44 protein-coding genes (2 of these 44 cut by a window edge) are annotated in these 57,671 nt (G+C 71.5%); 18 read left to right on the forward strand and 26 right to left on the reverse strand.

What is annotated here, in order from left to right:
• The 10 genes from ACIP4Z_RS10300 to ACIP4Z_RS10345 all read right to left on the reverse strand — a co-directional run.
• A protein-coding gene (locus ACIP4Z_RS10300; protein ID WP_355344300.1) for a class I adenylate-forming enzyme family protein crosses the window boundary here: on the reverse strand, positions 1–945 show its 5' portion. The gene continues 765 nt to the left of window position 1, outside the view; only the first 945 of its 1,710 coding nucleotides appear in the window; it begins with the start codon at positions 943–945; its stop codon lies beyond the left edge, outside the window.
• A 5-nt stretch (positions 946–950) separates the two neighbouring features.
• A complete protein-coding gene (locus ACIP4Z_RS10305) occupies positions 951–2,327 on the reverse strand; it encodes an NAD(P)-binding domain-containing protein (RefSeq protein ID WP_391161565.1) in 1,377 nt (458 codons plus the stop codon).
• Positions 2,327–2,701: a hypothetical protein gene (locus ACIP4Z_RS10310; RefSeq protein WP_188281828.1), complete on the reverse strand. Its 375-nt coding sequence runs from the start codon at positions 2,699–2,701 to the stop codon at positions 2,327–2,329. The genes ACIP4Z_RS10305 and ACIP4Z_RS10310 overlap by 1 nt, the downstream gene beginning before the upstream one ends.
• A gap of 37 nt (positions 2,702–2,738) precedes the next feature.
• Positions 2,739–3,863, reverse strand: coding sequence for a hypothetical protein (locus tag ACIP4Z_RS10315; RefSeq protein WP_355344312.1), 1,125 nt, complete (start codon positions 3,861–3,863; stop codon positions 2,739–2,741).
• Positions 3,853–5,292 (reverse strand): FAD-dependent oxidoreductase, encoded by a 1,440-nt coding sequence (locus tag ACIP4Z_RS10320; protein ID WP_391044483.1) that lies wholly within the window; start codon positions 5,290–5,292, stop codon positions 3,853–3,855. The genes ACIP4Z_RS10315 and ACIP4Z_RS10320 overlap by 11 nt, the downstream gene beginning before the upstream one ends.
• 2 nt (positions 5,293–5,294) lie before the next feature.
• Positions 5,295–6,833, reverse strand: coding sequence for an NAD(P)/FAD-dependent oxidoreductase (locus ACIP4Z_RS10325; protein ID WP_401306376.1), 1,539 nt, complete (start codon positions 6,831–6,833; stop codon positions 5,295–5,297).
• 4 nt (positions 6,834–6,837) lie between these two features.
• Positions 6,838–8,442 carry an aldehyde dehydrogenase family protein gene (locus ACIP4Z_RS10330; protein ID WP_355344320.1) on the reverse strand — a complete coding sequence of 535 codons (1,605 nt, stop codon included), beginning with the start codon at positions 8,440–8,442 and terminating at the stop codon, positions 6,838–6,840.
• Complete coding sequence (locus tag ACIP4Z_RS10335) at positions 8,439–9,797, reverse strand: TrpB-like pyridoxal phosphate-dependent enzyme (RefSeq protein ID WP_188281833.1); 1,359 nt, start codon at positions 9,795–9,797, stop codon at positions 8,439–8,441. The genes ACIP4Z_RS10330 and ACIP4Z_RS10335 overlap by 4 nt, the downstream gene beginning before the upstream one ends.
• A 781-nt stretch (positions 9,798–10,578) precedes the next feature.
• Positions 10,579–12,111: a DHA2 family efflux MFS transporter permease subunit gene (locus tag ACIP4Z_RS10340; protein ID WP_391044479.1), complete on the reverse strand. Its 1,533-nt coding sequence runs from the start codon at positions 12,109–12,111 to the stop codon at positions 10,579–10,581.
• Positions 12,112–12,479: 368 nt separating this feature from the next.
• Positions 12,480–14,201 carry a hypothetical protein gene (locus ACIP4Z_RS10345; protein ID WP_401306381.1) on the reverse strand — a complete coding sequence of 574 codons (1,722 nt, stop codon included), beginning with the start codon at positions 14,199–14,201 and terminating at the stop codon, positions 12,480–12,482.
• A gap of 176 nt (positions 14,202–14,377) precedes the next feature.
• Between ACIP4Z_RS10345 and ACIP4Z_RS10350 the strand changes: the two genes are divergently transcribed.
• Entirely contained in the window at positions 14,378–15,670 is a 1,293-nt protein-coding gene (locus ACIP4Z_RS10350) for a DUF4032 domain-containing protein (protein WP_391161568.1), read from the forward strand.
• Positions 15,671–15,673: 3 nt separating this feature from the next.
• On the opposite strand, the gene ACIP4Z_RS10355 is transcribed toward ACIP4Z_RS10350, so the two are convergent.
• The 3 genes from ACIP4Z_RS10355 to ACIP4Z_RS10365 form a co-directional block, all read right to left on the reverse strand.
• Positions 15,674–17,176: an IMP dehydrogenase gene (locus ACIP4Z_RS10355; protein ID WP_401306384.1), complete on the reverse strand. Its 1,503-nt coding sequence runs from the start codon at positions 17,174–17,176 to the stop codon at positions 15,674–15,676.
• An 86-nt stretch (positions 17,177–17,262) separates the two neighbouring features.
• Positions 17,263–18,978 (reverse strand): aromatic amino acid ammonia-lyase, encoded by a 1,716-nt coding sequence (locus tag ACIP4Z_RS10360; protein WP_401306387.1) that lies wholly within the window; start codon positions 18,976–18,978, stop codon positions 17,263–17,265.
• Positions 18,979–19,077: 99 nt separating this feature from the next.
• A complete protein-coding gene (locus ACIP4Z_RS10365; protein ID WP_391044472.1) occupies positions 19,078–20,049 on the reverse strand; it encodes a glycine betaine ABC transporter substrate-binding protein in 972 nt (323 codons plus the stop codon).
• 432 nt (positions 20,050–20,481) lie between these two features.
• Here ACIP4Z_RS10365 and ACIP4Z_RS10370 point away from each other — a divergent pair, with 432 nt between their 5' ends.
• The 4 genes from ACIP4Z_RS10370 to ACIP4Z_RS10385 are packed head-to-tail and all read left to right on the forward strand — an operon-like array spanning position 20,482 to position 24,711.
• Positions 20,482–23,145: an ATP-binding protein gene (locus ACIP4Z_RS10370; protein ID WP_401306391.1), complete on the forward strand. Its 2,664-nt coding sequence runs from the start codon at positions 20,482–20,484 to the stop codon at positions 23,143–23,145.
• Positions 23,142–23,633 carry a roadblock/LC7 domain-containing protein gene (locus ACIP4Z_RS10375; RefSeq protein WP_355344344.1) on the forward strand — a complete coding sequence of 164 codons (492 nt, stop codon included), beginning with the start codon at positions 23,142–23,144 and terminating at the stop codon, positions 23,631–23,633. The genes ACIP4Z_RS10370 and ACIP4Z_RS10375 overlap by 4 nt, the downstream gene beginning before the upstream one ends.
• Positions 23,634–23,669: 36 nt before the next feature.
• The gene (locus ACIP4Z_RS10380) at positions 23,670–24,110 is read left to right on the forward strand and encodes a DUF742 domain-containing protein (RefSeq protein WP_188280651.1); all 441 of its coding nucleotides are present in this window, start codon (positions 23,670–23,672) and stop codon (positions 24,108–24,110) included.
• Complete coding sequence (locus tag ACIP4Z_RS10385) at positions 24,097–24,711, forward strand: ATP/GTP-binding protein (RefSeq protein ID WP_355344348.1); 615 nt, start codon at positions 24,097–24,099, stop codon at positions 24,709–24,711. The genes ACIP4Z_RS10380 and ACIP4Z_RS10385 overlap by 14 nt, the downstream gene beginning before the upstream one ends.
• Before the next feature lie 84 nt (positions 24,712–24,795).
• Here the strand turns inward: ACIP4Z_RS10385 and ACIP4Z_RS10390 are convergent, their stop codons facing one another.
• The 3 genes from ACIP4Z_RS10390 to ACIP4Z_RS10400 are packed head-to-tail and all read right to left on the reverse strand — an operon-like array spanning position 24,796 to position 27,424.
• Complete coding sequence (locus ACIP4Z_RS10390) at positions 24,796–25,464, reverse strand: ABC transporter permease (protein WP_355344351.1); 669 nt, start codon at positions 25,462–25,464, stop codon at positions 24,796–24,798.
• Positions 25,461–26,198, reverse strand: coding sequence for an ABC transporter permease (locus ACIP4Z_RS10395; protein WP_355344354.1), 738 nt, complete (start codon positions 26,196–26,198; stop codon positions 25,461–25,463). Before ACIP4Z_RS10395 ends, ACIP4Z_RS10390 begins: the two co-directional genes overlap by 4 nt.
• Entirely contained in the window at positions 26,195–27,424 is a 1,230-nt protein-coding gene (locus ACIP4Z_RS10400) for an ABC transporter ATP-binding protein (RefSeq protein WP_355344357.1), read from the reverse strand. Before ACIP4Z_RS10400 ends, ACIP4Z_RS10395 begins: the two co-directional genes overlap by 4 nt.
• 287 nt (positions 27,425–27,711) lie before the next feature.
• On the opposite strand from ACIP4Z_RS10400, the gene ACIP4Z_RS10405 reads away from it, so the two are divergent.
• On the forward strand, positions 27,712–29,205 hold the full coding sequence (locus ACIP4Z_RS10405) for a glycoside hydrolase family 76 protein (RefSeq protein ID WP_401306594.1): 1,494 nt from the start codon (positions 27,712–27,714) through the stop codon (positions 29,203–29,205).
• A gap of 124 nt (positions 29,206–29,329) precedes the next feature.
• Here ACIP4Z_RS10405 and ACIP4Z_RS10410 read toward each other — a convergent pair whose 3' ends face one another.
• The gene (locus tag ACIP4Z_RS10410) at positions 29,330–32,749 is read right to left on the reverse strand and encodes a glycoside hydrolase family 3 C-terminal domain-containing protein (protein ID WP_401306397.1); all 3,420 of its coding nucleotides are present in this window, start codon (positions 32,747–32,749) and stop codon (positions 29,330–29,332) included.
• 327 nt (positions 32,750–33,076) lie between these two features.
• Between ACIP4Z_RS10410 and ACIP4Z_RS10415 the strand changes: the two genes are divergently transcribed.
• Positions 33,077–33,817, forward strand: a complete 741-nt coding sequence (locus ACIP4Z_RS10415; protein ID WP_355344363.1) for a type 1 glutamine amidotransferase — start codon at positions 33,077–33,079, stop codon at positions 33,815–33,817.
• A 118-nt stretch (positions 33,818–33,935) separates the two neighbouring features.
• Here ACIP4Z_RS10415 and ACIP4Z_RS10420 read toward each other — a convergent pair whose 3' ends face one another.
• Positions 33,936–34,208: a LuxR C-terminal-related transcriptional regulator gene (locus ACIP4Z_RS10420; RefSeq protein WP_355344366.1), complete on the reverse strand. Its 273-nt coding sequence runs from the start codon at positions 34,206–34,208 to the stop codon at positions 33,936–33,938.
• Between the two features lie 693 nt (positions 34,209–34,901).
• On the opposite strand from ACIP4Z_RS10420, the gene ACIP4Z_RS10425 reads away from it, so the two are divergent.
• Positions 34,902–36,767 carry a M1 family aminopeptidase gene (locus ACIP4Z_RS10425; protein ID WP_401306402.1) on the forward strand — a complete coding sequence of 622 codons (1,866 nt, stop codon included), beginning with the start codon at positions 34,902–34,904 and terminating at the stop codon, positions 36,765–36,767.
• Positions 36,768–37,022: 255 nt separating this feature from the next.
• Entirely contained in the window at positions 37,023–39,911 is a 2,889-nt protein-coding gene (locus tag ACIP4Z_RS10430) for an AAA family ATPase (protein ID WP_401306404.1), read from the forward strand.
• A 196-nt stretch (positions 39,912–40,107) separates the two neighbouring features.
• Here the strand turns inward: ACIP4Z_RS10430 and ACIP4Z_RS10435 are convergent, their stop codons facing one another.
• Positions 40,108–40,347, reverse strand: a complete 240-nt coding sequence (locus tag ACIP4Z_RS10435) for a hypothetical protein (RefSeq protein ID WP_355344375.1) — start codon at positions 40,345–40,347, stop codon at positions 40,108–40,110.
• A 191-nt stretch (positions 40,348–40,538) separates the two neighbouring features.
• Positions 40,539–41,849 (reverse strand): Gfo/Idh/MocA family protein, encoded by a 1,311-nt coding sequence (locus tag ACIP4Z_RS10440; protein WP_401306406.1) that lies wholly within the window; start codon positions 41,847–41,849, stop codon positions 40,539–40,541.
• Between the two features lie 451 nt (positions 41,850–42,300).
• Between ACIP4Z_RS10440 and ACIP4Z_RS10445 the strand changes: the two genes are divergently transcribed.
• Positions 42,301–43,308: a LuxR C-terminal-related transcriptional regulator gene (locus ACIP4Z_RS10445; protein ID WP_188281775.1), complete on the forward strand. Its 1,008-nt coding sequence runs from the start codon at positions 42,301–42,303 to the stop codon at positions 43,306–43,308.
• A gap of 134 nt (positions 43,309–43,442) precedes the next feature.
• Positions 43,443–43,877 carry a hypothetical protein gene (locus tag ACIP4Z_RS10450; protein WP_391044452.1) on the forward strand — a complete coding sequence of 145 codons (435 nt, stop codon included), beginning with the start codon at positions 43,443–43,445 and terminating at the stop codon, positions 43,875–43,877.
• 153 nt (positions 43,878–44,030) lie between these two features.
• On the opposite strand, the gene ACIP4Z_RS10455 is transcribed toward ACIP4Z_RS10450, so the two are convergent.
• The 3 genes from ACIP4Z_RS10455 to ACIP4Z_RS10465 all read right to left on the reverse strand — a co-directional run bounded on the left by ACIP4Z_RS10455 (position 44,031) and on the right by ACIP4Z_RS10465 (position 45,770).
• A complete protein-coding gene (locus ACIP4Z_RS10455) occupies positions 44,031–44,477 on the reverse strand; it encodes a hypothetical protein (RefSeq protein ID WP_188281773.1) in 447 nt (148 codons plus the stop codon).
• A gap of 126 nt (positions 44,478–44,603) precedes the next feature.
• Positions 44,604–45,104 (reverse strand): glutathione peroxidase, encoded by a 501-nt coding sequence (locus ACIP4Z_RS10460; RefSeq protein WP_391044449.1) that lies wholly within the window; start codon positions 45,102–45,104, stop codon positions 44,604–44,606.
• 12 nt (positions 45,105–45,116) lie between these two features.
• Positions 45,117–45,770, reverse strand: a complete 654-nt coding sequence (locus ACIP4Z_RS10465; RefSeq protein ID WP_391044447.1) for a pentapeptide repeat-containing protein — start codon at positions 45,768–45,770, stop codon at positions 45,117–45,119.
• Positions 45,771–45,877: 107 nt separating this feature from the next.
• Between ACIP4Z_RS10465 and ACIP4Z_RS10470 the strand changes: the two genes are divergently transcribed.
• Complete coding sequence (locus ACIP4Z_RS10470) at positions 45,878–47,272, forward strand: FtsW/RodA/SpoVE family cell cycle protein (RefSeq protein WP_391044445.1); 1,395 nt, start codon at positions 45,878–45,880, stop codon at positions 47,270–47,272.
• On the forward strand, positions 47,269–48,729 hold the full coding sequence (locus ACIP4Z_RS10475; protein WP_401306412.1) for a peptidoglycan D,D-transpeptidase FtsI family protein: 1,461 nt from the start codon (positions 47,269–47,271) through the stop codon (positions 48,727–48,729). Before ACIP4Z_RS10470 ends, ACIP4Z_RS10475 begins: the two co-directional genes overlap by 4 nt.
• A gap of 34 nt (positions 48,730–48,763) precedes the next feature.
• On the opposite strand, the gene ACIP4Z_RS10480 is transcribed toward ACIP4Z_RS10475, so the two are convergent.
• From ACIP4Z_RS10480 to ACIP4Z_RS10490, 3 genes are all read right to left on the reverse strand, one after another.
• Positions 48,764–49,645 carry a polysaccharide deacetylase family protein gene (locus tag ACIP4Z_RS10480; protein WP_391161581.1) on the reverse strand — a complete coding sequence of 294 codons (882 nt, stop codon included), beginning with the start codon at positions 49,643–49,645 and terminating at the stop codon, positions 48,764–48,766.
• A 176-nt stretch (positions 49,646–49,821) separates the two neighbouring features.
• Entirely contained in the window at positions 49,822–51,006 is a 1,185-nt protein-coding gene (locus ACIP4Z_RS10485) for a CapA family protein (protein WP_401306415.1), read from the reverse strand.
• Positions 51,007–51,036: 30 nt separating this feature from the next.
• On the reverse strand, positions 51,037–52,146 hold the full coding sequence (locus tag ACIP4Z_RS10490) for a ferritin-like domain-containing protein (RefSeq protein WP_355344403.1): 1,110 nt from the start codon (positions 52,144–52,146) through the stop codon (positions 51,037–51,039).
• Positions 52,147–52,251: 105 nt separating this feature from the next.
• On the opposite strand from ACIP4Z_RS10490, the gene ACIP4Z_RS10495 reads away from it, so the two are divergent.
• The 5 genes from ACIP4Z_RS10495 to ACIP4Z_RS10515 all read left to right on the forward strand — a co-directional run.
• Positions 52,252–53,145 (forward strand): diiron oxygenase, encoded by an 894-nt coding sequence (locus ACIP4Z_RS10495; protein ID WP_391161583.1) that lies wholly within the window; start codon positions 52,252–52,254, stop codon positions 53,143–53,145.
• An 89-nt stretch (positions 53,146–53,234) separates the two neighbouring features.
• Positions 53,235–53,969 (forward strand): TetR/AcrR family transcriptional regulator, encoded by a 735-nt coding sequence (locus ACIP4Z_RS10500; RefSeq protein ID WP_355344409.1) that lies wholly within the window; start codon positions 53,235–53,237, stop codon positions 53,967–53,969.
• 46 nt (positions 53,970–54,015) lie between these two features.
• Positions 54,016–54,279, forward strand: coding sequence for a hypothetical protein (locus ACIP4Z_RS10505; RefSeq protein ID WP_355344412.1), 264 nt, complete (start codon positions 54,016–54,018; stop codon positions 54,277–54,279).
• Between the two features lie 200 nt (positions 54,280–54,479).
• Positions 54,480–56,135, forward strand: a complete 1,656-nt coding sequence (locus ACIP4Z_RS10510) for a chitinase (protein ID WP_401306420.1) — start codon at positions 54,480–54,482, stop codon at positions 56,133–56,135.
• Positions 56,136–56,440: 305 nt separating this feature from the next.
• Positions 56,441–57,671: the 5' portion of an NlpC/P60 family protein gene (locus tag ACIP4Z_RS10515; protein WP_355344418.1), read on the forward strand. Its footprint extends 128 nt past the window's final position; 1,231 of the gene's 1,359 nt are visible here — the first part of the coding sequence; it begins with the start codon at positions 56,441–56,443; its stop codon lies beyond the right edge, outside the window.

Consider the following 57,671-nt stretch of genomic DNA (forward strand, 5'->3'; position numbering starts at 1 on the left):
GAACGGCTCCGACGGATCGTCGATGATCCGCTCCCAGCCCATGAAGTTGTTGGGGTGCGACTCCAGGATCGTGGGCCGGTACTGGGGCAGCAGCCGCAGCATCGTCTCCTCGTCGGGCCTGGCGATGCCCAGCAGCGGGGTGCCGCGCGAGAAGGACGCCATCTGCGTGATGGCGGCCCGCACATGGACGTGCGAGATGGCGCTGGCGAACAGCTCGTCGGGGGTGTGGAAGCCGGGGAAGATCGACTCCATCAGGGCGTTGTAGGACACGCCCTTGGCGGACGCCTCGGCGAGCTTGGACACCCCGGTGGTGCTCGACGTGTGGGTGATCAGCATCGGCTCGTCGTCCTTGAGCGGACTCGGCGCCGGAATCCGGCCGCCCCACAGGTCCGCCACCGGTATGCCGCCGTCGATGTCGGCGATGGCGGTCATGCCCAGGTGCCGCAGCCGCTCGCCGTCCAGCCGGGCGTACTTGGCGACCTCGGGGTCGGTGACCAGAAATTTCGCCTGGAGGCGCTCCAGCAGGATGTTGATGATGTCCGGGTCCAGGCGGGCCGACAGCAGCGCGGGGATCGCGCCGATCCTGGCGGTCGCCCAGGCCAGCGCCTGGATGTCGTAGTTGGGCGACTTGACGATCGCGACCCGGTCCCAGCGCTTGACGCCCGCGGACTTCAGGACGGCGGCCATCTGGTCGACCAGGGTGGCGAATTCGACGAAGTCGAGTTCGACGCGCTGCTCGGGGTCCCAGGTGAACGGCTGGTCGAGGTAGATCGGCACCCGGCCGTGCTTCTCGGCCGCGCGCTCGGCGACCAGGCCGACGTTGAGCGGCTTGACCAGGGCGACCCGGTCGGGCTTGAACTGGGCCTTGAGCATCTTGGCCGCGTCCAGACGCCGGGCGGAGAGCGGGATCTTGGACCGTGTCCGGTCGCCAGCGATCGAAACCATACGACTCATCCCTTCCTGCGGGTTGCCGTGCCGACACCCGTGCGATCGGTGGTTGCGTACTTGCGGCGCTCGTCCGCCATGAGCCGTTCGTATTCGTTGGGGTCGACCAGCAGATGGCCGGACGAGTCGTGGAACCGCTTGTCCTGGCGGCGGCGGGCGTTCCTCAGCTCCGACCACATCTGCGCGCGCGAGGGGAGGCTGACGGTCTCGGTCAGCAGGTCGCCGACCCACTCCGACTGGAACTCGGCCAGCGGCATCAGCGACATCATCGAGTGCAGCAGGCCGATGAAGTACAGGCCCTCGGTCTCCGGCGGCACCACCTGGTGGTAGAGCGCGGGCGCGTCGTCGCCGTCGCCGACGAGCGTGTCGTCGAGGAAGGGGTAGTCGATCTTGTAGCCGGTGCAGTGGATGATCACATCGGCCTCGGTCTCGGTGCCGTCCGAGAAGCGGACGGTACGGCCGTCGACCGTGTCGATCACCGGCTTGGCGGTGATCCTGCCGTGCGCGATGGCGGGCAGCAGCTCGCTGCTGGCGACCAGCGGCCCCTGCCCGACCTTGTACGGCGGGTCGGGCAGCCCGTACGCCGACATGTGGCCGTGCACCAGCTTGATCATCAACGTCACCAGCGGGCGCCGCTGTTCGACCGAGAGCTTCTTCATCATCGGCGACAGCTTGTCGATCGGGCCGCCTTCGAGGATCTTCGGGACGACGTAGTGGCCGGTGCGCACCGACAGGTACGTGGCCTCCGCGACGCGCGACACCTCGGTGGCGATGTCGGCGGAGGTGGCGCCGAGACCGATGATCACGACCTTCTTGCCCGCGAGGTCCGCCGGACCCTCGTAGTCGTAGGAGTGCATCTCGGTGCCGGTGAACTTGCCCTCGTACGAGCCGAAGAGCGGCAGCCCGTGCCGCCCGCCGGAGGCGACCATCACCGCGCGGTACAGATGCGTCGTGCCGTCGCCGAAGGTCACCGCCCAGCCGCCGCCCGCCGCCTGCTCGACCCGGCTGACCTCGGTGTCCAGTTGGATGTGCTCGCGCAGCCCGTAGTGGTCGACGTAGGAGTCGAAGTACCGCGCCACCTGGGTGTGGTGGGGGTAGTCCGGGTAGTCGTCCGGCATCGGGAAGCTCGGGAACTGCATGACGGTCTTGGAGGTGTTGGCGAACAGCGCCGGGTACGCGCAGCTCTTGCCGCCCTGCGCGGGATACCGCCACAGGCCGCCGAGTTCCGAGCGCCGCTCGTAGGCGTCGAAGGCGATGTCGCGGATCTTCAGCGAGCGGCACATCGCGATGCCCGCGGAGCCCGCGCCGATGACGCAGACCTTGTCCCTGCGGTCCTCGGGCGCGGACGCGGCATCGGCCACCGGCTCGTGCGTGGTGGTCATCAGGACTCCCCCGCGCGCTCGGTGCTCGCCAGCGCCAGCAGGCCGAGCAGGGTCGCGGTGGCCGCGGCGCTGGTGTCGACCACCGTGGACTTCTTCAGCCGGCCCTTGCGGTGGCCGAGGATTCCGGCCGCGACGTCGAGGCCGTCGCAGAGGATGCCGGCCTTGAGCAGCAGCCTGCGGGTCTCGCCCCTGCTGGCCAGGACGCCCACGATCAGGGCGATGTTGCGGGCGGCGAACAGCCGGACCAGGTACTCGCCGTCGGCGTCCTCGTTGATGTGCAGCTTCTTCGCCCCGATGGCGGGCGCCAGGAACGCCGCCGCGCCGACCGTACGCAGGGTGCTGAGCAGAACAGCCGGCGTATCGCTCTTGTTCATAGTGATGCGAGTTCCTCTCGCGCCTCGGCCATCGACATCACGTCGTGGCACTGGGAGCCGGTGTCGGTGGGAATTCCTTGGCGAAGCCGGTGAGCCGGACGACGACTCCGGCCTGCCGCAACATCTCGATGTCCGTCTCGGGTTCCGCGGACTGCTCGGGGAACGAGATCCCGGCCGGCAGGTCCCGGCTCAGCACGCGCTCGGCCGCGCGGACCGCGCCCATTGCGCTGAGGTGGCCCTGGCCGCGGGTGTCGAGCAGATCGATGGAGACCGAGCGGTTCGCGCTGTGCGCGGTGACGGTGAGCCCGCAGAAGTCGCCGGTGCCCGCGCTCTGGAAGAGCGCCGCGCGCACCCCGTGCAGCGGCGGCTTGGTCAGCGCCCGCAGCGCGCCCGACCGCTTCAGCCCGATCATCGCGTACAGCGACGGCACGCTCTGGAGCGCGATGCGGGTCTCGACCGTCGGCACGCCGAGGGTGAGCGGCACGGTGGTCTGCTCCAGCGTGCTCACATACGCGGCGGGCCGCTCGTTGCCGTCGGCGCAGCGCACCAGGCGGCGGCCGGTCAGCGGGTGCGTGGGCTGCCGCCTGCCGTCGCGCATCGCGTAGTACGGCCAGGCCAGCCGTTCGGCGAAGCCCCAGGAGTCGGGGCCGACCTTGTCGTCGGACGAGGACAGCACCGCGATCTCCACCCGCTCGGCCTGGCCGAGTTCGCGGACGGCCGCGGCGGCCATCAGCGCGTTGAGCCCGGCGTACCAGGCGCCCGACAACAGCACGGGGGACGTGGGCCGTTCACGCGAGACCGCGACGGTGACGTCGAGAATCCCGGCGTGGCCCGCGCGGTTGATGTCCGCGATCGGGATGCCCCGGCGCATGGCGTCCACGATGAGGTGGTCGCCGGGGTCGCTGACCACGGCGAGGACGGCCGCAGGCCGCTCGGGCAGCGCCCCCAGCGGGCGTTCGGCGCGTACGTCGATGACGGCGGTGCTCGCGCCGATCCGCGCGGCCAGCGCCGTCGCCCGTTCGGGGTTGCGGCCCGCCAGCACGATCGGCAGGTCGGGGTGGCGCTGCCGGATCAGCCGCGCCGCGTGCTCGCCCACCACTCCGTAACCGCCCACGATGAGCAGCGGCGGCCGGGCGGCGGCGCGTCTGGGTCTACTGGCCATGGCTCACCGCGCCGCTGATCGTGGTGTCCGGCTTGCGCTCCTCGCCGCGCTCCTCCGCCGCCCGCGCGAACAGCTCGCGGGCCACCCGGCGGCCGGAGTCGACGGCGCCGCCCATCGAACCCATCTGGTGGACACCGCTCTCGGTGCCCGCCCAGTGGATCCGGCCGATCGGCTCGCGCAGCGCCTTGCCGTACGCCGTGTACAGTCCGGGCGGGCCGAAGCCGTGGTAGCAGCCGCGGGTGAACTCCTCATCCAGCCAGTTCTGTTCGACGAATTCACGGGGCTTGCCCGCCTTCGCGCCGAGCCCGGCGACCAGTCCGTCGAGTACGGCGGTACGCCGCTCGGACGGCGACAGGCGGGTCAGCGCGCGGGCGGCGGAGCCGGTGACGAAGGCCGACATCACGCCGGGGCTGCCGTCGGCGGGCGAGGTGTCGAAGGCGACCCGGAACGGGCCGTCGCTGCTGGTGATCTGGCCGCTGAGCCCGGCGGCGCGCCAGAACGGCTCGTCGTAGACCGCCAGGCACTTCATGGCGGCGCCCGCGGGCATCCGCTGCGCGAACTGGTCGCGGTAGCCGGGCAGCGAGGGCGCGTAGGTGATGCGTCCGGCGAGCGTGACCGGGATGGCGACGACGACCCACCGGCCGCGGTACTCGAAGCCGGGGCCCGAGACCACGACGGAGTCGGAGCGCTGCTCGATGGTGCGGACGGCGGCGCCGACGCGTACCTCGTCGGGCATCCGCGCGGCCATCTTCTTCGGGATGCTGTGCGCGCCGCCGTCGAAGCGGTAGCGCTGGATGCCGCCGCTGACCTCCAGCAGGTAGCGGAAGCCGCCGGAGGCGTTGGCGTAGTAGAGCACGTGCATCAGCGACAGGTCGGCCGGGCGGGCGCAGAAGGCGGCCTCGATCATCATGGTGATGAAGGCCCGCGCGGTGGAGGTGGTGACGTTGCGCTGCATCCACGACCAGAGGGTCTGGCTGTCCAGCTTCTCGGCGTTCGGCGCGTTCCACGGGCCGTCGGGCGGGACCGTGCGCGCCATGCGCTCGATCTTCAGGATCGCCTGGCCGAGGTCGGCGATGGCGGCCGGGCCCATCCGCCAGGGGAACAGGCCGGAGTACGCGTGGCGGCGGCCGTTGACGAAGGTGAGGCGTTCGCCCTCGTCGTAGCTGCGAAAGCCGGTCACGCCGACGGACTCGGCGGTCTCGGCGATCATCGTGCTCTTGTCGCCGAAGTACTCGCCGCCCAGGTCGACCGCCTTGCCGCCGCCCACGTCGAGGCCCTTGAGCCGTCCGCCGACACGCTCGCGCGCTTCGAGCGTCTTGACGGTCCACCCGGCCTCTTTCAGCTCGCGGGTCGCCGTCAGTCCCGCCAGGCCCGCGCCGACGACGATGACATCGGCTTCCGCGCTGGGCTCGTCTGTCACATGCAGCACGTTCAGACCTCCGCGTTCTTCTGATCGGCGTCTTTCACTACGGAGCCGTTGGAGCCGTTGGAGCCGTTCTGCGGGGCCGGGGCCGGGGCCGGGAGCGGGTCGGCGGCGGCGGACGGGACGGGCCGTACGCGTACCGGCGGGGCCGCGGTGACGTCGGAGGACACCAACTGCGGGTGGCGGTTGATCCACCGGCGGCGCGGCTCGCGGGCCAGCAGCTTGACGGTCTCCCGCACCAGCGGCAGCCGCTTGTGCTTGCCGGACAGCATCATCCGTCCGGTGATCACGGCCATGTCGGTCAGCGGGAAGACCTCGTAGTACTTCGAGCGGTGGTGGTAGAGGTCGAGGAAGCGGCCGATCTCGCCGCGCTCGGCCATGCCCTTGAGCGCCTCGGGGACGGCGGCGGGCAGCGCGCCCGCCTCGCCGAGGATGTTCGCGAGCCAGTAGTGGCCCTCGAAGCGGCGGTCGCGCCACTGCGTCCACAGCCGCAGCGTCTCGTCCTGGCCGAGCGCCGACACACCGGGGCCCGAGCGGCCGAGGGCGGCGACGATGGCGGGCGCGAGGCGCTCCACCTGGCGGAAGGCGTCGCCGATGCCGCGGCCGGCGGAGGGGTCCTTGAAGTGGCCCGCGTCGCCGACCAGCACCCAGCCGGGTCCCGAGGACTGCCGGAAGTAGCCCTCGAATTTGACGATCCCGGAGATCTTGGTGGCGATCTTCGCGTCGGCCAGCGCCTCCGCGGTCGGTTCGCAGGACCGCATGTGGGCCAGCAGGCCCGCTTCGGTGTTGCGGCGGAAGTACTCGCGTTCGTGTCCCTCGGGAGAGACGCCGACCAGGTACAGGCCGTTGTCCGCGGGGCCCGCCCACACCATCCGGTCGCCCCAGCGGTGGAAGACGAAGGTGTCGTCGGAGGACGGGTGAGCGCCCTCGAAGAAGGTGAAGTAGTAGGAGCGTTCGTTGGGTACAACGTTGTATTTGCGCGAGCCGACCATGTACGCGACCGTCGAGTTGCGGCCGTCCGCGCCCACGACGAGCGGCGCGCGCAGCACCGTCTCCTTGCCGTCGTGCTGGGCGCGCACACCGGCCACCCGGCCGCGCTCCCAGATCATTTCGACGACCTTGGTGCCCATCCTGACGTCGGCACCGGCCTCGACCGCGGCCTCGTGGAGGATCGAGTCGAGCAGGTGCCGACGCAGGAAGGTCGCGCCGCCCACGTCGTCGAAACGCAGCGGGAACTGCGAGACGACGTGGAAGTCGTTGAGCTTGGTGTCGGCGCGGCGCATGAAACGCACACCGGTCTTCTCGACGGAGTCGAGCACACCGAGGCGTTTGAGGAACAGGAGTCCGTCGGCCTCCATGAGGTGCGAGGAGAGCACCTCACGGGGGAACGTCGCCTGCTCGACCACGACGACCTTCAGGCCCGCGCGCGAGAGCAGCGTGGCGAGCGGCGACCCGGCACAGCGGGCGCCCACGATGATGACGTCGAAGTGCTCGGCGTCCGTACGGTTTCGCCGGATTTCGCTCCCGGCCAGGCCCTTGGTCGTCATGGTCTTAGCTCCGCGCCCTTTCGCCGGCCGGGACGATCTGCGAGTCCAGCGGACGCGGATCACCGTCACCCCACGAAATGCCCTGGAGGTGCGTGGTGCGCAGTCCCGCGTAGTTCAGCTCTCCGTACGGTCCGCCGGTGAGGCCGTTGCCACCGTGGGTGGAGAGGATGGAGTTGAACCCGATGTGCGAGTCGTTGACCTTCAGCAGGCCGCCGTTGGTCACGCCGTCGGCGAACCGGTGGGCGGTCTGCTCGTCGCCGGTCCAGACCGAGTTGCGCAGCCCGTACTTGTTGGCGTTGAGGAAGTCGATGATGTCTTCCAGCAGCGCGTCGTCGTCCGTGGTCGCCTCGGGCACCACGACCGGCAGCAGCGGGAAGAAGGTCTCCTCGCGTACGCAGGACAGGTCCCGCGACTCGGTGAGTCCGTCGACCCTGACCACCGTCGGCAGGCAGAACATCCCGGTGCTCGATGTCTCGCCGTCGACGTCCACGCGCGTGCCGCCGCAGAGCACGGACGCGCCCTTGGTCTCGGCCTCGGACAGGAAGTCGAAGAAGCCGTCGACCTTCAGTACCGGGCTGAGCAGGATCTCCGGGTTCTCCGGGTAGCCGGGCACGATGGCCTTGGCGCGCTCCACGAACACCTCGAGGAAGCGGTCGGCGACCTCGGGGTGCACGATCGCGTACTTCGGCACCATGCAGATCTGGCTGGAGCCGTAGAACGACTCCTCCAGGGCCCGCGCGGCGGCTTCGAGATCCGCGTCCTTCCAGACCACGAAGCCGTCGTTGCCCGCGAGTTCCAGGATCGCCTTCTTGCCGTTGCGCAGACAGTCCTCGCCGAGCTTGAGGCCCGCGGCGCTGTCGCCGAAGAACAGGATGTCGTCCACCAGCGGGCTGGCGAGCCAGGTCCGCAGCACGGCCTCGGTGTGACCGCAGATCACGTTGAGCGTCCCCGGAGGGGCGCCGTGCTTCTCCAGGATCGGCGCGAGGATGTCGCGGTAGACGAACATCACGCTCAGCGGCGTGGTGCGCGGCGCCTTCACCACCAGCGTGTTGCCCGCCAGGAGGGCGAGCACGCCCAGCGTGGAGTTCGAACCCGCCGCGTTCTGCGGGGGGTTGACGCACACCACGCCGTCGGGCTTGCGCACCAGTTCCAGCGTGCGGCCCTGCGGCGCGAACTCCTGGTGGAGCTGGCTCTCGTACCAGCGGACCGTCGGCTCGTCGCAGCAGCGCAGCATGCCGCTGACTTCCCACTGGGCGAGCCGGCGCGGGTGCCCCTCGGCGATCAGGATGTCGATGAGTTCCTCTGACCGTTCGGCCAGCGTCTCGTTGAACTCCAGGACGATCTGACTGCGGGTCTCCTGCGGGAGGAGCCGGAAGGTCCGGCTCGCCCTGCGGGCCGCTTCCAGCGCCCGGTCGTTGTCCTCGGGGGCGCCCACCGCGCACCGGGCCACCACGGCCTCGGTCGACTCCACGGGCCGCCCGAGTTCCAGCGCCCGCTTGAGGTTGAACGTCGGGCGGTTCTCCTTCAGGTACGCCGAGGCGCGCAGGACGTACGTCCATCGAGCACCCTCGACGTCCTTGCCGTCGATGTACTGAGGGTAGGACCTCATGCCTGGAGGCCCTCCATGCTGGGGGCGACGAAGTCTTCCTTCTCGACGTCGCGCAGCAGGCCCTCGTTGTACCGGCCGTACGCGCCCAGGTCCAGCAGGCCGTGGCCGCTGTAGTTGAACACGATGGTGGCCTCGCGCCCGGTCCGCTTGCACTCCAGGGCCTTGTCGATGACGGCCCGGATGGCGTGCGAGGTCTCGGGGGCCGGGAGGTAGCCCTGGAGCTTCGCGAACGTGGTGCCCGCGTCGAAGACGGACACCTGCCCGTACGCCTCGGCGTCGAGCAGCCCCTCGTGCCGCATGAGACCCACGATCGGGGCGCAACCGTGGTAGCGCAGGCCGCCCGCGTGGATGGGCGGCGGCACGAACTCGTGGCCGAGGGTGTAGGTGTGCACACCGGGGCCGCGGCCGTTGGAGTCGGCGAAGTCCAGCCGGTACTCGCCGTAGGTCAGCGGCGCGCACGCCTCCGGCTCGGCGGCCAGGATGGTGATGTCGGCGCCGTTGAGCTTGTCCTCGACGAAGGGCGAGGCGAAGCCGCTGAGGTTGGACCCGCAACCGACCGAGGCGATCAGGTAGTCGGGGGTGCGGCCGATCATCCTGAGCTGTTCCTTCAGCTCCAGGCCGATCACCGAGTGGTGCAGCAGGCAGTGGTTGGAGAAGGCGCCGACCGCGAAGCGGGTGCCCTCGTCGGCGTCGACGCACTCCAGCGCCTCGCTGACCGCGGTGGCCTCGCTGCCGGGGTGGTCGGGGTACTCCGCGAGGAGCTTGCGGCCGTAGTCCGTGGTGTCGCCGGGGCTGGGCCGCACCTCGGCGCCGTAGGTCTCCATCAGATTCCGGCGGTACGGCTTGGTGTGGTAGCTCGCCCGCACCATGAAGACCGTGAGGTCGAGGCCGAAGATCTGGCAGGCGATGGCCAGGGCGCTGCCCCACTGGCCGGCGCCGGTGTCGGTGACCAGCCGGGTGTGGCCGTCGCGCTTGGCGTAGTACGCCTGGGCGAGGGCGGAGTTGAGCTTGTGGCTGCCGCTGGGCGAGGTGGCCTCGTACTTGAACCAGATCTGGGCCGGAGTGCCCAGCTCCCGCTCCAGCGCGACGGCGCGGATCAGCGGGGTCGGCCGCCAGAGCTTGTACGCCTCGCGTACCGGCTCGGGGATCGTGATCCAGCGCTCCAGCGAGGTCTCCTGCGCGGCCATCGACTTGACGAACAGCCGCTCCAGCCACTCCCGCGTGACCTTCTTGCCGGTGGAGTTGTCGATGTACTCCTCGGGCAAGCGGGGCAGATCCGGGATGACGTTGTACCAACGGGTGGGAATCTTATCGACCGGAAGATCGACACGGTCGATTAAGCCGAGCGGCTTCATACCTTGCGTCCCCTTAAGAGCGTGGTTGCTGACGAAATGCAGTGACACTCGTACGGACCTGCGCATGCCTGACCGGGCCGGCACCCTCGTGGGGAATTGATTTCCGGCATGACAAAGTCAGGCATTGGGCTTTTGGGTGCGAAAAATCTCGGCGAGAGGAACGGTGAAGCGCGGTGGAGTCGTGCCTCGGCACAACGATTACTCAGTGCCTCGGCGGCGCGTCAGGCTCCAGCCGAAGTCACGAGTTGTGCGAGATCACGGATTGCTGTTCCCGTGGATTCGTGCCCGAAGGCACGGAGGGACGGGATGTCCGGACGTCACCGGCCGTACGGCCTGGTGGTGCGGGGTCGATCAACCGTGCATGAGAGGCCGACCAGGTGTCGGACCTCGAATATTCTCGTGCCAGCACTCGCATACCCCCGTATCAGTACTGGAATTGTTTGACAGCCTAGCGTCCGGCAGTTCCGATGGCAATACCATACTGGAACGCGTCCCGATGACCGGAACTCATCCCGGTGACCAGCGCATTTTCCCTGCGGGAGTCACAATGGGCTGGTCACCGGGACGCCGCCGCATTACTGACCAGATCGGTCAAAGTGAATTCCTGTGAAGCCCGGCGACAACGACAGTGGCGGCGGGCCGCTTCCGCGGGCCCGCCGCCACTGTCACGCTCGCCGTGCGGACGCCTGTCGTACGGCGCCGCGGGCGGTCCTCCTGAGCCGGGTCAGTGCCGCCCGGCGCGGTCCTCCTGAGGCGGGTCAGTGCCGCCCGGCGGGTTCCGTCAGCGCTGTCCGGCCGGCGCCGTCTCGCGGACGGACTCCTCGCCCTCTTCGGGCAGCTCGGGCAGGATGCCGGTCAACGCGCTCTCGTGCAGGTCCTTGTGGCGCAGCGTCAGCGCGGCGATCACCGCGGCGACGAAGGCGAACACGGCGCACAGGGTCATGGCGTCGTGGAAGCCGGTGGTGAACGCGTCGCGCCCGGCGGCCAGCACCTTGTCGGCCAGGCCGGGGCCCGCCGAGTGCGCGGCCTCGTCGATGCTGCCCGCGCTGATCCCGTTGGCGATCTTGTCGCTCTGGGCGCTGGTGAGCGTGGCCGCGGCGTCGGACGCCTTGAAGGCGCTGGTGACGTGGTTCTCGAAGAACGCGCCCGCGACCGCGATGCCCAGAGCCGTTCCCACCTGCTGGAACGTCTCGCTGATACCGGAGGCGACACCGGCCTTGGCCGGTTCCGCGACACCGATGGCGAGCGCCGCGCGGGTCGGGTTGAACAGGCCGAAGGCCAGGCCGATGACCACCAGGGCGGGGATGAGCGAGGTCCAACTGTCGCCCGCGCCGCTGAGGTGGATGAGCAACAGGCCGATGCCCAGGGCGAATTGGGAGGTGGCCATGATGACCCGGAAGGGCACCTTGCCGGTGAGCCCGCCGGCCAGCGCGCCGAAGAAGAACATCGCCAGCGTCAGCGGCAGGAAGCGCAGGCCGGCGGACCAGGCGGAAGCGCCCTCGACGCTCTGCAAATACGTCGTGACCAGGAAGATCGGCGGCAGACCCGCGGCGTTGGCCAGGAAGGTCGTCGCGGACAGGCCGAGGAAGGTGCGGTTGCGGAAGAGCTGGGTGTCGAACATCGCCTGCTCGCCGCGGGAGCGCGCGACCGCGAGGAAGACCGCCAGGCACACCGCGGCCACCGCGTACAGCGCGATGTTGCTGCCGGAGAACCAGCCGTCGGTGTTGCCGCGGATGATGGCCAGCACCAGGGCGGCCAGCGAGAGCGTGAAGGAGACCATGCCGACGAAGTCGGGGGCGGCGGCGCTGGGCAGCCGCGATTCACGGACCTGGCGCATCGCGATCAGGACGGTGATCAGGCCGACCGGCACATTCAGATAGAAGATCCAGCGCCAGCCGGGGCCATTGGTCAGCGCGCCGCCGATCAGCGGTCCCGTGGCGACGGCGAGACCCACCGCGGCGCCGAACGCGCTGAACGCGGTGGCGCGTTCCTTGCCGCGGAACTCATGACCGAGCAGAGCGGGGCCCACGGCGAACATGATGGCCGCGCCGACACCCTGGACTCCGCGGCTGACATTCAATACCCCGATATCCCCGGCCAGTCCGCAGGCGAGGGAAGCCGCGGTGAAGATGATCAGGCCGATCAGGAAGAGCCGCTTGCGGCCGGTCCTGTCCGCCACCGATCCGGCGGTCACGAGGAAAGCCGCGAGTGTCAGCGCATACGCGTCGAACACCCACTGCATACCGCTGAAGCTGGCGTGCAGTGAATCATGAATGCCGGGCAGGGCGACCGAGACCACACTCAGGTCCAGCATCAGCATGAATGTGCCGACGGATACCACTGCCAGGGTCCACCACCTTAAAGCAGCGGGGGGGTGGGGCGTTTCGGTCATGCCGACTCCAGAGTGTGGAAAGTCGCCGTATCCGGCGAATCTGGCTGCTGACTATGGATGGTGACCATGCCGTGGTGGAAGCACCGCTGCCGAGGCGCCCCGCGTCGGCGGACAGGCCGATCCAGGGTGCTGGCCGATGATCGCGGTCGGTGCCGGTGCCGTCAATTGCCCCATGGGGCATGGTTGAGCATGTGTACAACGTATACCCTACACATGCTCGCGCGCACCCGCACGAAGATGTCCGTCGGGTGTCGGCATATGCGCGCGGGTTCGCAAAGACAGCGTCTTTTTTATCCGCAACTCCTTTTAGCGCGACTGTATATGCTGTATAGGCGGTAGTCGCCGGCGGACGGCGCGGTGATCCGCGTCCAGCGGCCCGCGCGGCTCACGCATCCGCCGGTCACCCGGAACCAGGGCGACCAGGCGACGCGGACGACGGTGCTCCCGGCCTTCGGCAGCCGGACCGTCACGTCGGCCTCACCCGCCCGCAGCACGCGCGCGGGCGCCGAGGCCAGCGGCACCGGGCGCTCCACCGCGAAGACCGTCCAGTACGGGTCCCGCCAGACCGGCCGCAGCCAGTCGGGGCGGGCGGCGGGCGCGAGCAGCGCGGCCTCCGCCGCGCCGGGACCGCCCACGTCGCCGTGGGGCAGCACGACATACGCCACCGCCCAGTCGTCGAGCCAGCGGCGGTAGGCGGCGGCCGGAAGCGTCCCGTCCGGCAGCGTCCCGCCATAGAACAACCGGTCCCTCTTCACATCGAGTTGGCGGTTCCAGCCGCGGGCGATCTGGGCGACGTCGGCGAAGAGCGTCGACTCGCGGTGATCGCGGGCCGGAACGACCTCGATACGGTGCCGCTCGGCGCGCAGTCCGCGCAGCGCGCGGGTCACCCCCTCGGTGTGCGAGGCCCAGTCGGGGACGGCGGTGGACATGCGCAGTTCCCTGCCGGTCTTGGCGGCCAGCGCGTAGCCGTTGTGACCGAGCGCGCCGGTCAGCACGACGACGAGGACCGCGCCGAGCACGGGGGCGCGGGCGGCCGTACGGGTCGGGCCCCGGTCCAGGCGCACGTACGAGCCGCCGCGCGGGCGTCGGGCCACGCGTTCCATCAGCGCGGCGGCCAGCAGCGGCAGTCCGGCGATCCCGGCCAGCCGCTCGACGTTGGTGCCGACGGGCGAGGCCACGCAGGCGGTGAGCGCCGTGCCGAGCGCGTACGCGACCGCGCCCACCCGGACCGTGCGCCAGGACCGCGGCGCGGCCAGGGCCAGCGCCAGGGAGGTCACCAGCGGGCAGACCGCCGCGTCGGCGCTCATCAACTGCTCGCCCTGGAAGGGGAAGAGCACGTACACCGCGCCCAGCACCAGCACCGGCGGCGCCGCCAGGGCGAGCGCGGCGGCGCGGCGGCCCGCCGCCAGCAGGCCCGCGCCCGCGACCCACAGGAAGAGGGCGGCGACCGGGCTGGACATCGCCGTCAGCGCCGCGAGGACCGCGGCGCCCGCCCAGCGGTCCGGCGCCCGTCGCACCCGGCACAGCGCCAGCAGCCCGAAGGCCGCGCCGACCGCGAAGGTCGTACGCCCCGAGGCCACGTCGCACCACTGGCACACGGCGCCCAGCAGCGCCGGGACCATCGGCCGCCGCACGCCGGACCGGACGAAGAGCACGGCCATCGCCCACGTCGCCGCCAGACCGGCCGCGACCGAGACGGCCCGGACCCCGGCGTACGCCATCAGCGGCGGGGTGAGCACGCTGTAGTCCATCGTGTGCATGCCGCCGTACCAGGCGAGGTTGTACGGCGTGCCCGGATGCCGCCCCGCGAAACCGGCCCACGCGACCTGGGCCGCGAGGTCGCCGCCGCCCGTGGCCAGCAGCCACGCCCAGAGCGCGTACAGCGGCGCCGCGCAGGCGACCGCCACCGCCGGGACCGGCCAGCGCCTGCGTCGTGGGGCCGGCCGTACCTGTCCTGTCCGCTGCGTGGGCCGCGGCAGCACCGCGGGCTGAACGACCGACACGTCACTCATAGCGGACGCCTTCCCCGGAAGCGGCGGGGACAGCGGGTCGGCCGGGAAAGACCATACTCGGTATGCATACTGAGTATGTATACCGAGTATGGCCGGGTGGGCGCCACCGCCTCCCCGGCGGGGCATGGCAGCATCGGGGACGGCCGGACCGGACCAGGAAGCGAGAGGCGCACACCATGCCGTTGCAGATCACCGCCACCGACGCGGAGCACCCGTCGGCGCTGCTCGACCTGGAGTGGAACCTGCCGCTGGAGGAGTGGCCGGACACCTCACTGGTCGCGCTGCCGCGCGGCATCTCCCGGCACGTCGTGCGCTTCGCGCGGGCCGGGGACGAGGTCGTGGCGATCAAGGAGGTCAGCGAGTGGGCGGCCGTGCGCGAGTACGGGCTGCTGCGCGACCTCGACCGGCTCGCGATACCGGCCGTGGACCCGATCGCGGTGGTGACCGGCCGGGCCGCCGCCGACGGCACCCCGCTGGAACCCGCGCTCATCACCCGGCACCTGAACGGCTCGCTGCCGTACCGCTCGATGTTCGAGACGACGATGCGCCCCGACACCGTCAACCGCCTGCTGGACGCGCTCGCCGTCCTCCTCGTACGGCTCCACCTGGTCGGTTTCGCCTGGGGCGACTGCTCGCTGTCCAACACGCTCTTCCGCCGTGACGCGGGCGCGTACGCCGCCTACCTGGTGGACGCCGAGACCGGGCAGATCCAGCCCGAACTCACGCGCGGGCAGCGGGAGTACGACATCGAGCTGGCCCGGGTGAACATCGCGGGCGAGCTGATGGACCTCGAAGCGGGCGGCTCCCTGCACCCCTCGGTCGACCCGGTCCCGTTCGGCGAGGCGATCGTCCGCCGCTACGCCGACCTGTGGCACGAGCTGACCCGCGAGTCCGTCTACCCGGCCAGCAAGCGGCACTACATCGACCGCAGAATCCGCCGCCTGAACGACCTCGGCTTCGACGTCGCCGAGATGCAGATCGAGCGCTCACCCGGGGGCGACACCGTGACCTTCCTGCCCAAGGTCGTCGACGCGGGCCACCACCAGCGCCAACTCCTGCGCCTGACCGGCCTCGACACCGAGGAGAACCAGGCCCGCAGCCTCCTCAACGACCTGGAGTCCTGGATGGCCACCCAGGACGACCACGCCCCCGCCGACGGCCTGCCCGCCGCCCGCCCCGAAGTCCTCGCCCACCGCTGGCTGCGCGACGTCTTCCGCCCCGCCGTCCGCTCCGTCCCCCAGGACCTGCGCGCCCGCGTCGACCCAGCGCAGGTCTACCACGAACTCCTCGAACACCGCTGGTACCTCTCCGAGCGCGCCCAGCGCGACGTGGGCCTCGACGCCACGGTCGAGAGCTACACCACCGAAGTCCTCCCCCACCTCCCCGACCCGGCGGCGGTCCTGGCGCCCGTCGAGGCGGCGGAAGCCGAGGAACCGGCCGAGCCGGTGTCGCCCGCAGCGGGCGACTGACCGTCAGGCGCGGTCGAAGGAGTCGGTGGGGTCGCGGAGGGCGACCGTGGCGTGGCTTTCCTGGAAGCTCTGTTCGGAGACGACGGTGAGGCGGGCGGTGGCCTGGAAGTCGCGGACGGTCAGGGCGCCGCAGGAGACCATGGTGGCCTTCATCTTGGCGACGGTGACGGCGAGACCTTCGCTGAGGTCGCCCGCGTAGGGGACGTAACCGTCCACGCCCTCTTCGAAGACCAGGCCCTGGCCGCCCTGTTCGTAGCGCTGCCAGTTGCGGGAGCGGCTGGAGCCCTCGCCCCAGTACTCCTTGACGAAGCCGTCGCGGGTGGGGAGCTTGGCGCCGGGCGCCTGGTCGAAGCGGGCGAAGTAGCGGCCCATCATGACGAAGTCGGCGCCCATCGCGAGGGCCAGGGACATGTGGTAGTCGTGCACCAGGCCGCCGTCGGAGCAGATCGGCACGTAATGGCCGGTCCGCTCGGCGAAGGCGTCGCGGGCCGCGGCGACGTCGAGGACGGCGCTGGCCTGGCCGCGGCCGATGCCCTTCTGGTCGCGGGTGATGCAGATGGAACCGCCGCCGACGCCGACCTTGACGAAGTCGGCGCCCGCCTCGGCGAGGAAGCGGAAGCCCTCGCCGTCCACGACGTTGCCGCCGCCGACCGGGATCCGCGGGAAGTGCTCCTTCGACCACGCGATCGCCTGGGCCTGCCAGTCGCTGAAGCCGTCGGAGGAGTCGAAGCAGAGCACGTCGGCCCCGGCCTCGGCCAGTCGCGGGACGCGCTCGCGGTAGTCGTGCGTGTTGACGCCCGCGCCGACCCGCAACCTCTTGTCCTGGTCGACCAGTTGGTGGGGGAAGCGCTTGTTGTCCGAGTAGTCGGAGCGGAAGACCAGGTAGCGCAGGAAGCCCTCGGCGTCGACCACCGGCAGGCAGTCCAGACGCTCGTCCCACAGCCGGGAGTTGGCCTGCGACAAGGTGATGTCGTCGGTCGCGCAGGCGAGGACGTCGACCGGGACCATCCGGCTGGAGACCGGCTCGTCGGACCGGTGGCGCTGCGGGTGGAAGTCGCGGGAGGTCACCAGGCCCAGCAGCCGCCCGGTGCCGGTGCCGTCGTGGGTGACGGCGGCCGTGCTGTGACCGGTGGTCCGCATCAGCTCCCGCAGCCGGCCCAGCGGGTCCTGCGGCCGTACGTTGGTGTCGCTGACCACGAATCCGGCCTTGAAGTTCTTCACCGCGCGGACGTCCGCGACCTGGTCGGCCACCGGCCGGTTGTGGTGCAGGAAGCTCAGCCCGCCGTCGCGCGCGAGCGCGATGGCCAGCTCAGGAGAGCTCACCGACTGCATGATCGCGGACGTGAACGGGGTCCGCAGCTCGATCGGCGACGGCTCGTCCCGCGCGTGCCGGACCAGGGGCGTCCGCAGGTCCACCGCCTCCGGCGAACAGTCCGTCCGCGTCCGGTTGGGCAGCAGCAGGAACTCGTTGAAGGTGCGCGAGACCCCTTCGATGATCTGAGCCATGCACCCGGACTCTACAGGTGCCGCCCGTCCGCCGCGCGGCGCCCTGCCGCAGGTCAGTCGCCTTCCGCGGGTCCCGGCGGCGGATGTCAGAGCGCCGCCAGCTCCGGCAGCAGGTCCACCGCGAGCGACACGTCGGGGGTCAGCGCCCGGTCCTCGGTGGCCGTCGGCAGCGCGGAGTCCAGGACGGCGAAGACCGGCGCGTGCGTACCGGCGCCCGCCGACAGCGCGGGAAGCGCCGGGTGCAGCCGCAACGCCCGTACGGCGGCGACGAGTTCGCAGGCGAGCACGAGCCGGTAGGCGTCCACGGCGCGCAGCGCCTGCCGGGTGGCCTGGGAGGCGAAGCTCGCGGCCTCCTCGACCCCGCGCGAGAGCACCGCGTGCCCGGCCGAGGCCGGTACGGCGCTGGCGCGTATCTCCGCGAGGGCGGAATTGGCGCTGTACTCCAGGATCATCATGCCCGAGCTGGCCGCCGAGCCCCCGGCGAGGTAGGAGCGCAGGCCGGTGATCTCGGGGTCGCCGAAGGCGGTCAGCCGCGCGGCGGACAGCTGCGCGGTCTGAAGTACGGCGAGGCAGAGGTGGTCGAGCGCGAGCCCGACGGGCGTGGCCATGAAACCGCCGTGGTGGTACGCGACCGGCCCGCCGTCCGGTCCCTCCTCGCCGATCAGCGGGTTCTCCGAGGGGCAGTTGACCTCGACGTCCAGAATCCGGCGCAGTGCCCAGGCCGCCTCCAGCGCCGGGCCGTGCACCTGCGGGAAGGCCCGGAAGCCGTACGGGTCCTGGATGCGGCGGCCGGTGGCGCGCGGCCGGTCGGGGACGCCGAGCAGTCTGCGGACCTCGGCCCCGGCGTGCAGCGCGCCCGGATAGGGGCGGATGGCGAGGGCGGGCGCCGCGTACGCCTCGAGCGAGCCGGAGACGGCGGCGAGCGAGAGGGCCGTCACGGCGTGCGAGGCGCGCAGCAGGATGTCCAGGTCGTGGCAGACCAGCGCGGCCTGCCCGAGGGTGAAGGCGCTGCTGCTCATCAGCGCGAGCGCGTCGCCCTGCTGGAGGGTGACGCGGCCGGGGAAGGGCGCGGGCACCGCGGCCGGGTCGAGCGCGACGGCCGGGTCGAGCGCGGCGGCCGGGTCCAACCCACCGGCGGACGGCGGCACTTCACCGTCGGGCGACGGACCGGATGACGGCGAAGGCGACGGCGAAGGTGCCCGCGAGGACGACGGCGTGGACTGCGGCGAGAACGACGGCGACGGCGAGGACTGCGGCGACGGCAACGGCCACGGCCCCTCGCGGAAGGCGTCCGCGGGATCCGGCTGCCGCCCCAAGTCCTCGTGCAGCCACGGCCGTTCGCCGATCAGCGCGAGACCGGTCTCGGCGAGCGCCGTCAGATCCCCGGTGCCGACGGCCCCGTACTCGCTGACCGCCGGGTGCACACCGAGCCGCAGCGCCTCCACCAGGGCCTGCACGACGGCCGGTTGGAGCGCGGAGCCGCCCGCCAGCGCCTGGTTGGCGCGGACGGCGAGCGCGGCACGCACCTGGCGGGCCGGGAGCAGCGCCCCGACCCCGCCCGCGTGGCTGCGCAGCAGCCGCAGGTCCTGTCCCGCCTGGTCCTCGTCGCTGACCGGCACGAGCCGGTTCGCGCCGACGCCGGTGTGCCGCCCGTACATCCGGCCCGCGGCGGCGGCCTGCCGCGCGGCCCGCCAGGAGCGGTCCGCGCGGGCCAGCGCCTCGGGCGGCACGGTGGGTACGGCCGTCCGGTCCGCGATCCGCGTCACGGCGTCGGCGTCCAGGCCGGCGCCGTCGAGCACCACGAAGGCCCCCTCCTCGGCGGAGGGTGCCGTCGTGCGGTGCGTCGGCGTCTCGGAATCAGAGGCTGTACCCACTGCGCTGTATCGGTCCCGCTGCCGCGGTCAGCCGAGGCCGACGGAGGTCAGCCAGGTCTTGGCGACCTCCAGCGGGTCCTTGTTGTCGCTCTGCACCTGGGTGTCCAGGCTGAGCAGGGCCGCCGTGTCGAGCTTCGCCGACACCGCGTTGAGCGCGGCGACGCCCTCCTTGGACAGACCGCTCTTGTAGACCAGCGGGATCACGTTCTCGAAGCCGAAGAGGTTCTCCGGGTCCTGGAGGACGACGAACTTCTCCTTCTCGATGGTCGGGTCCGTGGTGAAGACGTCGGCGGCCTGCACATTGTTGTTCTTCAGCGCCGCCGCGGTCAGCGGACCGCCCGCGTCGAGCGCCTTGAACGACTTCGGCGTGAGGTTGTAGACCGACTTCAGGCCGACCAGGCCCTGCTGCCGGGTCTGGAACTCGGGCGAGGCGCCGATGGTGATCTCGGAGCCGTACTTCGCCAGGTCCGCGATGGTGGACTTCTCGGTCAGCTTGTACTTCGCCGCGGTGGCCGCGTTGACCGTCAGGGAGTCCTTGTCCTCGGCCGGTGCCATGTCGAGCAGCGTCAGCTTCGGGTCGAGCTTGGCGAGTGCCGCCTCGTTGGTGGCCTGGGCCGTCTTGGGCGTGGCCTTGGCGTCCAGGTATGCCAGAAGTGCGCCGTTGAACTCCGGCAGTACGGTCAGCGAACCGTTCTTCAGCAGGCCGTAGGTGGTCTCCCGGCTGCCGATGTTCGGCTTGTAGCTGACCTTGATCCCCTTGGCCTTCAGGGCCTCGCCGTAGATGTCGGCGATGAGGATGCTCTCGGGGAAGTTGTTGGAGCCGACGACCACGGTGTCGCCGCTCGCCTTCGACCCGGCCAGCGGGTCCTTGGCCTTGTCGGAGCCGGAGTCACCACAACCCGCGAGCAGGGGCGCCGCGACGGCGGCGACGACGGCGACCGCCGCGAGGCGGCGTATGTGGCTCGGGCTGGACCAGGTGCTCTTCACGTGAGAGGTCACGATTTCCGCTTCCGGGCTCGGGGAGTTTCGGTCTCTGATCGGGCGTACTCGTGGCGTAGGCGCACCCACACACGCGGACGTACGTCGAGTACGCACACACGTGCGGTTGCGAGTGCTACCCAGCGATCCAATCCAGCCGCTTCCGCGTCAGTCAAGAGCAGCCTGATCACCGATCGGCATCGATGTCTGAACACCGGTGGATTGGTCGGTGATTCCCGTTCCGTACGGTCGTGTCCGTAACAAATTATTGATGGTGTGGTCAGGTAGTCGTGGTCAAGAGGAGGTAGTCTCCCCGACGTTGGTCAGGTGCTCGGACAACCGCGGGGAGTATCCGGTCACTTCATTCCGGTTACGTACAGAAGCGTTCATTATGCGCCACTGTCGTCGTGTCCGGTTGTCGGCGAGCCGGTAAGCGGTTCCGGAGGAGGCTTGGTGTCCGTGCACGAGGTGGACGGGTCGGCACGTCCTGACCCGGAGCCACACGTCAGGGGCGGGGTACGGAACTTCGCCGACCGCTGGCCGTTCCGGCGCAAGCTCAACGTCCTCGTCGGCGTTCCGCTTGTCGTGGTCGCGATGCTGCTCGCCTACGTGATCACCGGCCTCGTCGGCCAGGCCCAGGACGCGGCCTCGGCCGCGCAGCTCGTCCGCGACAGCCGCCAGGTCGCCGAACTCGTCGACCTGGTCGAGACCGAGCACCAGCAGGCTCTGCTGCTGTCCGTGCGCTACGAATCGGCCACCTCGGGCAAGCGCCCGTCGCTGGTCGCCTACCGGCAGGCGCGCACCGCCGTGGACGCGCAGGTGGAGAACGTACGCGCCACCTTCGGATCGCGGCTGCCCGCCGCGGAGGCCCAGGTCCTCAAGGAGATCAACGGCCTCGGCAGCCTGCGGAGCACCATCGAGCAGAGCTATCTGCCCGCGGACAACATCGACCCGGCGTACACCGCGACCGTGGACGGCCTGATCGACGGCCTCGGCCTCGATCTGAACAAGAACCTCAGCTCGACGCGCACCGGCAGCATGCTGGACTCGCTGCTGCGCGCGGAGGCCGCGCACGCCTCCTTCGAGACCAGCGTCTTCTCCGCGCAGACCGGTGACACCAACGCGCTGATCGAGTTCAACAACGCGGTCGGCTACCAGCAGCTCTACGTCTCCCAGGCCAGCCGCTTCGGGCGGTTCGCCAGCGACGCGCAGCGCACGGAGCTGGCCGGGATCGAGATGAACCCGGTCTGGAACGGCATCGCGCTCCAGTACGCGGGCCTCCAGATCGACCCGAGCGCGCTGGAGGCCAGCGGCCCCGCGCAGGTGCGGGCGGCCTTCACCAAGGCCCTCAAGTCCTACCCGGACTACCAGAAGCAGGCGCAGACCCGGCTGAAGATCACCGGCTCGCTGATCGACCAGATCGCGCACCGCGCCGACCGGGCGTCCGACGACGCCTGGTGGCGGGCCGCGTGGCTGCTCGGCGGCGCGCTGCTGGCGTTCGTGCTGTGGCTGGCCTTCTCCGTGGCCGTACGCCGCTCGGTGATCCGGCCGGTGCAGGTGCTGACCGGGGCCGCGACGGAGGTCGCCGAGGTGGCCGGGCAGGAACTGGCCCGGGTCGCCGACGACGACGCGGACTTCGCCGGGGCGCCGCGCCTCCAGGAGGTGCCGGTCACCGCGCACGACGAGATCGGCGACCTGGCCGAGGCGTTCAACCGCGTGCAGTCCACCGCGGCGGCGCTGCTGGAACGCCAGGTGCTCAGCCGCCGCAACGTGGCCGAGATGTTCGGCAACGTCGGCCGCCGCGTCAGTAACCTGACGGCCCGTCAACTCACCCTGATCGACGCCCTGGAGCGCGGCGAGACCGACCCCGCGCTGCTCGACCGGCTGTACCGGATCGACCACCTGGCCGTACGCCTCCAGCGCAACGCCGACAGCCTGATGCTGCTCGCCGGTATCCGCGAGGCGGGCCTGGACGCCAGCCCCACCGCGCTGACCAACGTCGTACGCGCCGCGCTCGGCCAGATCGAGGGCTACCAGCGGGTCTCGCTGCTCGCGGACACCGACGTCACGGTCGCGCCCGACATCATCGCCGACCTGACGCTGATGCTGGCCGAACTCCTGGAGAACGCCGTGGCGTTCTCCCCGGCCCGCAGCCCCGTCGAGGTGTCGGTGCGCGACGGCGCCGAGGGCGCGCTGATCGAGATCACCGACCACGGCCTGGGCATGAGCGCGGAGCGGCTGGCGGAGGAGAACGCCCGGCTGATCCGCCGCGAGCGCCTCGACCTGGTGCCGACGAAGGTGCTCGGCCTGTTCGTGGTCGGCAGCCTGGCCCGGCGCTGGGGCATACGGGTCACGCTGACGCGGACGCCCGGCGGCGGTGTCACCAGCCGGGTGACGATCCCGGCGACGCTGCTGCTGCTCATGAGCCCGTTCGCGGAGCCCGTCGCCGAGGGGGCGGCTCCGGCCGCCAAGGCCGTCGGCGGCGCGCGGGAGGCCGTCGCGGCTCCCCGCCACGTCGAGGCCGAGGAGACGGTCGCGCTGCCCGAACGCCGTACCGCGCCGTCGTGGGCCGGTACGCCCGCGGCAGGCTCCCCCACGACACCCACGACACCCGCGGGCCCCGCCCCGGTGCCCGCGCCGCGCGCGCCGGAACCGGCGGCAGGACGCGACGACGGACGCGACGGATCAGGATCAGCCGGACCGGGCGAACCCGGCGGCCCCGGCGGACCGGGCGACGGCCGCGACGGCCTGACCCCGCTCCCCCGCCGCGTCCCGCAGCGCCAGGCGGCCGAGGAGACCCCGGCCGCCCCGGCGCCCGCGGCGGGCGGACCCACCGCCCCCCACTCCGAGCAGGACCGGCCCCCGAGCGACGGCGAGGACGGCGGCGCCCGTCCGCTGCGCCGCCGGGTGCGCGGTGCCACGCTCGCCACCACACTGACCGACGCGGGACGCGCGGCCGCGCGCCGGGCCCCCCGTCAGACAGACGCAGAAGAAGTCCGCTCGGAACTCGACGAGTTCGAGGCCGCAGTGGAGCGGGCCAACCGTGACGTCGCGAGCGGCACGGCACCCGGTACGACGAACAGCCAAGCAGGGCTTCCGGAAGGAGCGGACCAGTGACATCGCCGACAGGTGGGACCCCGGCCGGACAGGACCCGCCCGCCGATCTGCGCGCCGCCGCAGCCGACTTCACCTGGCTGCTGAACCGTTTCGCCACCGAGACCGCGGGCGTGGTAGACGCCATCGCCGTATCCTCGGACGGCCTGCTCATCGCCGTCTCGCAACTGCGCGACGCGGCCGACTCCGAGCGGCTGGCGGCCATCGTCTCCGGCATCACGAGCCTGGCGGCGGGCGCGGCGGGCAACTACGGTCTCGGCGGCCTCAACAAGGTGATCATCGATCTGGAGGACGGCCATGTGCTGGTCTCCGCGATCGGCAGCGGCGCGGTGCTCGGCGTCGTCACCTCCAAGGAAGCCAAGCTCGGCAACATCGCCTACGAGATGACGGTCTTCGCCAACCGCGCGGGCGCCGCCCTCAGCCCGCAGCTCGTCCTCGAACTCAAGAACAGCGTCGCCGTTCCGTCCCCGCGCGGCCGGTCCTGGGACTAGCGAAAAGCGAGGAGAGCAGAAGGAGGAGGCAGGCACATGGCGGCCGGTGACACGCCAGTCGGCGAGGGGTCCCGTACGGGCTCCGCCGACGACCCGGTCGGCCGGGCACCCGCGGTACGGCCGTTCCTGGTCACCGCGGGCCGGGTGGCCGGCACCAGGTCGGGACCGCCGATCCCGGTCGAGACCCAGGTGGTGACGACCGCGGCCGGTGTCGGGGCGCTCGACGGGCTCTCCTTCGAGGAGCACGACATCGTCGCGCTCTGCCGCGTGCCGCAGTCGCTGGCGGAGATCGCGGCCAAGCTCCGCCTGCACCTGAACGTGGTCCGCGTGCTGGCCGAGGACCTCCAGTCCGGCGGCCATCTGTCGGTCTACGTTCCCAGCTCCGACATCGCCCAGGACATCTCCGTACTGCGAAGGGTTATCGATGGGCTCCGCACCATCCCCGACTCCAGGGGGGCATTACGTGACACCGAGTGAACCGGCGGGCCGGGCCGCCCGCAGGACCGACTCAGGGCTGCCGACCGCCGTCCGGCCGCCGCTGCCGGTGAAGATGGTGATCGCGGGCGGCTTCGGTGTCGGCAAGACCACCACCGTCGGGTCGATCTCCGAGATCAGGCCGCTGACCACGGAGGCGGCCATCACCGAGGTCGCCGCGGGCGTGGACGACCTCAGCCACACGCCGCACAAGACGACCACCACGGTCGCCATGGACTTCGGCTGCATCACGATCGACGCGTCGCTGAAGCTGTACCTGTTCGGCACGCCGGGGCAGGACCGTTTCGGCTTCATGTGGGACGACCTGGTGGAGGGCGCGCTCGGCGGGCTCGTCATCGTCGACACCCGGCGGCTCGACGACTGCTACGCCGCCGTCGACTACTTCGAGCACAAGGCGATCCCGTTCGCCGTCGCCGTCAACGCTTTCGACGGGCACGTCGAGCACGCCATGGACGAGGTGCGCTGGGCGCTGGACATCGCCGAGCAGGTGCCGGTGTTCACCTTCGACGCGCGCGAGCGCGGTTCGGTACGGGACGCGCTGCTGGTCGTCCTGGAGCTGGCGCTGGCGCGCGCGGAGGGCTGAGCGGGGGCCGTTGCCGTACGGCCCCCGACCGTTCCCCCACCGCTCCCGCGTGGCTTCCCCCTGCTCCTTCGCGCTGCCCGGCGGTCAGCCGCCGCGGCGCACTCCCGGGGACACCACGAGCCGGTTGACCAGCCAGAACAGGCCGATCGTGGTGAGGGCGAGGCCCGCCACGAGGGTCGCCCCGCCGACGACCTTCTCGTAGTTGCGCTGGTAGAGGCCGTCGATGATGTAGCGGCCGACACCGCCGAAGCTGACGTACGCGGCGATCGACGCGGTGGAGACCACCTGGATCGCCGCGGAGCGCAGGCCGCTGAGGATCAGCGGGAGCGCGACCGGCAGTTCGACCTGGAAGAGCACGCTCGTGGTGCTCATGCCCATGCCGCGGGCCGCGTCGACCGGCGAGGGGTCGACGGTGCGCACGGCCTCGTAGGTGGTGACCAGGATCGGCGGCACCGCGAGCGCGACCAGCGGGATCATCACCGGGGTCAGGCCGATGCCGACCCAGACGGTGATCAGCACCAGCAGGCCGAAGCTCGGCAGCGCCCGCGCGGCGGTCGCGATGGCCGCCAGCGCGTTCCCGCCGCGTCCGGTGTGGCCGGTGAACATGCCGATCGGCAGTCCGATGGCGGCGGCGATGGCGAGGGCCATGAGGCTGTACTGGACGTGCTCGAACAGCCGGTGCGGGATGCCGTCGGCGCCGTGCCAGTGCGAGCCGTCGCTGAAGAAGGCGTTGACGAAGTGCAGGACGTTCATCGGGCGGCGTCCTTCAGGGTGGGCGCGGTGGGCGCGGGTCGTGAGGCGGGCTCCGCCGGTTCCGACAGCGGTACGCCCTTGCGCCTGGCCTGTCCGCCGCGCGGCATCCACGGCGTGAGCAGCATGCGGATCAGGACGAGTACGCCGTCGACCGCCATGCCCAGTACGGCGATGGAGACCACGGAGGTCACCACCAGCGGTGTGCGGTGGTAGAACATGCCGTCGGTGAGCAGATTGCCGAGCGCTCCCTGGTTGCCGATCAGGGCGCCGACGCTGACCAGGCTGATGCTGGACACGGCCGCGACCCGCAGCCCGGCGAAGATCGCGGGCACCGCGATGGGCAACTGCACCTGGAGATAACGGCGTCCGGGGCCGAGGCCCATGGCGGTCGCGGCGGCCATCGTCTCCTCGGGCACCGACCGGACGCCGTCCACGATCGCCGGGACCAGCAGCACGAGGCTGTAGACGGTCAGCGGGATCATCACGGTGGTCTCGGTCGCGCCGGTGTAGTCGATGAGGACGACGAAGAAGGCGAGCGACGGGATCGCGTACAGCACGGTCGTGACCCACAGCACGGGCGAGTAGATCCACTTGAAGCGGACGCAGAGCTGGGCGACCGGCAGCGCGATGAGCGTGCCGAAGAGCACCGGGAGCAGCGCCTCGCGCAAGTGCAGGCCGATCAGGCCGAGATAGGAGTGCTGGAGGTCGCTGGGGATGGTGAAGTACTCGCTCATCGGGCGGCCTTGGCAGCGGTCTCCGGGTCGGCGTCGGCCGGGTCCGCGGCCTTCGCGCCGGACCCGCCGTGCCCGCCGGACGCGGCGGTCTTCGCGGCGCCCCTGCCCGCGCCGCGTTCCGCGTGGGCGCCGCGGATGGCCTCGGCGATCGTCGTCTGCGAGGTGACGCCGACCACCCGCCCGGTGTCGTCCACGGCGACCGCCCAGCCGGTGGGCGAGAGCACCGCGCAGTCCAGCGCGTCGCGCAGCGACTCCTCGCCGAAGACGAACGGGCGCCCGTGCGGCAGCAGATCGGCGCGGTCCAGCCGGTCGGCGCCCTTGGCCGCGGCGGCGGGCTCGGTCCAGCCGATCGGCCTGCCGTCGGTGTCGGTGACCAGGAGGTACGGGGCGTCGGACGCCGCGGTGCGCTCGGCGACCTGGGCGGAGCTCGAGTCGACGGCGATGATCGGCGCGGTGGTGAGTTCGAGTCCCGCCGAGGTGAAGAAGGACAGCCGGCGGATGCCGCGGTCGGTGCCGAGGAAGTCCTCGACGAACGCGTCGGCGGGGGCGGTCAGCAGCTCGTCCGGCGGCGCGTACTGGGCGAGTTTCCCGCCGGTCCGCAGCACCGCGACCATGTCGCCGAGCTTGATGGCCTCGTCGATGTCGTGCGTGACGAAGACGATGGTTTTGCCCAACTCGGCCTGGATACGCAGCAGTTCGGCCTGGAGCCCCTTGCGGACGATCGGGTCGACCGCGGAGAAGGGCTCGTCCATCAGCAGGACGGGCGGGTCGGCGGCCAGCGCCCTGGCCACGCCGACGCGCTGCTGCTGGCCGCCGGAGAGCTGGTACGGGTAGCGCTTGGCCATCGAGGCGTCCAGGCCGACGCGTTCCATCAGGTCCCTGGCGCGCTTCCTGGCCCGGTTGCGGTCCCAGCCCAGCATGCGCGGCACGGTCGCGATGTTGTCCACGATGGTGCGGTGCTGGAAGAGTCCGGCGTTCTGGATCACGTAACCCATCGACCGGCGCAGCGCGTTGACCGGCTGCGCGTGGATGTCGGCGCCGTCCAGCAGGATCCGGCCACCGCTGGGCTCGACCATCCGGTTGATCATCCGCAAGGTGGTGGTCTTGCCGCAGCCGGAGGGTCCGACCAGTACGGTGATCGAGCCGTCGGGTATGTCAAGGGAGAGTTCGTCGACCGCCACAGTGCCGTCGGGGTATCGCTTGGTCACCGAATCTATCTGTATCAAGTTCCTGATCCCCTTCGGGGCTGGGCTTGGGGGGACTGTTTCCGGCCGTCGCGCGGAAAGCCTATCCCGCACATGTGTCCGTTCCGGGGAACATCCGTCCCATGGGACGCAGGGCGGCCATCTTGACATGGGCAGGACATAGGGGTGTTCTGGTCTCGACCACGGCCCGGAGGACGGCACTTGGCCGGACCCCGCGGCCCGGCCCGGTCCCCGGTCCCGGTCACCCCCCACCATCCGTCGCACAGGCGGCGTCCGAGCCGCCGGGAAGCGGAGCCATGCCCGCACACATGCCCGCGCACCTGTCCGCTCACCACGCGGTCCCCCACCGTCCGTCGCGCGTGCGTTCCTCGCGCGTCCTCGTCCTCGTGCTGTCCTGCCTGCTGCTGAGTCTGGTCCCCACGACCTTCAGGGCACAGGCCGCGACAGCGATCTGCAACACGTACTGCGACGCGCGCGATCCGGCCGCCGCGCCCTCGGAGCGCGTGCCCGTCAGCGCCTCGATCTACTCCCGCAGCATTCAACTTCATGTGGATGACAACGATGCCATGGGCTGGGCGTCCATCGGCAACGGCAGTCCGGGCGACGAGGTCTGGCTCGACCGGTCCTTCGACGGCGGCGCCACCTGGACGAACGGCAGCAAGCTCGGCGACACCGTCACGCCCGCGGCCAACAGCGGCTGGCGCACGCTGATGTACAACGTGGACGACTGGAACACCAACGGGGTCGGCGCGCTGCGCGCCTGCGGCAAGGCGGGCGACCGGCCCGAGATCGCCTGCACCCAGTGGGCCAGGTCCAACTGGAACGCCTGGAGCCAGAGCACGGCCGCCGCCACCGCGCTGATGATGAAGTGGGACCGCGGCACCGGGCTGTTCGGCGGCAACGGCTGGTGGACCGCGGCCAACGCGCTCACCTCGGTGATCGACAACATCCGCACCAGCGGCATGCCCAGCTACGGCTACGCGGTCTCGCGCACCTACGACCTCAACGTCAACGCGCGCGAGGGCCAGTTCAGGAACGACTACCTGGACGACACCGGCTGGTGGGGCCTGGCCTGGGTCGACGCGTACGACCTGACCGGCGACAGCCGCTACCTGAACACCGCCCGCGCCGACGCCGACCACATGTTCGGCTACTGGACGAGCAAGTGCGGCGGCGGAGTGCAGTGGAACGAGACGAACGCGTACAAGAACGCCATCACCAACGAGCTGTACCTCCAGCTCAACGCCGCGCTCCACAACCGGATCTCCGGTGACAGCGTCTATCTCGGGCGGGCGCGGAGCGAGTGGAGCTGGTTCCAGAGCAGCGGGATGATCAACTCCTCGCACCTGGTCAACGACGGGCTCAACGACTCCTGCGTCAACAACGGCCAGCCGACGTGGACGTACAACCAGGGCGTGATCCTCGGCGGTCTGAGCGAGCTGTACAAGGCGACCGGCGACAGCGGGCTGCTGACCACCGCGCGCATCCTCGGCAACGCCTCGACCACGTCCACCGCGGTCAACTCCGGCGGGGTGCTGCGCGAGCCGGGCGAGGGCGACTCGTGCGACAACGACGGCGCGTCGTTCAAGGGCGCGTACGTCCGGGGGCTGCGCGACCTCAACAAGCAGCTCTCCGACCGCCCGTACAGCGGCTATCTGCGCACGCAGGCGAACGCGGCGCACGCCAACGACCGCAACGCGCTGGACGTGTACGGGCCGCACTGGAACGGGCCGCTGGCCGGGACGGGTTACGGCTGCCAGCAGAGCGCGCTGGACGCGCTGAACGCGTCCGAGGCGAGCTGACGTCTCCGCCGTGAGCGTCACACGCCGCCGCCCGCCCCGGAGTCCGGGACGGGCGGCGGCTCTCTGTGCGCGGGTCTCGGCCTCGGATTCGGCCTCGGATTCGGCCTCGGCCTCGGTATCGGCCTCAGCCGACCGACAGGGCGAACACGTGGAAGCCGCTGTCGTTCGGCAGCGTCACCGTGGCGACCGTCTTGGCCGGGTCGAGCGCGCCGCCCGTGGTGTACAGGCTGACGGCGTGGTCGCCGAGCGTGTCACCGGGCGGGCGGTTCCAGTTGGCCGTGGTGACCGCCAACTGGCTGTTGCCGCTGGCCGCGTTGCTGTACCAGTCGGGCAGGACGACCGCGAGGTCCGCGCTCGTGCCGTCGGTGTAGGTCACCTTGAGCGTCCCGGCGTGCGTGGAGCTGATGCCCGTGCCGAGCAGGCCCAGGCGGGTGCCCTGGCCCCGCAACCGGATCACCTGCCCGGCCGCCGCCACGTTGTCGGGCTGGCCCGGCTGCGTGTCCGGCCAGGTGTACGGCAGTCCGCCCGCGGTCACCGTGGCGCCCGGCGTGTAGCCGACCGCCGCCAGTTGGGTGGCGGAGAAGCTGTAACCGGCCGGGTCGAGGGTGCCGGTACTCGGATCGCTGTCGGCGCTGATCCCCTTGTTGTTGTACGCGGCGGCCGTCGTCGCGTACGGGACGGTGGTCGCGGCGTCCGCGGTCCTGCTCTGCCTGCCGCTGAGGTCGTACGTCGCCTTACCCGTCAGCGTGGCCGCGCCCGGCACCGCGTTCGCGGGCGCCGTGACGACCCAGGTGGCGCTCACCGAGGAGTGCGGCGCGACCGTACGGCCGACGGCCTTGCCGGGTGCGGGCGTCGCCGTCCAGCCGGCCGGGACCTTCAGGCTCAGCGCGAGGTCGCGCACGGTCGAGTCGCCGGTGTTGGTGAAGGTCTGCTTCACCGGGTACGAGGCACCGGCGTCGGCGGTGGCGGGCACGGCGAGCGCGGTGTACTGCGCGCCGACCGTCCTGCTCACCGTCACCGCGGACGTCAGCGGGGTGTCGGCGGACGACTGGCCGACGTACAGCGGGTAACGGCCCTTGAGGACCGTCCAGTCGTGCGCGTCGGCGTCCCACGTCCGGAACGCGTCGGCGGACAGGGTCAGCCGTACGGTCTTCGTCCGGCCCGGCTTGAGCTGGACCTTGGCGAAGGTCTTCAGGGCTTTCGGCGGCTCGCCGGACCCGGCCGGGTAGCCGATGTAGAGCTGCACCACGTCGGTGCCGGTGCGGCGGCCGGTGTTGGTGACGTCCACCGAGACCCGGACCGGCTGGGTGCCGCGGGCGGTGGCCTCGACCCGGTCGTGGTCGACCGTGAGGCGGGACTGCTTGAAGGTGGTGTACGACAGGCCGTATCCGAACGGGAAGAGCGGGGTCTGGCCCTGCTGGTCGTACCAGCGGTAGCCGACGTCCAGGCGTTCGCTGTAGTCGTACACGCCGTTGACCGCGGGGTAGCGGCCTGGCGCGGCGGCGACGGCGGTCTGCGTGTCGGACTTCGGGAAGCTGACGGGCAGCCGGCCGCCGGGCTCGGCGTCGCCGGTGAGCAGCGCGGCCAGCGCGTTGCCGTCCTCCTGGCCCGGGTACCACATGTCGAGCACGGCGGGGACGTCGGCGAGCCACGGCATGAGCACCGGCGCCCCGGCCCTGACGACCACGACGGTACGGGGGTTGGCGGCGGCGACCGCGCGGATCAGGTCGTCCTCGTTGCCGGGGAGCGCCAGCGTCGTACGGTCGGAGCCCTCACTGGAGGAGTCGCCGACCACGACGACGGCCGCGTCGGCCTTGGCGGCGGCGTCGGCCGCGGCCTGGATGGTCGGGTCGGGCAGTCCTGCCCCCGACCAGCCGATGGTCACCGAGGCGTTCTGGGCGCTGTCGTAGTACTCCACGCGCAGGCTGTGCGGCTCGCCCGCGGTGAGCTGGACGGGCGCGCTCTTGACCGTACTGGCCGCGTGGTCGGACCAGTTGTCGACGATGAGCTGTCCGTCGAGGTAGATCCGGCTGCCGTCGTCGCTGGTCGCGGAGAAGGTGTACGCGGCCGTGGCGGGCGCGGTGACCGTGCCGGTCCAGCGGGCGGAGAAGTTGTCGACGGGGATGCCGTCGGCCGGGGAGCCGAGGACCCAGTCGAAGTCGATGTCCGGGTCGTCGCGGGTGACCGCGGGCGTCCCGGAGAGCGTCTTGTTCGCGAAGTACTCGCCCTTGAGGCCGGTGAGCGCGGAGGCCGGGATCGCCGGGAAGCCGCCGGCGCCGCCCGCCTTCACCGAGGTGACGTCGACTCCGCTGCCCAGCCTGGCCTTCAGCCCCGAGACCGGGTCGACCTTCTTGTACGGGGTGACCGCGGAGCTGCCTCCGCCGCCGGTGACCGCGGTCTCGGCGTTCGGGCCGATGACGGCCAGGGACTTCAGCTTCCTGGTGTCCAGCGGCAGGGTGCTGCCGCTGTTCTTCAGCAGGACGCTGCCGTCCTCGGCCGCCTTGCGCGCGAAGGCGCTGTCGGCCTCGTAGTCGACGGTGGTGGGGGTCTTGGCCTCGAACTGCCCGGTGCGGAACTCCAGTCGCAGGATGCGGCGGGCCGCGTCGTCCAGGACGGACTGCGGCACCTGGCCGGCCGCGACGGCCGCCGGGAGCTGCTGGAAGTAGGTGGTGCCGCTGAACTCCTGGTCGAGACCGGCCAGCGCGGAGGCCACGGTGCTGTGGTTGGCCGGGTAGTCGGTGTCGACGACGCCGTCGTACTTCCAGGTGTCGATCAGGATGTCGCGCAGGATCTGCGCGTTCTCGCAGGCGTAGGTGCCGTTGACCTTGTTGTAGGCGCACATCAGGGACCAGACGTGGGCGTCCTTGACGGCCTTCTCGAAGGCGGGCAGGTAGATCTCGTGCAGCGTGCGCTCGTCGATGTTCGAGCTGGTCGTCGTGCGGCCGTTCTCCTGGTTGTTGCCCGCGTAGTGCTTGACCTGCGCGGCGACGCCCTGCTTCTGGATGCCGTCGATCTCGGACGCGCCGATGTCACCGGCCAGCGCCGGGTCCTCGCCGAAGGTCTCGAAGTCGCGCCCGCCGAGCGGGGTGCGCACGATGTTCACCATGGGGCCGTAGATGACCTGGTAGCCGCGGGACTTGGCCTCCGAGCCCATCACCGTGCCGTACCGCCTGGCGAGTTCGGTGTCGAAGGACGCGGCCAGCGAGACCGGGGACGGCAGCGCGGTGGCGGGCTGCCCGTCGCGTACGCCGCCGGGGCCGTCGGTGAACTGCGTGCCGGGGATGCCGAGGCGGTCGATGCCCGGTATGTAGCCGGTGGCGTGCGACCCGCTCGGCACCCCCACCGCCGTCATGAGCGTGGCCTTCTCGGTGTTGGTCATCTGCCCGAGCAGCAGGTCGATCCGTTTCTCCAGCGGGAGCCGGGAGTTGAGCCAGGGTCGCTGCCCGGCTCCGGCGGGCCCGGTGCTGCCGGACGCGGGTCCTGCCAGCGCCAGCGGTACGGCGAGGGCGGTGACAGCGGCTGCTGCGACCGCGAGACGAGCCATGCGCATACGTTCTCCAAAGGGGCGTCATTGCCGGCGAATTCAGGAGGTGAACGCAAACGCCTCGAAGTCTGCGCTCACCCAGGAAGAGCGTCAAGAACATGAACACGACACGCTGTTCTGAACGCGCCGACCCTTCGGGTCCCGGCGTCCGTCCCGGTTCCGGCGGCCGGGACGGGGGCGGGGCGGTGGCGGGGCCTTCCCTGGCGGCGGGGCCTTCCTTGGGGGCAGGGCCTTCCGCGGCGGCGCGGTCTTCCACGGCGGCGGGGCCTTCCGCGGTGGCGGGGGTCACAGGGGGCAGGGTGGCTCCGGAGCGGGGCGCGGGGGATCATGGGTGCGGACGACGGGCGGGCGAGCGGAGGTACGGGCGTGACGGCGGCGTTGGTGGTGCAGCACGGGGCATCCGGAGGGCCCGGCCGATGGGAGGGCTGGCTCGGCGAGGGCGGCGTCGGCGTGGACGTGGTCGCCGCGTACGACGGCGAGAAGGTGCCCGAGCGGCTGGGGCGGCGCCCCCTGATCGTGCTCGGCGGCGGCTATCTGCCCGACGACGACGAGCGGGCCCCGTGGCTGGCGGCCACGCGCGAGCTGGTGCGGCAGGCGCTGGAGGCCGGCACACCGGTGTTCGGGATCTGCCTCGGCGGCCAGATGCTGGCACAGGTCGCGGGCGGCGCGGTGCGCGGCGAGCACGGGCGGCCCGAATTCGGCAGCACGACCTTGACGCTGCGTCAGGAGGCGGCGGACGACCCGCTGTTCGCCGGGCTGCCCGAGCATCCCACCGCGATCGAGAACCATGTGGACGCCATCGTCGAACTCCCCGACGGCGCGCGGTGGCTGGCCGAGAGCGAGCGCTGCCCGTACCAGGCGTTCCGGGTCGGAGAGAACGCCTGGGGCGTCCAGTTCCACCCGGAGACCACGGCGGACCGCATCCGCGGGTGGAACGTCGAACGCCTGCGGCGGCACGGCGTGGACCGCGACGAGCTGCACCGCGCCGCCGTGCGGGACGACGCGGCCGCGGCCGACGTATGGCGTCAGGTGGCGTTGCGCTTCGCCGCCGTCGCGTCGGCGGCGTGATCACCTCGCGCGGGTGAGCGCGGGGGAACGCGGTCACGCCGCGTACCGCACGACGGCCCCTGTGCCGTGCCGGGCGGCGGGCCTTGCCGCGGGGCGCTTCACAGGGTCCGTGCGGATGTCACTCCACGCGGCGTAGATCCTCGGCCCACTCCAGCGACACGAGCACCGTCTCGACCCTGGAGCGCAGCCCCAGCTTCCGGGTGATGCTCGTCAGATGCGCCTTCACGGTGCGCTCGGCGATACCGAGCCGGGAGGCGAGTGCCCTGTTGCCCTCGCCGAAGCCCATGACGCTCAGTACCTCGCGCTCGCGGGGGGTGAGGGTGCTGAGCGCCGAGCGCTCCAGCGGCGCGAGACCCGCGCCGCCACCCCGTCCCCTGTCGAACCGACTCAATCCTTGACGGTCAGTAAGAAGCTTGTCCCCGTACACGCTACTCCCCAACTCCCAATGAAGACCTTCAACGCAGAAGGTGCCGAATGGGCTGAACACGCCAATCGCCCGACCGAATTTGACCGTTCATATCTTCACTCCCTTCGCCGGGCTTCATGAGCTCGCGGTGATCGGCCGGATATTGACGCTCCGCCCACTCCCCGACAGTAAACAACGGGGGCTGCCCGCCGCCCGGTTCAGGCGAGGCAATCACGTGACCTACGCCACATACGTGACACCCCGATCCAGGTTTAGCAGCGGCGATGCGTCAACTCCCCAGGCCAGAGGGGCAGTTGTATGACATGGTTGAAAGCCGGTCGCAATTCGCGCGGGAGCGCTCCCGCTTCTCATTGACGCTCCGTCAGCCCGGTGGAGGCGCGTGCCGGCGGCACATGTCCGGTCATTCGACACGCGGGCATTCGGCACCCGCGAATCGGCGCCGCGCGCGCTCATACGATTGCGCGTGGCACCGAAGCCGCTCCGAGGCCGCTTCGATGTCGCTTCGAAGCCGCGCGCATAGGGATATCCCTACGGATTTCCGGCGGGCCTTACTTCCTGTGAGCGCACTGTGCAGACTCCCACCCGGGGTGCCACCCACGCCACCCGCCTTCCGACCCTCCGCCGTCGGCTCATCCGCCTACCCCACAAGAGGATCCGATGAGAAACAGACTTCTGTCCCTGGTCGCCGCCGCGGGCGTCCTCGTCGCGGGCGGCGCGGTCGCCGCGGCGCCCGCGCAGGCCGCACCACCCCCACGGACCGCCCCCCACGCCGCCCCGGCCGCCTGCACCCCCACCCAGGTGATCGCCAACGGCGGTTTCGAGTCCGGCAGTTCACCCTGGACGAGCTCCACCGGAGTGATCACCACCGGCGGCGGGCAGAGCGCGCACGCGGGCACCCAGTTCGCCTGGCTGAACGGGTACGGCTCCACGCACACCGAGAGCCTGTCGCAGGCCGTCACGATCCCCGCCGGGTGCTCGGCCGCCAGCCTGACCTTCTGGCTGCACATCGACACCGCGGAGACCACGACCACCACCGCCTACGACAAGCTGACCGCGAAGATCGGCAGCACCACGCTGGCGACGTACTCCAACCTCGACGCGGCCACCGGCTATGTGCAGCGGACCGTCGACGTGTCCGCGTTCGTCGGGCAGAGCGTCACCCTGGCCTTCACCGGCACCGAGGACTCCGGCCTCCAGACCAGCTTCGTCCTGGACGACATCGCGCTGAACACCTCGGGCGACACCACACCGCCCCCGGCGGCCGACGCGACCCGTACGCCCGCGGCGCCCGCGTACACCGTCAGCCTGACCAGCGACACGACCGGCGGCACCTGGAACGGCCACGAGAGCGTGAACTTCACCAACGCCTCGGCCACGCCGCTCACCGAGGTGTACCTGCGGCTGTGGGACAACTACCACGGCAGTTGCCCGACGACGCCGATCACCGTCACCAACGTGACCGGCGGCACCGCGTCCGCCCTGACGGTCAACTGCACCGCGCTGAAGGTGACGTTGCCCGCGGCGCTGGCCCAGGGGCAGAGCGGCACGGTCGGGTTCGACCTGAAGATCGTGGTGCCCAGCGGGGCCGACCGGTTCGGCAAGGACGGCTCCTTCAGCTTCATCGGCAACGCGCTGCCGGTGCTGGCGATCCGGGACGCGGCGGGCTGGCACCTCGACCCGTACACCAACAACGGTGAGGCGTTCTACTCGCTGGCCGCCGACTTCTCGGTGACGCTCGACCACCCGACGGGCATCTCCGTCCCGGCGACCGGCACCTCGGTGGACACCCCCGGCGCCTCCGGCCGCACCGTCACCAAGGCGACGGCGAGCAAGGTCCGCGACTTCGCCTGGGCCGCGGGCCCGTTCAGCAAGGTCTCCGGTACGTCGCCGGGCGGCGTGAAGGTCAACGTGTACGCGGTGAGCGGCATCAGCACCGCCAACTCCAACTCCATGCTGACCGTTTCGGAGAACGCGGTGGACGCGCACGCGGGCCGCTTCGGCGCCTACCCGTACAGCGAGATCGACGCGGTGCTGGACAACAACTTCTGGTTCGGCGGGATGGAGTACCCGGGCTTCGTGCTCGACCTGGTCGACACCACCGCGCTGACCCACGAGATCGGGCACCAGTGGTGGTACGGGATCGTCGGCGACGACGAGTACAACAGCCCGTGGCTGGACGAGTCGTTCGCGGACTACTCCACCGACCTGGCGCTCGGCAAGACCGGCGCGAGCTGCTGGAACAGCGTCTCCTGGGCGTCCTCCGCCGAGAAGATCACCAACTCGATGGCGTACTGGGACGCGCACTCCTCGCGCTACGGCACGGTCGTCTACAACTACGGCAAGTGCGCCCTGCACGACCTGCGGCGCCTCATCGGTGACACCGCGATGACCCAACTCCTGCGCGGCTACGCGCAGTCGCACTGGTACGGCGTCTCCACCACCGCGGAGTTCAAGGCCGCGGCCCAGGCGGCGACCACGGTCGACCTGACGTCCTTCTGGACGCAGCACCGGATCGACGGCTAGGGCCTGTCCGGCGGATCGACGGCCAGGGCCGCGCCACGGGCCCCGGGCCGCCGGCCCTCAAGGCCGAGGGGCCGGGTCCGGGTCCAGGCCCGGCCGGGACCCGGCCCCTCACTTCTCGCCCCCGTCCGGGAGCCGCGGCGGTTCCCGGACGGGGTGCCCCACACGCGACGCCTCCGACGACCGTCACGCCTTCTTGACAGGTGCACGATCGAAGCTGATGATCGGGGCCCACGCCGTGTCGGGAGGGCCCCGGGCATGACAGAAGCGACGCGTTCCGCAGGCAGGACCGCCGCCCGCCCCACCCCCACGAGGCGGGCTGCGGTCCGCAGCCGCGCCGCGCTGATGACCGCCGCGCGGGCCGCACTCGGCGGCGGCGCCGGTGTCCTGCTCACCGGCCCCGCCGGAATCGGCCGCAGCACCCTGCTGACGGCGCTGGCCGACGAACACGCCGCGGCCGGCCACCGCGTCCTGCGCTGCGCGCCCTCCCCCGCCGAGCGGCACCTGCCGTACGTCGGCCTCATCGACCTGCTGTCCGACGTCGGGGACAGCGCCTTCGCCGACCTCCCGCCGCCGGAACGCGACGCGCTGCGCGCCGCCCTGCGCCGCCCGCCCGCAGCGGCCGGGGCCGCTCCCCCCGACCCGCTCACCCTGCATCTGGCCCTGCTCCGCCTGCTCACCGCGCTCTGCGCCCGCTCCCCCGTCCTGCTGGCCGTGGACGACGTCCAGTGGCTCGACGCACCGACCGCCGCCCTCCTCGCCTTCGCCACCCGCCGCGCCGCCCGCCTGCCGCTGACCACCGCCGTCGCCCTCCGCGCGGACGGCGCCGCGTGGACGGGAGCCGAAGGGGCCGCGGTGCTGGACGTGCCGCCGATGACCGAGCGGGAGGTGGCCGAACTGCTCGGCGGGCGCGCGGTGGCGGCCCGCGTGCACGCCGAGAGCGGCGGAAACCCCTACGTGGCGCTGGAGTTGACCCGCGCGCTCGGCGAGGGCGAGACGGCGGGGCCGCTCCCCGTACCCCGTTCGCTGCGCGAGTCGCTGCTCGGCCGGGTGTCAGGTCTCACGGCCGGGGCGCGGACCACGGTGCTCGCCGCGAGCGCCGCCGAGCGGCCCACCGTACGGCTGTTGCGCCGGGCGGGGCGGGAGAACGCGGTGGCCGAACTGGCCGAGGCGGTACGGCAGGGGGTCGTGGAGCCGGTGCCGGACGGCGGGGCGGTGCGCTTCGTACCGCCGCTGCTGGCGCGGGTGGTGTACGAGGACGCGGAGCCCGACGAGCGGCGGCGGGTGCACACGGCGCTCGCGGCGGCGGCCGGTGATCCGGTCGAACGGGCCCACCACCTGGCGTCGTTGACGCCCGGCTGGGACGCGGAGGTGGCCGCCGCGCTGTCGGCGGCGGCGACCGCGGCGCGCCGCCGGGGCTCCCCCGCGACCGCGGCGAGACTCGGGCGGCTCGCGGCCGACCGCACTCCGCCGGGGGACGCGGCGGCCGAGACCGACCGGCTGCTGACGGCGGCGGAGGACGCGGTCGCGGCGGGCGACTACCCGCTGGCCCGCCGTATCGCGCACGAGGTGCTGCACGAACCGCCCGCCGAACCGGGCAGGCCCGCGGACCGGGTCAGGGCGTGGATGGTCATCGTGGACTCGTGCGGCCAGGCGATGGCCGAAGTGGCGGACGTCTTCCCGCAGGCGCTCGAGGACGCGCGGGACGACCCCCGGCTGCTGGCCCAGTTGCACCACCGGATGAGCTGGCGGGCCTGGATGGTGGAGGGCACGGCGGTCAAGGCCCATACGCACGCGGCGCGTTCGGCCGTACTGGCCAGGAGCGCGGGCGACCGCCGCACCGAACTGTCGGCGCTCAGCCAGCAGGCGGCCGTCGAGTTCTACCTCGGCCGCCCGGAGGCCGAGGACACCCTGGCCGCCGCGCTGGCGGGGCCGCAGGACCCGCGCGTGCTCTTCGACCACAACGGCCCGGTCTTCCTCAAGCACCGCCGCCATCTGCTGCACGACCGGCTGGACGACGCGCGGACCGAACTGCGGGCGCTGGTCTACACGGTACGGCGGCGCGGCTCGGCCGAGAGCCTGTGCCAGTGCCTGTCGGGCCTCGCCCAGGTGGAGATCCTGCGGGGCCGCTGCGAACGCGCCCTCGACCTGGCCCACCAGAGCCTGCGGATCGCGGAACAGGGCGGCCTGAGCCAGGGCCCCGCCTGGTACGCGGTCGCGCTCGCGGAGGCGGCGGGCGGCGGTACGGAACGGGCGCTGGCCGCCGCCGACCGGGCCAGACGGCACAGCGAGGACGACGACGACCAGCTCTTCCTGCCCAGGGCGCTGCACGCGGAGGGCCATGTGCGGCTGCTGCGCGGCGAGACGGCCGCGGCCGTGCACGCGCTCCAGCGGGCCAGGCTGCTGGAGACGGGACAGGGGCAGGGCGATCCGGCGATGCGCCGCTGGCAGGCGGACCTCGCCGAAGCACTGGTCAGGTCGGGCGCCACCGACGAGGCCGCCGACCTGGTCGCCGCGACCCGCGCGCAGGCCGCCCGGCTCGGCCGCCGCGGGCTGCTCGCCGTGCTCGACAGGGCCGCCGCGCTGGTCACCGAGGCGCGCGGCGACTCGGACGCGGCGGTGGCCCAACTCGGCGCGGCCGTCACCACGTTGACCGCGCTGCCGTATCCGCTGGAGGAGGGCAGGGCGCGGCTGGCGCTGGGACGGCTGCACGCCAGGCGCGGCGATCCGCGGGCGGCGCGGGCCGCGCTCGACGCGGCGGCGCGGGTCTTCCGCGCGGCCCGCGCGCACCCGTGGCTGGCGCTGACCGACGCCGAGGCCGACCGCGTCGACCGCGATGACCGGCTCGACCGGCTCGGCGGGTACGACCGGTTCGGCGGGTACGACGGGTTCGACCGCGTCGACCCGCCGGGCCGTGCGCACGACCGGGCCGCGCCGCTCACTGCGCTCAGCGACGCCGAGCGCCGGGTCGCCGCGCTGGCGGCGCGCGGCGCGAGCAACCGGGAGATCGCCGCGACCCTGGTGATCAGCGTCAAGACCGTCGAGGCCGCCCTCACCCGCGCCTACCGCAAGCTCAGCGTCCGCTCCCGCGTCGATCTGGCCAGGGTCGCCCTCGACCACCCGGCCGCCGACCGCCACGAGGTCTGACGGCGAGCGTGCGTACGTGACGCGAACACGGCCTCGCGGCACGTGCGGAGGTACCGACGTACGGCCTTACGGAACCGCGGACTTGGGGGAGAACGCCGAGGGGCGCCCCGCCCGGTCGGCGGAACACCCCTTCGTACGAGCGAGTCGGCCGCCCCCGTGAACGACCGGCCCGCCTCGCCCTGTGCCTGACGCGAGGTCAGTGCATCCAGAGCAGGTAGAAGTTGTTGGTGCCCAACTCACAGATGTAGACCGGGCCGTGGATGGGCGCGTTGGCCTGTGCCTGGGCGACACACGAAGCGTAGGTCGGGAAGTAGCCCATGAACATGAAGCCGCTGCCGGGCGGCGGGGAAGCCTGGGCCGCGCCGGCGAAGACGCCGAGGCCGAGCAGGGCGGTGGCCACCAGCGTTCCGGTGCGGGCCATCAGTCGCTTGGTCATGTGCACAACTCCTTTCCGGGCAGGCGAAAGCGCCTGCGGGGGGAGGGAAGGGGGCTTGCGTGTGCGGATCAGACGTCCAGATCAGAGCTGTTCGGGCCGCGCGCCGTGATCGAACGTTAGCCGTTGACTACAGGCCGCAGCAATAGGTCTAGGCCAATGTGTGACAGCAGCCGACGGATGGCCCTCGTGGGTCAGGTGAGGCGCAGCGCCGCCTCGCGGACGGCCAGCGTGTCCTGCCTGACCTCGCGCAGACCGGGCAGCGCGGCACCACCCCCGACGCCGCCCTCGACACCCCCGCCGACCCCGGCACCGGCCCCGGCCCCGACTCCGGCCCCGCCGCTCCCGTCCCCGCGCAGGCTCCCCGCCCACGCCACCAGCTGCCGACGGAAACCCGTACGCCCCGGCTCCGCGGTGTACGTGCGCCGCGTCCCGAGGCCCGGCCCGGCGTCCCAGGTGTCGACGTGCAAAGTGGCCGCCTCGTCGCGGGCGTACGGCGAGGGCAGGGTGAGGGTGGCCACCGAGTCCTCCGCCACGCACTCCAGCGTCTCCCGGTAGCGGCGGTGCCCGGGCAGCCGTACATGGGTGAGGTCGACCAGCAGGCCGTCGGCCGGGCGCCAGCGCGCGCTCACCGCGCTCGTACCCGCCCAGCCGGTGGCGTCGAGCAGCCGCCCGTGCAGCCGCAGGTCCCCGCCCGCCAGGATCGCGTGCACCAGATTGACCTGGTGGATCAGCGAGCCGCCGAGGCCGCGGGCGTACGCCTCACGCCGCCGCGCCGCCACCGCCGCGCCCGCCGTCGCCTCCGTCGCCTCCGCCGTCACCTCCGTCGCTCCGGGGCCGAGCGCGCGGGCCAGCGCCGCCTCGGCCGGCGGCGGCTGCGGGCCGAAGGGCGGCGGCGGATACGGCAGCAGGTGCTCGACCTGGTGCGGCGCGTTGGGGTCGTGGATGTCGGCGGTGATCCGGCGGACGGCGGGCAGGTGCTCCCGGCAGTGGTCGAGGAAGCGGGCCACGACCGGGTCGTGCCGCTTCATGTAACCCGCCGCCACCGGCACCCCCGAGCGCCGCTCGGCCGCCGCCAGCTCGTCGATCTCCGCGAGGTCGAGGCTGACCGGTTTCTCGCAGAGCACCGGCAGGCCCCGTTCTAGACACCCCAGGACCACATCCCGGTGCGTCCACCACGGCGTGCAGACCAGCGCGGCCCGCGCCCCGGCCCGTACCGCCTCGTCCAGCGTCCGGCAGACGGCGACACCGTCCGCCGGGCGCACGCCACCGACCGGGCTCCCGGTTCCGGCCGGTGTCACCCCACCGGCCCCGTCCGCCGCACAGGACCCGGCACCCGCCCGCGTACCGGGAAACCAGGCCCGTACGGCCGCGGTGTGCGCCGGATCGGGGTCGATGACGGCGACCGGGCGCAGCAGCTCCGGGAGGTCCCGCATCTCGCGCAGATGCGCCGCGTGCGCCACCTTGCCCGCGCCGATCAACGCCACGGGAACCGGTTGTCCCATCGGTCCGCACCCCTTTTCCGTCTCTCTCCCAGCGCATCACACGGCGGGCGGCGCGCGCCCGCCGGGGTGAGGGTCACTGGCGTGGCGACCGATGGTGCCCGACCATGTATGCGTGGAGGTGCGACGATGCGGTGGCCAGTGTCAAAAACAGGTATTGACATGCCGACGTGTGCCCAAGAGGATGTTTCCCACGTTGGCGCCCTGCGCCTCCGCACCCATTCGACGCGGGCGACGAATAGGCGATGTGCAACCGGAAAAGTCGCACTTGCGGGCTTCCGGTCGCCGGGCCGCGCCGGTAATACCCCTCACTCCTGGAAGCACTCATGGAACCGGCGGCGAACACTCGTCCGCCGGCTTAGGACAGAACCGTTGCTAGAGTCGCTTCGGGTGCTGTCGGCACGCCGCGGGCCGACCCACGGGACCGGTCCGCGGTGACGAGAGGGGGCTAGCCGTGGCGGGAGTTGTTCGCAGTGGCGGGGCGGATGCCGAGGACATCGGTCTCGCTCTGTACCAGACGCTGCGCACCAACGGATCCATAGCCCCGGAGAAGGCGGCCGCGGGCATCGGGCTGACCGACGCCGAGGCCAGGGCCGGTTGGTCGGAGCTGCGGGAGCTGGGGCTCATACGCGCCGGTCGGGTGCCGGAGGAGGTCGATTCGGTGGAGCCCGACACCGCCCTGATCGGCCTGCTGGCCCGGCAGCGCGAGGCGCTCCAGGCCCAGCGCGACGAGTTGTCCTCGATCGTGCGGGCGGCCGAGTCGCTGATGGAGCGCTACCGCCCCGCGGTGTTGCGCGACGCGGCGGAGATCGAGGTGGAACTCCTCATCGGGGAAAACCGTAAGCGGCAGTCCATCGGCGATTTCAATGCGCGCATCACGGAATCCACCGGTTCGATGCATCCGGGACCGCTGCCGCCCGCCGAAGTTCTCGTGCATTCCATCGCCGCGGACAGCGCGCTTATCGAGCGGGGCGTGAAAGTCCGCGCCGTATACGGGCAGAGCATTAATTCCGCGCCACGTCAACGTAAATACCTGACGGAACTCTCGGCGGTCGGAGTCGAGGTCAGGCTGGCGACCCAGGTCCCCTTCGACCTCCTGATAGCGGATTCGCACAGCGCGCTTGTCTCGGCCAATCCCGACAACCCTTCGGGCCCCGCGGTCATCGTCCGCGGCGCGGCCCTGGTCCGGTCGTACGTGGCGCTCTACGAGGACTGCTGGCTGCGCGCGGTGCCGTACTCGGCGAAGTCGGCAGGGAGCTTCGACTCGGGGGGCGAGCTGACCGAACAGCACCGCACGACGATGCGACTTCTGGCCAACGGGCTGACAGATGAGCGGATCGCGCGCAAACTAGGGGTGTCCCTGCGCACTGTGAGTCGCCTGGTATCAGAGATCATGCGATATCTCCAGGCGGACAGCCGGTTCCAGGCGGGAGTCCTCGCTGCGGCCCATGGGCTAATTTGACCTGCGCATTCGCGCCATTGCGCACTTACGCACAACCGGAATCTGGCCTGGCCCTGTCCGATTTTGACATCATCGGCAGGGCTACGCGTACCTATCACCCCCTTGAGCGCCTGCCCTCCCAACGAAGGATCACGATGTCGCGCATCCGGCACACGACCAAGATTTCCGCCGTCGCCGCCCTGGTGCTCGCTCTGTCGTCGGCTATCGGAACAACCGTCGCCTTCGCCGACGCCGGTTCGGATTCCGCTCCGGCGCCCAGTGCACCCGCGGACACGTCGGTGGCCCCGGACAACTGGTTCCCCGGTGCTCAGCCCGCGAACTGGTTCCCCGGCGCCAGCGCGGACACCGGCCCGGACAACTGGTTCCCGAACGCCGTACCGGCGAACTGGTTCCCCACCGCGAGCGCCGTATCCCCCGACAACTGGTTCCCGGGTGCCGTACCCGTGAACTGGTTCCCCAGCGCCGTGGCCGTCTCCCCCGACAACTGGTTCCCGAACGCCGTCCCCGCCGGGAACTGGTTCCCGAATATCGCCCCGACCGATGTGACCGTGTCATCACTGTCGGTTTAATTTCCCCGAGCTCTCCGCGCCACCAGGTCCTGGTTTCCCCGCCGGACCCCGGCGCCGCAAGACCCGCCAAGACCCGCACAGCGCTGTACGGCCCGTGAGCGATATTCACGGGCCGTACAGCGTTTCCTGCATTGTGGGGGGAATCCTGGGGGCTCAGGGAGCCGATGTCACTTCCTGACAGGGGCGGGCGATCCGCAGGGACCGCCGCACCAGTTCATCGATGTCCGTGGCCGCGTCCTCGGCTGCCGGATGTACGGCGAGCCAGCCGAGGTGGCGGCGCAGGAAGGCCGCGAGGGCCGGCACCGTCCGTAGGGGGAGACGGACGGTGCGGCCCTCGACAATCAGATCGGCCCAGGAGGCGAGTGTGCCTCGTATGGCGGCGCGCGCCTCGACAGCCGGCCCGTTCAGGGGGATGCCGGGCCGGGCAGTGCCGGTCAGTCGGTCGCCGGAGTTCGGCGCCGGTACGAGTGCCACCTCCAACTCGCCGTATACCCGGGGAAGCAAGGCGAGTTGCCGATCCAACCGCTCCTGGCAAGGAACGCACAGGGCAGGGTCCGTCTCGACACAAAGGTGTCCGCTACGGAAATCAATCTCCTGCACTGCCGCTGTCCCTTCCTCGCTTGGGGCGGTAAGAAGAGCGAACCAGGAACAGGGTGATCCGGACAATGTCCACGGACCGGCCGGATTCTGCCATGGCGCAATCGCGCATCTAAGCACGTGGCAAGGTCACGACGGAAGCTGTGCCTCAATCGCCCCAACGACCTCCGCAGCCTCGGGCTCGGTCCGCGGCCGAAAACGCCCGACGATTTCTCCCGAGGCGCTGACCAGGAACTTCTCGAAGTTCCAGGTGATGTCACCGGCTTCTCCGGCCGCGTCGGGCACATCGGTCAGCCTGGCGTAGAGCGGATGCCGGTTCGCGCCATTGACATCCGCCTTCTCCAGCAGCGGGAAGCTGACGCCGTAGGTCGTGGAGCAGAAGGTCTGGATCTCCTCGGCGGTGCCGGGCTCCTGTCCGCCGAACTGGTTGCACGGCACGCCGAGGACGGTGAAGCCGCGGTCGGCGTAGCGCTTCTGCAACCTCTCCAGGCCCTCGTACTGCGGGGTCAGGCCGCACTTGGAGGCGACGTTGACCACCAGGACGGCCTTGCCCGCGTGGGCGCCGAGGGTGGTGGGGTCGCCGTCGATGGTGTTCAGGGGGATGTCGTAGAGGCTTGCGGGGTTGCTCATGAGTGAATTCTCCTATCGGTCCGTGACCGTGATGCCCAGGGTCTGGGCGAGCGCGGGGGCGAGGTCGAGAAGCTGCGAGGAGCTGATGACGGCGCCGCGCAGCGACTCGTATCCGTCGGCGAGGTCGATGGTGACCGCGCCGCGCAGGTCGGCCTTCTTCAGCGTCGCGCGGCCGAGCCGGGCGCGCTCGATGCTGCTGCCGGGGAAGGTCACCCCGTTCAGCTTGGCCTCGCCGAAGTCGACGTCGCGCAGGACGCAGTCCTCGAAGGCCACGTCGTGCAGGGCGGTGGCGCGCAGATTCACGGAGTCCAGTTTGCAGCGCCGGAAGGTGACCCGGCGCAGCACGGCTCCGAACGCCTCCACGCCGGCCAGCGAGCAGGCGGTGAGCGAGGAGTCCAGCCAGTCGCTCTCGGCGAGCGAGACGCCCGTGAAGCGGCTGCCGGTGGCCCACAGGTCGTTGATCCGGGACCGGCGCAGGGTGGTGTCCGTGAAGGTGCAGTCGGTGACCGCGCACTCCAGGAAGCGGGAGCCGTTGGCCGCCTCGTCCTCGAAGGCGAGGCGGTCGAAGTGGACGGTGTCGTAGTCCCCTTCGACGGCCAGCGGGCCGGTGTGAGGACGCAGCAGATCGGCGTACGGAAGGTCGGCGAGTTCGTCCGGGGGTGTCACTCGGCCAGCGTACGCGGCACCTCCGACAGCGCCCCGTGAGGCATCGGCGGCCCACCGGGAAGCCGACTTAAGGGACATACACCCCACCCCTTGCTAGGTTGCAGCCCATGAGCGCAACCAGCGCCGCGGCGGCGGACGCTCCCCCGGCCGCCCTGCGGATGCCCCGCCGCCGCGGTGTGGAGCTGTCGCTGATCGTCGCCGCGGTACTGATCTCGGTGTACGGCTACGCGGAGGTCGGCCTGGCCAGGAACGGCGCGGTGCCGCCCGACGCCGCGGCCTACGGGGCGGGCCTGGGCGTGCTCGCGCTCCTGGCCCACCTCGCGGTCCGGGCCCGCGCCCCCTACGCCGATCCGCTGCTGCTGCCGATCGCCGTGCTGCTCAACGGCTTCGGCCTGGTGCTGATCTACCGCCTCGACCTGGAGCCGGTGCTCGGCGGCCGGGCGGCGCCCACCCAGCTGATCTGGTCCACGCTCGGGGTGGCGCTGTTCATCGCGGTGGTGCTGGCGCTGCGCGACCACAGGACACCGGCCCGCTACGCGTACATCAGCGTGACCGCCGCGCTGCTGCTCATGGTGCTGCCGATCTTCTTCCCCGCGATCAACGGCGCGAAGATCTGGATCAGGGTCGCCGGATTCTCCTTCCAGCCGGGCGAGTTCGCCAAGGTGCTGCTCGCGGTCTTCTTCGCCGCCTACCTGTCGGCCAACCGCGCGGCGCTGGCGTACGCGGGCCGCCGGGTGTGGCGGCTGCAACTGCCCACCGGCCGCGTGCTGGGCCCGGTGGTGGCGATCTGGCTGCTCAGCGTCGGCGTCCTGGTGGTCGAGCGCGACCTGGGCACCTCGCTGCTCTTCTTCGGCCTGTTCGTGATCATGCTGTACGTGGCGACCGGGCGGACCGGCTGGATCGCCGTGGGGCTGCTGCTCGCCGGGGTGGGCGCGTGCGCGGTCGGCGCGCTGGAGCCGCATGTGCACAGCAGGGTGCAGGACTGGCTGCACCCCTTCGCGACCATCGACGCGGGCATCGGCCCCAACCAGATCTCGCAGTCGCTGTTCGCCTTCGCCAACGGCGGGGTGCTCGGCACCGGGCTCGGCCAGGGCCACTCCGCGCTGATCGGCTTCGCCGCGAAGTCGGACTTCATCCTGGCCACCGCGGGCGAGGAGCTGGGCCTGTTCGGACTGACCGCGCTGCTCCTGCTGTACGCGCTGCTGGTGGCGCGCGGCTTCCGGGCCGGGCTCGCGCTGCGCGACCCCTTCGGGCGGCTGCTCGCGGTCGGCCTGACCTCGATCCTGGCGCTCCAGGTCTTCGTGATCACCGGCGGGGTGATGGACCTGATCCCGATGACGGGCATGGCAATGCCGTTCCTCGCGCAGGGCGGCTCGTCCGTCGTGACCAACTGGATCATCGTGGCGCTGCTGATCCGGCTCAGCGACAGCGCCCGCCGCCCGGCGCCCGATCTGCCCGAGGGGCCGCCGGACCAGCTCGCGCCGCTGGAGCGGACCCGGTGATCCGCTGTGTGCGGCACGCCGCCGCCTTCTGCTTCCTGCTGCTGGTCGCGCTGCTGCTCAACGCGGCGCGGGTGCAGGTCGTCAAGGCGTCCGCGTACGACGGCAACCCGGCCAACCGGCGGATCGCGATCACCCGTTACCACCAGCCGCGCGGCGACATCCTCGTCGGCGGCTCCCCGGTGACCGGATCACGCGACGCGGGCGGCCAGTTGAGGTACCAGCGGACGTACGCCGACGGGCCGCTGTACGCGCCGGTGACCGGCTTCGCCTCGCAGACGTACGGCACGACGCTGCTGGAGGGCACCGAGGACGGCGTGCTGTCGGGCACGGCCTCGCAGTTGGCGTCGGTGCCGCTGTGGAACGAGATCACCCGGGCGCGGCAGCGCGGCGGCGATGTGCACACCACGATCGACGCGGCGGCGCAGCGGGCGGCGTACACCGGCCTCGCGGGCCGCAGGGGCGCGGTGGCCGCGGTGGATCCGGCGACCGGGCGGATTCTGGCGCTGGTGTCGTCGCCGTCGTACGACCCGGCGGCGCTGTCGGGCACCGGCGCGGCGGTGAACGACGCGTGGACGCGGATGAACACGGACACAAGTCAGCCGATGCTGGACCGGGCGATCCGGCAGACGTATCCGCCGGGTTCGACGTTCAAGGTCGTCACGGCCGCCGCCGCGCTCCAGAGCGGCAAGGTCACCGATCTGCTGGCGCCGACGCGCTCGCCCGATCCGTACCGGCTGCCGGGTTCGACGGCCACGCTCACCAACGAGGGCGGCGGCTGCGCCGACGCCAGCATGTACGACGCCTTCCGGGTGTCGTGCAACACCGTCTTCGCCAAGCTGGGCGCCGACGTGGGGCTGGCCGGGATGCGGGCGCAGGCGCAGGCGTTCGGCTTCAACGACACGCGGCTGCGGATTCCGCCGTCCGTCGCGAAGAGCAACTTCGACACGCGGATGAGCCCCGACCAGGTGGCGCTCTCCTCGATCGGGCAGTTCGACACGACCGCGACGCCGTTGCAGATGGCGATGGTGGCGGCGGCGGTCGGCAACGGCGGGGTGCTGATGGCGCCGTACCTGGTGGACTCGGTGACCAACCACAGCGGGGCGACGGTCTCCGCCGACGGGCCGCGGACGCTGCACCGGGCGATGAGCGAGGGCACCGCGCGGCAGCTCCAGCAGCTGATGGAGGCGGTGGTCACCGACGGCACCGGCACCAACGCGGCGATCCCCGGTGTCGTCGTCGGCGGCAAGACCGGCACCGCGCAGCACGGTGTGGACAACACCGGGACGCCGTACGCCTGGTTCATCTCCTACGCGAAGCCGCCGGGCGGTACGCAGGCGTCGGTGGCGGTGGCGGTGGTCGTCGAGGACGCGGAGGCGGTGCGGGCGGACATCTCCGGCGGCGGGAACGCGGCGCCCGTCGCGCGGGCGGTCATGCAGGCGGTGCTGAACGCGCGCTGACGTGCCGTCGGGGACAAGTGCCGTGCGACGGCGGTCACTTCACCTTGGGGAAGCTGAAGGCGTAGCCCTGCCCCTTGAGCCAGGGCAGGATCTGCTCCAGCGCGTCCACGGTCTGCTCGCGGTCGCCGCCGCCGTCGTGGAAGAGGATCGTCGGGCCGTTGCTCAGCTCGTACTTGATGGTCTGCACGATCGTGCCGACGCCGGGCTTGGTGTAGTCCTTGGTGTCGACGTTCCAGCCGAGCGGGCGCATGCCGTGCTGGGCGGCGAGCGCGCGGCTGGCCGGGGTGAAGGCGCCGCCGGGGGCGCGGTAGTACTGCACGGGCGCGCCGCCCGAGGCTTCCTCGATCATGGCGTAGGCGTCCATGATCTCCTTCTGCTGGTACGCGAAGGGCTTGTGGTCCATCGACTCGTCGTGGGTCACGGTGTGGTCGCACAGCCGGTGTCCCGCGGCGACGACGGCGCGTACGAGATCGGGGTGGGCCTTGGCCTGCGGGCCGATCATGCAGAAGGTGGCGTGGACGCCGTGCTGCTTGAGGACGTCGAGCACCTTGGGCGTCCAGACCGGGTCGGGTCCGTCGTCGATGGTGATGTTGACGGCCTTGCCCGCGGCTTCCGGCGCGTGCACGATCGTGTCGGGCACCGCGGCCACGGTGGGTATGTGGCTGGTGGGTGTGCCGGACGGGCCGGTCGAACCCGCGCCCGTACCGCCGCCGTCGCTCCCGTTGCCGCCGCCCTTGCCGCCGCCGTTCACCCCGCCGATGACGCCGGTGCCGTTGTTCGCCGACGCCTTGCCGTGCCCGTGTGCCAGGACCGCGGTGGCCACCGACGCGATCACCACCACCAGGACCGCCATCGTGATGGCCGCCGCCTGCGGCATCGTCCTCAGTCGCCCCACCGAGAATCGCCCTCCGGTCATCGTCTGTACCCGCCCGCCTCGTTGATTCCATCGACCCGGTCCGCGCCGTGTTCCACGCGCTGTCCGCACGGCCGGCCGTCCCCCCGGCTCCGCGACCGAATAGATGCTGCTGCCTCCGCGTCGGTTCCGCCATGGGCACGTCGGCGACACTGCCGTTACAGAACCCGGACGTCCGGCTAACTCCCTGGTGGCGACGTCAGCCCGGTGCACCGGCGCAACTGCTCGTACCGGTCGGTGATCCGCTGTCCCGCCGCGCCGGTCCGCGGCTGCGGTACGCCCGCGCCGTCGACGAGGGCGGGCGCGAAGACGGCGCGGGTGACCTTGCCGCGGCGGACGGTCAGTGTGGTGACGCCGGTCTCGTCGGAGTGCGGGTACGGCGAGGAGCCGTACCAGAGGAAGTTGCCGAACCCGTAGGCCACATAGGTCGGGCCGAGCATGCCGGAGCCGAGCATCACATGGGCGTGGGTGCCGACGACCGCGGTGGCCCCGGCCGCCGACAGGTCGGCCGCGATCGACTTCTGCTCCGGCCCCGGGCAGCTCTGGCCCTCGGTGCCCCAGTGCAGATAGACCACCACGACGTCGGCGTGCGCCTTGGCGTCCCTGACCGCCTTCAGCAGCCGGGGGCGGTCGAGCGCGGAGGCGATGCCGGGGGCGGTGGCGGTGGCCCGGAAGTTCTCGTTGGTGATGTCGTAGACCTGGCTGGCGGCGACGACCGCGAGGCGTACGCCGTTGACGGTCTCGGTGTACGGGCGGTACGCCTGCGCCGCGTCGGCGCCGATGCCGACCACGGGGACCGGCGCCACGCGCTTGGCCGCGAGGCTGTCGGCCAGGCCCTGGGCGCCGTAGTCCACGGCGTGGTTGTTGGCCATGGTGACGGCGTCGACGCCGGACCGCTGGAGCGCGGCGAGCGCGTCGGGGCCGGTCCTGAAGTGGTACTTCTTCGGCTGCGGGGTGCCGCGCGTGGTGATCGCGGACTCCAGGTTGACCATCGAGAAGTCGGCGGCGGCCAGCGCCGTCGACATCGGCCCGAGCGCCGGGTCGATGCCGAGCCGGTTCGCCGTCCGCTCGGTGAAGTGCACGTCCCCGGCGAAGGCGAGGGTCACGGTGCCGACGGGCTCGGCCGGGCGCGCGGCGGCGTCCGCCGTCGGCGTCGAGGAGGGCGCGGCGCCGCCGGTCGTGGCGGTGCGCGAGTCCGGTGCGGGTCCGGCCTCGGTGGAGCCGCCGCGGCCGTAGGCCACGTACAGGGAACCGGCGGCGACGAGCAGCAGCGCCGTACCGCCGACGACGGTGTTTCTGCGTCGGCGGCGTGCTCTGGCCCGGCGGGTCTCGCGCCGCGATTCCGGTCCGGCTCCCTCGTTCATCGGACAAGCGTACGATCCGCTCGCCGTAGGTCAGTGCGGGGCCGCCCCCTGCGCGATGGCGTCGGTGACCTCGGCCACGCGGGCCTGCTCCTCGGCGGCGAAGCGTTCCGCGTCGAGTTTCTCCGCGATCTCCTCGTCCTCGTCCATGAGCTGGTCGAGGTTGGAGTCACCGAGGTCGAAGACGCCCATGTCGAGGTACGCCTTCTGGAGCCGGGGTCCCCACAGGCCGATGTCCTTCACGCACGGCACGATGCGGCTGAAGAGCAGCTTGCGGAACAGGTGCAGGAATTCGGAGCGTTCGGTCATCTCGGCGGCCTCGGCGGTGGGGATGCCGAAGTTCTCCAGGACTTCGAGGCCGCGCAGCCGGTCGCGCATCAGGTAGCAGCCCTCGATGACGAAGTCCTCGCGCTCGCGCAGTTCGGCGTCGGTGAGCTGCTTGTAGTAGTCGCGCAGCGCCATCCGTCCGAAGGCGACGTGCCGGGCCTCGTCCTGCATGACGTAGGCCAGGATCTGCTTGGGCAGCGGCTTGGTGGTGGTGTCGCGGATCATGCCGAAGGCGGCGAGCGCCAGGCCCTCGATGAGCACCTGCATGCCGAGGTAGGGCATGTCCCAGCGCGCGTCGCGCAGGGTGTCGCCGAGCAGCGCCTGGAGGTTGTCGTTGATCGGGTAGACCATCCCGACCTTGTCCTGGAGGAAGCGGCCGTAGATCTCGGCGTGCCGGGCCTCGTCCATGGTCTGGGTGGCGGAGTAGAACTTCGCGTCGAGGTCGGGGACGGACTCCACGATCCGGGCGGCGCAGATCATCGCGCCCTGCTCGCCGTGGAGGAACTGGCTGAACTGCCAGGAGGTGTAGTGCTGCCGCAGCAGCCCGCGGTCGCGGGCGTTCATCGCGTCCCAGTAGCGGCTGCCGTAGATGGACATGGCCTCGTCGGGGGTGCCGAGCGGGTCGTACGGGTCGACCTCCAGGTCCCAGGCGATGCGCTTGGCCGCGTCCCACTGCTTGTCCTTGCCCTTCTGGTAGAGGGCGAGCAGGCGTTCGCGGCCGTCGCCGTACTCCCAGGAGAAGCGGGCGGCGCCCTGGGCCGGGACCTGCCAGATCCACTCGGTGGGCGGTTGCGTGTACAGGGCTTCCGTCGACATCGGCGGCTCCATTCCACGTGCGCGGGGTCTTGACGGGCTTGTTGACACAGAGTCTCATAAGAGTCGTACCGCAGGTAACCCTCATGCGCCGGAGGCCACTTCACGATGGACACCAGCCTGATCGACCGCGAGAAGACCGCGGAGCGGCTGCTGGCCGCGTCCGCCAAGCACTCGTTCGACCCGGACACCGAGCTGGACTGGGACGCGCCCTTCGAGGAAGGCAAGTGGTTCTGGCCGCCGGAGCTGGTGTCGCTGTACGACACCCCGCTGTGGAAGCGGATGTCGCAGGAGCAGCGCGTCGAACTGAGCCGCCACGAGGCGGCGTCGCTGTGCTCGATCGGCGTCTGGTTCGAGACGATCCTCATGCAGCTCCTGCTGCGGCACACCTACGACCTGGACCCGACCAGCAACCATGTGCGGTACGCGCTGACGGAGATCGCCGACGAGTGCCGGCACTCGAAGATGTTCGCGCGGGCCGTGACGAAGATGGGCACGCCCACCTACCGCCCCAGCAGGCTCGACCACAATCTCGGCCGGCTGATCAAGACGGTGTCCACCACGCCCGGCGCCTTCACCGGCACGCTGCTGGCCGAGGAGATCCTGGACTGGATGCAGCGGCTGACCTTCCCCGACGACCGCGTGCAGCCCTTCGTCCAGGGTGTGACCCGGATTCACGTGGTCGAGGAGGCCCGGCACATCCGCTACGCCCGCGAGGAGCTGCGCCGCCAGATGGTGACGGCGCCGCGCTGGGAGGTCGAATTCACCCGGCTGACCTCCGCGCAGGCCGCCAGGACCATCGCCCGTTCGCTGATCAGCCCGCAGGTCTACGCGTCGGTGGGCCTCGACCCCGTCCAGGCGGCCGAGGCGGCCCGCACCAGCCCGCACCGCCGCGAGGTGATGCGGCAGTCGGCGAAGCGGCTGATGGACTTCCTGGACGAGATCGGGCTGATCAAGGGCCCGAGCCGCAAGCTGTGGCGCTCTTCCGGACTGCTCGGCTGACCCGGCCGCGCCCGCGGAACCGGACACCCGTGCGAAGCCCCGCGCCCGGGCCGACCCGTTCACGTGTGCGGGCGGATAGTCTGCTGGACATGACCAGCAGCGCGGCGCCCGCATACCGCCGGATGAGCGTCGAGCAGCGCCGTACGCAGTTGCTGGCCGCCGCCGTCGACCTGTTCGGCCACCGGCGGCCGGAGGACGTGTCGGTCGACGACGTCGCGGCGGCGGCCGGGGTCTCCCGGCCGCTGGTCTACCGCTACTTCCCCGGCGGCAAGCAGCAGTTGTACGAGGCCGCGGTGCACGACGCGGCGCAGGAGCTGATCGGCCGCTTCGGCGTCCCCTCGCAGGGGCCGCCGACCGAACGGCTCGCGGACGCGCTGGACCGCTACCTGGCGTATGTGGACGAGCACGACGCGGCGTACGGGGCGCTGCTGCGCGGCGGCAGCGTCGCCGAGACCAGCCGTACGGACGCGATCGTGGACGACGTACGGCGCCGGGCCGCGGAGCAGGTGCTGCACCACCTCGGGGTGACGGCGCCGGGGCCGCGGCTGGCGATGATGGTCAGGTCGTGGATCGCCTGTGTGGAGGCGATATCGCTGATCTGGCTGGACGAGGGCAAGCAGCCGCCGGTCGCGGAGCTGCGGGCGTGGCTGGTGGACCACTTCATCGGGCTGCTGCTGGTGACCGCGACGACCGACCCGGAGGCCGCGGAGGCCGCCGCCCGCGCGCTGGCGCTGGAGACCCCGAGCAGCCCGGCCGGCGGGCTGGCGCGGCGGCTCGCGCCGATCGCGGACGCGGTCGCACATCTGCTCCCCGACCCCTCCTGACCCCGACCGGGGAACCCCGCGCCGCCCGCCGTGCCATCCTGAGCGGGTGAGACACGAGGACACGGAATTCGTCGGGGGCCCGCTGGACGGGCGGGTGCTCGGCGTGCTCGCCGGGATGACCGGGCAGCCGCCGCGCGTCTACACCGTGCCCGTACCCACGCCCGAGGGCGGTCCGCCGGTGGTGCACGTCTACCACCGCGAGCCCAGCCCCGGCCCGCGCGGCTCCCGCCGTACCCGCTGGGTCTTCGTGTACGACCCGGAGGGCAACCGCCCGGACGGCCCCAAGTGGCCCTGGCGCAAAGGCGCCTGACGCCCCGCCGGACGGGCCCGCGCGGCCACGCGGGACATCGCGTCGGACCGGGCCGCGCGGCGCGCGGCGCAAAGGCGGCCGAACCGGACGGTTCCACAGGTCAAAGGGCCGGGTATTGGTCCGGACCATTGACACGCATTGGTCTGGACCTGTTTGCTGCGCGGTGACATGCGCCGTCCTCACCGAAGGAGCATCCCCCCATGCTCTCCACCGCACCGCGCAACAGACGCAGAACCTTCATCGCCGCCTCCGCCACCCTCGCGGGCGCCGTCGCGCTCGGCGGGCTCGTGGCGCTCGCCCCGTCCGCCAGCGCGGGCGAGTTCCTGACCAACGGCGGCTTCGAGACCGGCGGCCTGTCCGGCTGGAGCTGCGACGCGGGCACCGCCGCCGTCGTCAGCGGCCAGGCGCACAGCGGCACTTACGCCCTCCAGGGCACCCCGAGCGCGAGCGGCACCGCGCAGTGCAAGCAGAACGTGTCCGTCGCGCCGAACACCACGTACACCCTGACCGCCCAGGTCAAGGGCGCGTACGTCTACCTCGGCGTGGACGGCGGCACCAGTACGTGGACGCCCGGCACGGGCAGCGGCTACGCGGCGCTGAGCGTGTCCTTCACCACCGGTGCGAGCCAGACCAGCGCGGCGGTCTACGTGCACGGCTGGTACGGCCAGCCCGCGTACCTCGCCGACGACGTCTCGCTCCAGGGCCCCGGCAGCGGCACGACCACGCCGCCCACGACCCCGCCGACCACGACGCCCCCGACCACTCCCCCCACCACCCCGCCGACGACGCCTCCCACGACGCCGCCGACCACTCCCCCGACCTCGCCCCCGCCCTCCGGCGGACTGCCCACCCACGCGCTGGTCGGCTATCTGCACGAGACGTTCGCCAACGGCTCCGGCTACACCAAGCTGGCGGACGTGCCGGACAGTTGGAACATCATCGACCTGGCGTTCGGCGAGACCAGCTCGCCGACCTCGGGCAGCATCCACTTCACCCGCTGCTCGGCCAGCGAGTGCCCGGGAGTGGAGTCCGACGCGGACTTCAAGGCCGCGATCAAGGCCAAGCAGGCCAAGGGCAAGAAGGTGCTGCTGTCCATCGGCGGCGCGAACGGCGAGGTGCAGCTCACCACGACGGCCGCCCGCGACGCCTTCGTCTCCTCGGTGAGCGGCATCATCGACACCTGGGGCCTGAACGGCATCGACATCGACTTCGAGGGCCACTCGCTGTCCCTGAACACCGGTGACACCGACTTCAAGAACCCGACCACCCCGGTGATCGTCAACCTGATCTCGGCGCTGAAGACGCTCAAGGCCAAGTACGGCAGCGGCTTCGTGCTGACGATGGCGCCCGAGACGTTCTTCGTCCAGATGGGCTACCAGTACTACGGCTCGGGCCCGTGGGGCGGCCAGGACCCGCGCTGCGGCGCGTACCTGCCGGTGATCTACGCGATGCGCAACGACCTGACGCTGCTGCACGTCCAGGACTACAACTCCGGCTCGATCATGGGCCTGGACAACCAGTACCACTCCATGGGCGGCGCGGACTTCCACATCGCGATGACCGACATGCTCCTCACCGGCTTCCCGGTGGCGGGCAACACCGCCAACATGTTCCCGGCGCTCGCCCCCTCGCAGGTCGCGATCGGCCTGCCCGCCTCGGTCAACGCGGGCAACGGCTACACCGCCCCGGCCGCCGTCGACCAGGCGCTCGACTGCCTGACCAAGAAGACCAACTGCGGCGGCTACACCACCCACGGCACCTGGCCCGCGCTGCGCGGCCTGATGACGTGGTCGGTGAACTGGGACAAGTTCAGCAACTGGGAATTCCAGAAGAACTTCACCAGCTACTTCGGCTGAACCGCCCGCAGATCCCCCGCCGATCCGTCGGCTGACCCCTCGGCTGACCCCTCGGCCGATCCGTCGGCCGGCCTTCGACCGAGCCGGTGACGGCTCCTGAAACGCGTACGGCCCGGCCGCCGAGGGCGGTGACCGGGCCGTACGCTTTTTATGTCCGGAAGGTGATCGCACGGCGAAGATCACCTGTGAGAGTGACCGGGTTGCGCGGAATCGCCTATTCCCTCTGTCGAACATATGACAATTCGTGGCAGGATGCGGATCGCGTAGCGTGTTACCGACCGGTTACGGGAGATGAGGGGTAGTCAGTGGCCCGAGGTACCAGGAGGTGGCTGCGTTCGGCCGCGGTCTGCGGCACTCTGCTCGCCGCCGCGGCACTCGCCCTGCCGGCCCAGCAGGCGGCGGCGCGGCCCTACGACCCACCGCCCGCGGCGGAGGTCTCGCTGCCCGATCTGCTGACCAGGCTCCAGACCCTCTACGCGCAGACGGAGACGGCGACCGAGTCGTTCAACAAGGCCAAGGAGACCGCCGACCGGCAGCGCGCCCAGGCCGACCAGGTCGACGCACAACTCGCCGACCAGCGGGTCTCGGTCGCGGACAAGCGCGACGAGGTGGGTCTGATGGCCCGCCAGATGTACAAGGACGGCAGCGTGTCGCCGTACCTGTCGATGCTGACCGGCCAGACCCCGCAGGACTTCTTCGGGCAGCGGCACGTCCTGGACCGGGCCGCCGACCACCAGCAGGACGTGCTGGCCGAGCTGACCAGCGGCGAGCAGCGGCTGAACGAGCTGAACACCCAGGCGCAGCAGGCGCTGGACAAGGCGCAGTCCGCGCTGGCCGTCCAGCAGGCGCAGAAGAACACGGTGGAAAAGCGCCTCCAGGAGGTCGAGTCGATACTGGCCGGGCTCACCGGCGTGCAGATCAGCGAATTGCAGTCGCTGGAGGAAAAGGGCGTCAACAAGGCGCAGCAGGAGTTCCTCGACTCCAAGGCGCTGGGTTCCGACGCCGACAGCCGCCTGCCGTCCGACGCGGGGAAGCGGGCCATCAGCTACGCCTTCATGCAGCTCGGCAAGCCGTATGTGTGGGGCGCGCAGGGTCCGGACTCCTTCGACTGCTCGGGTCTGACCTCGCAGGCGTGGTCGCACGCCGGGGTGACCATCCCGCGCACCAGCCAGGAGCAGTGGGCGCGGCTCCCGCACGTGCCGCTCGAACTGCTGCGCCCCGGCGACCTGGTGATCTACTTCTCCGGCGCCACCCATGTGGCGATCTACATCGGCGACGGACTGGTGGTCCAGGCGCCGCGCCCCGGCTCGGTGGTGAAGGTCTCGCCGATCGCCGCCAACCCGATACTGGGCGCCGTCCGCCCGGACCTCGGCAGCGCCCCGGCCGGGGACTACACCCTGCCGAAGATCCCCAAGCAGGCCGAGCAGCCGACGCCGTTCAGCCCGCAGGTGACGCCCCCGGCGCCCAAGCCCAGGACCTCCGGCGGGTCGACCGGCACCGCGCCGGCCACACCGCCGCCGCACTCCACGGGTCCCG

This window comes from Streptomyces sp. NPDC088910 (genome assembly GCF_044749865.1).
In the GTDB taxonomy this organism is placed as follows: Bacteria; Actinomycetota; Actinomycetes; order Streptomycetales; family Streptomycetaceae; genus Actinacidiphila.

Bases quoted from the DNA above. Each gene is read 5' to 3' on its own strand.
- ACIP4Z_RS10305 (WP_391161565.1), bottom strand. From the start codon at position 2,327: ATGACCACCACGCACGAGCCGGTGGCCGATGCCGCGTCCGCGCCCGAG.
- ACIP4Z_RS10310 (WP_188281828.1), bottom strand. From the start codon at position 2,701: ATGAACAAGAGCGATACGCCGGCTGTTCTGCTCAGCACCCTGCGTACG.
- ACIP4Z_RS10315 (WP_355344312.1), bottom strand. From the start codon at position 3,863: ATGGCCAGTAGACCCAGACGCGCCGCCGCCCGGCCGCCGCTGCTCATC.
- ACIP4Z_RS10325 (WP_401306376.1), bottom strand. From the start codon at position 6,833: ATGACGACCAAGGGCCTGGCCGGGAGCGAAATCCGGCGAAACCGTACG.
- ACIP4Z_RS10330 (WP_355344320.1), bottom strand. From the start codon at position 8,442: ATGAGGTCCTACCCTCAGTACATCGACGGCAAGGACGTCGAGGGTGCT.
- ACIP4Z_RS10335 (WP_188281833.1), bottom strand. From the start codon at position 9,797: ATGAAGCCGCTCGGCTTAATCGACCGTGTCGATCTTCCGGTCGATAAG.
- ACIP4Z_RS10340 (WP_391044479.1), bottom strand. From the start codon at position 12,111: ATGCTGGACCTGAGTGTGGTCTCGGTCGCCCTGCCCGGCATTCATGAT.
- ACIP4Z_RS10345 (WP_401306381.1), bottom strand. From the start codon at position 14,201: ATGAGTGACGTGTCGGTCGTTCAGCCCGCGGTGCTGCCGCGGCCCACG.
- ACIP4Z_RS10350 (WP_391161568.1), top strand. From the start codon at position 14,378: ATGCCGTTGCAGATCACCGCCACCGACGCGGAGCACCCGTCGGCGCTG.
- ACIP4Z_RS10355 (WP_401306384.1), bottom strand. From the start codon at position 17,176: ATGGCTCAGATCATCGAAGGGGTCTCGCGCACCTTCAACGAGTTCCTG.
- ACIP4Z_RS10380 (WP_188280651.1), top strand. From the start codon at position 23,670: ATGGCGGCCGGTGACACGCCAGTCGGCGAGGGGTCCCGTACGGGCTCC.
- ACIP4Z_RS10390 (WP_355344351.1), bottom strand. From the start codon at position 25,464: ATGAACGTCCTGCACTTCGTCAACGCCTTCTTCAGCGACGGCTCGCAC.
- ACIP4Z_RS10395 (WP_355344354.1), bottom strand. From the start codon at position 26,198: ATGAGCGAGTACTTCACCATCCCCAGCGACCTCCAGCACTCCTATCTC.
- ACIP4Z_RS10405 (WP_401306594.1), top strand. From the start codon at position 27,712: ATGCCCGCGCACCTGTCCGCTCACCACGCGGTCCCCCACCGTCCGTCG.
- ACIP4Z_RS10410 (WP_401306397.1), bottom strand. From the start codon at position 32,749: ATGGCTCGTCTCGCGGTCGCAGCAGCCGCTGTCACCGCCCTCGCCGTA.
- ACIP4Z_RS10415 (WP_355344363.1), top strand. From the start codon at position 33,077: ATGGGTGCGGACGACGGGCGGGCGAGCGGAGGTACGGGCGTGACGGCG.
- ACIP4Z_RS10425 (WP_401306402.1), top strand. From the start codon at position 34,902: ATGAGAAACAGACTTCTGTCCCTGGTCGCCGCCGCGGGCGTCCTCGTC.
- ACIP4Z_RS10430 (WP_401306404.1), top strand. From the start codon at position 37,023: ATGACAGAAGCGACGCGTTCCGCAGGCAGGACCGCCGCCCGCCCCACC.
- ACIP4Z_RS10435 (WP_355344375.1), bottom strand. From the start codon at position 40,347: ATGACCAAGCGACTGATGGCCCGCACCGGAACGCTGGTGGCCACCGCC.
- ACIP4Z_RS10440 (WP_401306406.1), bottom strand. From the start codon at position 41,849: ATGGGACAACCGGTTCCCGTGGCGTTGATCGGCGCGGGCAAGGTGGCG.
- ACIP4Z_RS10450 (WP_391044452.1), top strand. From the start codon at position 43,443: ATGTCGCGCATCCGGCACACGACCAAGATTTCCGCCGTCGCCGCCCTG.
- ACIP4Z_RS10460 (WP_391044449.1), bottom strand. From the start codon at position 45,104: ATGAGCAACCCCGCAAGCCTCTACGACATCCCCCTGAACACCATCGAC.
- ACIP4Z_RS10470 (WP_391044445.1), top strand. From the start codon at position 45,878: ATGAGCGCAACCAGCGCCGCGGCGGCGGACGCTCCCCCGGCCGCCCTG.
- ACIP4Z_RS10480 (WP_391161581.1), bottom strand. From the start codon at position 49,645: ATGACCGGAGGGCGATTCTCGGTGGGGCGACTGAGGACGATGCCGCAG.
- ACIP4Z_RS10485 (WP_401306415.1), bottom strand. From the start codon at position 51,006: ATGAACGAGGGAGCCGGACCGGAATCGCGGCGCGAGACCCGCCGGGCC.
- ACIP4Z_RS10490 (WP_355344403.1), bottom strand. From the start codon at position 52,146: ATGTCGACGGAAGCCCTGTACACGCAACCGCCCACCGAGTGGATCTGG.
- ACIP4Z_RS10495 (WP_391161583.1), top strand. From the start codon at position 52,252: ATGGACACCAGCCTGATCGACCGCGAGAAGACCGCGGAGCGGCTGCTG.
- ACIP4Z_RS10500 (WP_355344409.1), top strand. From the start codon at position 53,235: ATGACCAGCAGCGCGGCGCCCGCATACCGCCGGATGAGCGTCGAGCAG.
- ACIP4Z_RS10510 (WP_401306420.1), top strand. From the start codon at position 54,480: ATGCTCTCCACCGCACCGCGCAACAGACGCAGAACCTTCATCGCCGCC.